This window comes from Nannocystis pusilla (assembly GCF_020073745.1).
Classification (GTDB): domain Bacteria; phylum Myxococcota_A; class Polyangia; order Nannocystales; family Nannocystaceae; genus Nannocystis; species Nannocystis radixulma.
In genome coordinates, this window is sequence record NZ_JAIRAU010000056.1 from 230,687 (window position 1) to 286,883 (window position 56,197).

Annotated in this window: 53 protein-coding genes (2 of these 53 cut by a window edge); 22 read left to right on the top strand and 31 right to left on the bottom strand. The window is 71.6% G+C overall.

Translation table 11 applies throughout. The annotated features are described in order from the left end of the window. The 3 genes from K7C98_RS38725 to K7C98_RS38735 form a co-directional block, all read right to left on the bottom strand. Positions 1-922 carry the start of an ABC transporter permease/M1 family aminopeptidase gene (locus tag K7C98_RS38725; protein WP_224196948.1) on the bottom strand. 2,498 nt of this gene lie to the left of the window's left edge, so only the first 922 of its 3,420 coding nucleotides appear in the window; the start codon lies at positions 920-922; its stop codon lies off the left edge, out of view. Then, entirely contained in the window at positions 919-1,815 is an 897-nt protein-coding gene (locus K7C98_RS38730; protein ID WP_224196949.1) for an ABC transporter ATP-binding protein, read from the bottom strand. Before K7C98_RS38730 ends, K7C98_RS38725 begins: the two co-directional genes overlap by 4 nt. Before the next feature lie 136 nt (positions 1,816-1,951). After that, positions 1,952-2,266 carry a hypothetical protein gene (locus K7C98_RS38735; protein WP_224196950.1) on the bottom strand — a complete coding sequence of 105 codons (315 nt, stop codon included), beginning with the start codon at positions 2,264-2,266 and terminating at the stop codon, positions 1,952-1,954. A 134-nt stretch (positions 2,267-2,400) separates the two neighbouring features. On the opposite strand from K7C98_RS38735, the gene K7C98_RS38740 reads away from it, so the two are divergent. Beyond that, positions 2,401-3,417 carry a hypothetical protein gene (locus K7C98_RS38740; protein ID WP_224196951.1) on the top strand — a complete coding sequence of 339 codons (1,017 nt, stop codon included), beginning with the start codon at positions 2,401-2,403 and terminating at the stop codon, positions 3,415-3,417. Positions 3,418-3,502: 85 nt separating this feature from the next. Here K7C98_RS38740 and K7C98_RS38745 read toward each other — a convergent pair whose 3' ends face one another. Both K7C98_RS38745 and K7C98_RS38750 read right to left on the bottom strand, forming a co-directional pair. Next, complete coding sequence (locus K7C98_RS38745; RefSeq protein ID WP_224196952.1) at positions 3,503-5,158, bottom strand: formate--tetrahydrofolate ligase; 1,656 nt, start codon at positions 5,156-5,158, stop codon at positions 3,503-3,505. Between the two features lie 169 nt (positions 5,159-5,327). After that, entirely contained in the window at positions 5,328-5,969 is a 642-nt protein-coding gene (locus tag K7C98_RS38750) for a YiiX/YebB-like N1pC/P60 family cysteine hydrolase (RefSeq protein ID WP_224196953.1), read from the bottom strand. A gap of 177 nt (positions 5,970-6,146) precedes the next feature. On the opposite strand from K7C98_RS38750, the gene K7C98_RS38755 reads away from it, so the two are divergent. From K7C98_RS38755 to K7C98_RS38780, 6 genes are read left to right on the top strand one after another with little or no spacing between them, the layout of a single operon-like run. Beyond that, entirely contained in the window at positions 6,147-8,153 is a 2,007-nt protein-coding gene (locus tag K7C98_RS38755) for an ATP-binding protein (protein WP_224196954.1), read from the top strand. Continuing rightward, complete coding sequence (locus K7C98_RS38760; RefSeq protein ID WP_224196955.1) at positions 8,150-8,797, top strand: ATP-binding protein; 648 nt, start codon at positions 8,150-8,152, stop codon at positions 8,795-8,797. Before K7C98_RS38755 ends, K7C98_RS38760 begins: the two co-directional genes overlap by 4 nt. Next, positions 8,797-9,384, top strand: a complete 588-nt coding sequence (locus K7C98_RS38765; protein ID WP_224196956.1) for a SpoIIE family protein phosphatase — start codon at positions 8,797-8,799, stop codon at positions 9,382-9,384. The genes K7C98_RS38760 and K7C98_RS38765 overlap by 1 nt, the downstream gene beginning before the upstream one ends. Positions 9,385-9,388: 4 nt before the next feature. After that, entirely contained in the window at positions 9,389-9,844 is a 456-nt protein-coding gene (locus K7C98_RS38770; RefSeq protein ID WP_224196957.1) for an STAS domain-containing protein, read from the top strand. A 26-nt stretch (positions 9,845-9,870) separates the two neighbouring features. Beyond that, positions 9,871-11,010, top strand: a complete 1,140-nt coding sequence (locus K7C98_RS38775; RefSeq protein WP_224196958.1) for an STAS domain-containing protein — start codon at positions 9,871-9,873, stop codon at positions 11,008-11,010. Next, positions 11,007-11,840 (top strand): STAS domain-containing protein, encoded by an 834-nt coding sequence (locus K7C98_RS38780; RefSeq protein ID WP_224196959.1) that lies wholly within the window; start codon positions 11,007-11,009, stop codon positions 11,838-11,840. Before K7C98_RS38775 ends, K7C98_RS38780 begins: the two co-directional genes overlap by 4 nt. Before the next feature lie 74 nt (positions 11,841-11,914). Here K7C98_RS38780 and K7C98_RS38785 read toward each other — a convergent pair whose 3' ends face one another. Beyond that, positions 11,915-12,352: an ATP-binding protein gene (locus K7C98_RS38785; RefSeq protein WP_224196960.1), complete on the bottom strand. Its 438-nt coding sequence runs from the start codon at positions 12,350-12,352 to the stop codon at positions 11,915-11,917. A gap of 64 nt (positions 12,353-12,416) precedes the next feature. On the opposite strand from K7C98_RS38785, the gene K7C98_RS38790 reads away from it, so the two are divergent. After that, positions 12,417-13,208: an expansin EXLX1 family cellulose-binding protein gene (locus K7C98_RS38790; protein WP_224196961.1), complete on the top strand. Its 792-nt coding sequence runs from the start codon at positions 12,417-12,419 to the stop codon at positions 13,206-13,208. Positions 13,209-13,234: 26 nt separating this feature from the next. Here K7C98_RS38790 and K7C98_RS38795 read toward each other — a convergent pair whose 3' ends face one another. From K7C98_RS38795 to K7C98_RS38805, 3 genes are all read right to left on the bottom strand, one after another. Continuing rightward, entirely contained in the window at positions 13,235-14,365 is a 1,131-nt protein-coding gene (locus K7C98_RS38795) for an STAS domain-containing protein (protein WP_224196962.1), read from the bottom strand. A 177-nt stretch (positions 14,366-14,542) separates the two neighbouring features. Then, positions 14,543-15,667 carry an STAS domain-containing protein gene (locus tag K7C98_RS38800; RefSeq protein WP_224196963.1) on the bottom strand — a complete coding sequence of 375 codons (1,125 nt, stop codon included), beginning with the start codon at positions 15,665-15,667 and terminating at the stop codon, positions 14,543-14,545. Positions 15,668-15,817: 150 nt separating this feature from the next. Beyond that, positions 15,818-16,378 (bottom strand): helix-turn-helix domain-containing protein, encoded by a 561-nt coding sequence (locus K7C98_RS38805; RefSeq protein WP_224196964.1) that lies wholly within the window; start codon positions 16,376-16,378, stop codon positions 15,818-15,820. A gap of 124 nt (positions 16,379-16,502) precedes the next feature. Between K7C98_RS38805 and K7C98_RS38810 the strand changes: the two genes are divergently transcribed. The 4 genes from K7C98_RS38810 (at position 16,503) to K7C98_RS38825 (ending at position 20,784) form a co-directional block, all read left to right on the top strand. Then, positions 16,503-17,246: an SDR family oxidoreductase gene (locus K7C98_RS38810; RefSeq protein WP_224196965.1), complete on the top strand. Its 744-nt coding sequence runs from the start codon at positions 16,503-16,505 to the stop codon at positions 17,244-17,246. Further along, on the top strand, positions 17,243-18,319 hold the full coding sequence (locus K7C98_RS38815; RefSeq protein WP_224196966.1) for an S-adenosylmethionine:tRNA ribosyltransferase-isomerase: 1,077 nt from the start codon (positions 17,243-17,245) through the stop codon (positions 18,317-18,319). The genes K7C98_RS38810 and K7C98_RS38815 overlap by 4 nt, the downstream gene beginning before the upstream one ends. Before the next feature lie 156 nt (positions 18,320-18,475). Beyond that, the gene (locus tag K7C98_RS38820; RefSeq protein WP_224196967.1) at positions 18,476-19,261 is read left to right on the top strand and encodes a VOC family protein; all 786 of its coding nucleotides are present in this window, start codon (positions 18,476-18,478) and stop codon (positions 19,259-19,261) included. Positions 19,262-19,359: 98 nt separating this feature from the next. Beyond that, positions 19,360-20,784, top strand: coding sequence for a Vgb family protein (locus K7C98_RS38825; protein ID WP_224196968.1), 1,425 nt, complete (start codon positions 19,360-19,362; stop codon positions 20,782-20,784). A gap of 43 nt (positions 20,785-20,827) precedes the next feature. On the opposite strand, the gene K7C98_RS38830 is transcribed toward K7C98_RS38825, so the two are convergent. Together K7C98_RS38830 and K7C98_RS38835 are read right to left on the bottom strand one after the other, a co-directional pair. Next, on the bottom strand, positions 20,828-21,175 hold the full coding sequence (locus K7C98_RS38830; RefSeq protein ID WP_224196969.1) for a hypothetical protein: 348 nt from the start codon (positions 21,173-21,175) through the stop codon (positions 20,828-20,830). A 144-nt stretch (positions 21,176-21,319) separates the two neighbouring features. Next, positions 21,320-21,733, bottom strand: a complete 414-nt coding sequence (locus tag K7C98_RS38835) for a carboxymuconolactone decarboxylase family protein (RefSeq protein WP_224196970.1) — start codon at positions 21,731-21,733, stop codon at positions 21,320-21,322. Between the two features lie 82 nt (positions 21,734-21,815). Here K7C98_RS38835 and K7C98_RS38840 point away from each other — a divergent pair, with 82 nt between their 5' ends. Together K7C98_RS38840 and K7C98_RS38845 are read left to right on the top strand one after the other, a co-directional pair. Then, a complete protein-coding gene (locus K7C98_RS38840; protein WP_224196971.1) occupies positions 21,816-22,487 on the top strand; it encodes a DUF899 family protein in 672 nt (223 codons plus the stop codon). 70 nt (positions 22,488-22,557) lie between these two features. After that, complete coding sequence (locus K7C98_RS38845; RefSeq protein WP_224196972.1) at positions 22,558-23,685, top strand: hypothetical protein; 1,128 nt, start codon at positions 22,558-22,560, stop codon at positions 23,683-23,685. A gap of 111 nt (positions 23,686-23,796) precedes the next feature. On the opposite strand, the gene K7C98_RS38850 is transcribed toward K7C98_RS38845, so the two are convergent. From K7C98_RS38850 to K7C98_RS38865, 4 genes are all read right to left on the bottom strand, one after another. Continuing rightward, positions 23,797-24,615 carry a mechanosensitive ion channel family protein gene (locus K7C98_RS38850; protein ID WP_224196973.1) on the bottom strand — a complete coding sequence of 273 codons (819 nt, stop codon included), beginning with the start codon at positions 24,613-24,615 and terminating at the stop codon, positions 23,797-23,799. A 286-nt stretch (positions 24,616-24,901) separates the two neighbouring features. After that, complete coding sequence (locus K7C98_RS38855) at positions 24,902-26,134, bottom strand: SLC13 family permease (protein ID WP_224196974.1); 1,233 nt, start codon at positions 26,132-26,134, stop codon at positions 24,902-24,904. Positions 26,135-26,252: 118 nt separating this feature from the next. Beyond that, positions 26,253-27,089, bottom strand: a complete 837-nt coding sequence (locus K7C98_RS38860; protein WP_224196975.1) for a hypothetical protein — start codon at positions 27,087-27,089, stop codon at positions 26,253-26,255. Positions 27,090-27,129: 40 nt separating this feature from the next. Beyond that, a complete protein-coding gene (locus K7C98_RS38865) occupies positions 27,130-27,618 on the bottom strand; it encodes a GAF domain-containing protein (RefSeq protein ID WP_224196976.1) in 489 nt (162 codons plus the stop codon). A gap of 188 nt (positions 27,619-27,806) precedes the next feature. On the opposite strand from K7C98_RS38865, the gene acnA reads away from it, so the two are divergent. Then, positions 27,807-30,524, top strand: a complete 2,718-nt coding sequence (acnA, locus tag K7C98_RS38870; RefSeq protein ID WP_224196977.1) for an aconitate hydratase AcnA — start codon at positions 27,807-27,809, stop codon at positions 30,522-30,524. Between the two features lie 171 nt (positions 30,525-30,695). On the opposite strand, the gene K7C98_RS38875 is transcribed toward acnA, so the two are convergent. The 7 genes from K7C98_RS38875 to K7C98_RS38905 form a co-directional block, all read right to left on the bottom strand. Next, positions 30,696-30,896, bottom strand: a complete 201-nt coding sequence (locus K7C98_RS38875) for a DUF4169 family protein (protein ID WP_224196978.1) — start codon at positions 30,894-30,896, stop codon at positions 30,696-30,698. A 448-nt stretch (positions 30,897-31,344) separates the two neighbouring features. After that, positions 31,345-31,905, bottom strand: a complete 561-nt coding sequence (locus K7C98_RS38880) for a hypothetical protein (RefSeq protein WP_224196979.1) — start codon at positions 31,903-31,905, stop codon at positions 31,345-31,347. A gap of 72 nt (positions 31,906-31,977) precedes the next feature. Beyond that, positions 31,978-32,445, bottom strand: a complete 468-nt coding sequence (locus K7C98_RS38885) for a VOC family protein (protein WP_224196980.1) — start codon at positions 32,443-32,445, stop codon at positions 31,978-31,980. A gap of 77 nt (positions 32,446-32,522) precedes the next feature. Next, positions 32,523-33,377, bottom strand: coding sequence for an AraC family transcriptional regulator (locus tag K7C98_RS38890; RefSeq protein WP_224196981.1), 855 nt, complete (start codon positions 33,375-33,377; stop codon positions 32,523-32,525). A 10-nt stretch (positions 33,378-33,387) separates the two neighbouring features. Next, on the bottom strand, positions 33,388-34,785 hold the full coding sequence (locus K7C98_RS38895) for a dihydrolipoamide acetyltransferase family protein (RefSeq protein ID WP_224196982.1): 1,398 nt from the start codon (positions 34,783-34,785) through the stop codon (positions 33,388-33,390). 31 nt (positions 34,786-34,816) lie between these two features. Beyond that, a complete protein-coding gene (locus K7C98_RS38900; RefSeq protein WP_224196983.1) occupies positions 34,817-35,797 on the bottom strand; it encodes a pyruvate dehydrogenase complex E1 component subunit beta in 981 nt (326 codons plus the stop codon). A gap of 4 nt (positions 35,798-35,801) precedes the next feature. After that, positions 35,802-36,896: a thiamine pyrophosphate-dependent dehydrogenase E1 component subunit alpha gene (locus tag K7C98_RS38905; RefSeq protein WP_224196984.1), complete on the bottom strand. Its 1,095-nt coding sequence runs from the start codon at positions 36,894-36,896 to the stop codon at positions 35,802-35,804. Positions 36,897-37,118: 222 nt separating this feature from the next. On the opposite strand from K7C98_RS38905, the gene bioB reads away from it, so the two are divergent. The 3 genes from bioB (at position 37,119) to K7C98_RS38920 (ending at position 41,061) form a co-directional block, all read left to right on the top strand. Continuing rightward, positions 37,119-38,216, top strand: coding sequence for a biotin synthase BioB (gene bioB, locus K7C98_RS38910; RefSeq protein ID WP_224196985.1), 1,098 nt, complete (start codon positions 37,119-37,121; stop codon positions 38,214-38,216). 168 nt (positions 38,217-38,384) lie between these two features. Continuing rightward, positions 38,385-39,764, top strand: a complete 1,380-nt coding sequence (locus tag K7C98_RS38915; protein WP_224196986.1) for an outer membrane beta-barrel protein — start codon at positions 38,385-38,387, stop codon at positions 39,762-39,764. A 94-nt stretch (positions 39,765-39,858) separates the two neighbouring features. After that, positions 39,859-41,061, top strand: a complete 1,203-nt coding sequence (locus K7C98_RS38920) for an aromatic ring-hydroxylating oxygenase subunit alpha (RefSeq protein ID WP_224196987.1) — start codon at positions 39,859-39,861, stop codon at positions 41,059-41,061. A 4-nt stretch (positions 41,062-41,065) separates the two neighbouring features. Here the strand turns inward: K7C98_RS38920 and K7C98_RS38925 are convergent, their stop codons facing one another. Together K7C98_RS38925 and K7C98_RS38930 are read right to left on the bottom strand one after the other, a co-directional pair. Then, positions 41,066-42,475: a pectinacetylesterase family protein gene (locus K7C98_RS38925; protein ID WP_224196988.1), complete on the bottom strand. Its 1,410-nt coding sequence runs from the start codon at positions 42,473-42,475 to the stop codon at positions 41,066-41,068. A 265-nt stretch (positions 42,476-42,740) separates the two neighbouring features. After that, positions 42,741-43,415: a glutathione S-transferase N-terminal domain-containing protein gene (locus K7C98_RS38930; RefSeq protein ID WP_224196989.1), complete on the bottom strand. Its 675-nt coding sequence runs from the start codon at positions 43,413-43,415 to the stop codon at positions 42,741-42,743. 62 nt (positions 43,416-43,477) lie between these two features. On the opposite strand from K7C98_RS38930, the gene K7C98_RS38935 reads away from it, so the two are divergent. After that, positions 43,478-44,413 carry a LysR family transcriptional regulator gene (locus K7C98_RS38935; RefSeq protein WP_224196990.1) on the top strand — a complete coding sequence of 312 codons (936 nt, stop codon included), beginning with the start codon at positions 43,478-43,480 and terminating at the stop codon, positions 44,411-44,413. On the opposite strand, the gene K7C98_RS38940 is transcribed toward K7C98_RS38935, so the two are convergent. From K7C98_RS38940 to K7C98_RS38965, 6 genes are all read right to left on the bottom strand, one after another. Beyond that, positions 44,397-45,875 (bottom strand): hypothetical protein, encoded by a 1,479-nt coding sequence (locus K7C98_RS38940; protein ID WP_224196991.1) that lies wholly within the window; start codon positions 45,873-45,875, stop codon positions 44,397-44,399. The two genes, K7C98_RS38935 and K7C98_RS38940, sit on opposite strands and share 17 nt — an antisense overlap. 188 nt (positions 45,876-46,063) lie before the next feature. Continuing rightward, positions 46,064-46,501, bottom strand: a complete 438-nt coding sequence (locus K7C98_RS38945; RefSeq protein WP_224196992.1) for a hypothetical protein — start codon at positions 46,499-46,501, stop codon at positions 46,064-46,066. Between the two features lie 29 nt (positions 46,502-46,530). Beyond that, entirely contained in the window at positions 46,531-47,718 is a 1,188-nt protein-coding gene (locus tag K7C98_RS38950) for a pyridoxal phosphate-dependent aminotransferase (RefSeq protein ID WP_224196993.1), read from the bottom strand. A 32-nt stretch (positions 47,719-47,750) separates the two neighbouring features. After that, positions 47,751-48,365: a 16S rRNA (guanine(966)-N(2))-methyltransferase RsmD gene (gene rsmD / locus K7C98_RS38955; protein WP_224196994.1), complete on the bottom strand. Its 615-nt coding sequence runs from the start codon at positions 48,363-48,365 to the stop codon at positions 47,751-47,753. A gap of 74 nt (positions 48,366-48,439) precedes the next feature. After that, positions 48,440-49,408 (bottom strand): hypothetical protein, encoded by a 969-nt coding sequence (locus K7C98_RS38960; RefSeq protein ID WP_224196995.1) that lies wholly within the window; start codon positions 49,406-49,408, stop codon positions 48,440-48,442. Then, complete coding sequence (locus K7C98_RS38965) at positions 49,405-50,154, bottom strand: hypothetical protein (RefSeq protein WP_224196996.1); 750 nt, start codon at positions 50,152-50,154, stop codon at positions 49,405-49,407. The genes K7C98_RS38960 and K7C98_RS38965 overlap by 4 nt, the downstream gene beginning before the upstream one ends. A gap of 709 nt (positions 50,155-50,863) precedes the next feature. On the opposite strand from K7C98_RS38965, the gene K7C98_RS38970 reads away from it, so the two are divergent. Together K7C98_RS38970 and K7C98_RS38975 are read left to right on the top strand one after the other, a co-directional pair. Further along, positions 50,864-51,778, top strand: coding sequence for a ribulose phosphate epimerase (locus tag K7C98_RS38970; RefSeq protein ID WP_224196997.1), 915 nt, complete (start codon positions 50,864-50,866; stop codon positions 51,776-51,778). A gap of 528 nt (positions 51,779-52,306) precedes the next feature. Next, positions 52,307-53,185, top strand: coding sequence for a thrombospondin type 3 repeat-containing protein (locus K7C98_RS38975; RefSeq protein ID WP_224196998.1), 879 nt, complete (start codon positions 52,307-52,309; stop codon positions 53,183-53,185). 86 nt (positions 53,186-53,271) lie between these two features. On the opposite strand, the gene K7C98_RS38980 is transcribed toward K7C98_RS38975, so the two are convergent. Then, a complete protein-coding gene (locus K7C98_RS38980; RefSeq protein WP_224196999.1) occupies positions 53,272-54,723 on the bottom strand; it encodes a glycoside hydrolase family 43 protein in 1,452 nt (483 codons plus the stop codon). 356 nt (positions 54,724-55,079) lie between these two features. On the opposite strand from K7C98_RS38980, the gene K7C98_RS38985 reads away from it, so the two are divergent. Beyond that, positions 55,080-56,197 carry the 5' portion of a hypothetical protein gene (locus K7C98_RS38985; RefSeq protein WP_224197000.1) on the top strand. Its footprint extends 10 nt past the window's final position, so only the first 1,118 of its 1,128 coding nucleotides appear in the window; its start codon is at positions 55,080-55,082; its stop codon lies off the right edge, out of view.

The window sequence follows — 56,197 nt, forward strand, 5'->3', positions numbered from 1 at the left end:
CGACGCGGGCGAGCTCGACGCGGGCGCCGGCGACCGGCGTGACGCGCACCAGCCCGGCCGGGGCGCGCACCTCGGGGAGCTCGACCGCCGCGGCCTTGCCGGGCTTGCGCGCGCGCGTGAAGGCCTCCATGCGGAACAGGCGGTAGGCGCCGAGCAGGATGACGACGCCGACGCCGATCCACAGCAGCCGGTTGAGCAGGAACACGCCGTCGAGCGGCAACAGCAGGCTGTTCTTCTCGGTGACGGTCCAGTAGCGGTTGACCAGCTCGGTGGCGTTGAAGCCGAACGGGTCGAGCAGGGCGGCCAGCCGCTCCTGCTCGATGTCGCTGATCAGGCTGTTGGCGATCGAGTAGCCGATGAAGAGGACGACGCCCTGGATGTAGACGGCGACGAAGCTGCGGGTCAGCACGCCGACGGCGAAGAACAGGGCGCTGGCGAACAGGCCGGTCGGGACGACGTAGACGAGGACGGGCCAGAGGTAGGTGCCGAGCGGGACGGGGCCGATCTTGTCGGCGGGGAGCCAGGGCATGTGCGCGCCGAACCACAGGCCGAACGAGCTGCAGGCGAGCACCAGCACCGTGACGAGGTAGGCGCCGAGGAAGCGGCCGAACACGAACGCCGGCTTGCGCAGGCGGGTGGTGAACAGCAGCTCGTGGGTCTTGTACTCGAAGTCGCGCAGGACCGCGGTGCCGGCGATGGCAGAGGTGAAGATCGTGCCGACCAGCGTGAACACCATGACGGCGGTGCTCACCAGCCACGGCGCGTTGTTCAGCACCTTGCCGCCGGCGCCGCCGAAGCGGACGACGTCGGTGCTGATGGCGAGGAAGCCGAACAGCGCCATGGCGAGGGCGAACACGTAGGTCACCGGCCGGCGCAGGTGGTAGCGCACCTCGAAGGCGGCGAAGCTCAGCAGCTGGTTCATGCCGCCTCCGAGGCCGCGCCCTGGGCCGCGCCGGTGATGTGGTAGAAGTACACGTCCTCGAGGTCGGGCTCGACGCTCTCGAACTCGGGCCCCGGCGAGCCCTCGTGGTAGACGTGGATCACCGGGCGACCGGTGACGAGCCGGGTCGAGATGACGCGCAGCCGCTTCTGCATGTCGTCGAGCTCGGCCCGGGCGACGACGCGGCGCCAGATCTTGCCGCGCAGGCCGCCGACGACGGCCTCGGGCGCGCCGCTGAACTTGACCTCACCGGCGGCGATGATGGCGAACTGACTGCACAGCTCGCGCACGTCCTCGACGATGTGGGTGCTGAGGATGACGACCACGTCGTCACCGATGTCGGCCAGCAAATTGAGGAAGCGGTGGCGCTCGGTCGGGTCGAGGCCGGCGGTCGGCTCGTCGACGATGACCAGCTGCGGCCGGCCCAGCAGGGCGATGGCGATCCCGAGCCGCTGCTTCATGCCGCCCGAGTAGCCGCCGACGGCGTTCTTGCGCGCGGCGGTGAGGTTGGTCTGCTCGAGCAGCGCGGCGACCTGGGTCCGGCGCTGCTTCGGGTCGACGATGCCCTTCAGCACCGCGAAGTGGTCGAGGATCGCCTCGGCGCTGAGGTTGGGGTAGAGCCCGAACTCCTGCGGCAGGTAGCCGAGGACGCCGCGCAGCCGATCCTTTTGAGTCAGGACGTCGATGTCGCCGAACCGCACGCTGCCGCCGTCCGGATCCTGCAAGGTGGCGATCGTCCGCATGAGGGTCGACTTGCCGGCGCCGTTGGGCCCGAGCAGCCCGAACATGCCGGCGCCGATCGTGAGGTCGACCCCGCGGAGAGCGCGGACGCCGTTGGGATAGGTCTTCGAGAGGTTGCGGATCTGGAGCTGCATGCGCGGTCCTGCTCGGAGCATATCCGAGGCCCCGATTGGACTGCCTGGAGCAGTTCGCAGTTTCGCGCGCGCACGACAAAGCCCCGTCGGCGCAGACCGCCGACGGGGCACGGGCGCGAGGCGCCGAGTCACTCGTTCATTGGACCAGGACCGCGACGCGGCGCGAGTCGCTGCCGTCCCACAAGGCGTTGTAAAGCGTCTTGCCTTCCTTCTTGCCGGCGTGCTGACCGACCCCGAGGATCCGGAACTCGTCCGACTCGCGGCGGTAGAAGATCGAGACGTGGTGAGTGCCCTTGCCGAAAGTGACGTGAGCGACAGTGAGCTTCTTGCCCGCGATCTTGACGGTGATCTGCTGCCCGCCGAAGCCCGGGTTGTCGTTGAACTGATTGAGCTTGTCGCGCTCGTTGTTGTCGATGTGCTCGTTGACGTTCTCCGCGATCGTAACCGGCATCCACTCCCCTCCGAGGCCTATAGGGCACCTCAGCCGCCCGGCCGTGTCAAGGCGGACGCCCCGACGACGAGATCGCGCAGTGCCCTCGCGCGCGCGGACGGGCGCCGTGCTAGTCTCGTCGACTGAACTGGCTTATGCGGCGGTCCTCACGCTCGATCCTCGCCCCCGCCTGCGTGCTCGCGCTCGCGGCCTGCAACGAACACCGATACGGCTTTTACCCCGGCACCGAGACCGACGGTGAGTTCACGTCGACGATCTCCACCACCGACGGGCTGCCGACCACGCTGGGCCCGACGTCGATCAGCCCGACGACGGTCAGCCCGACGACGGTCAGCCCGACGTCGGTGACGATCACCACCACCGAGACGACGGCGACCGTGACGACGGACCCGACGTTCACGGTGACCACCGAGTCCCCCCACGAGTGCGAATTGGTGCTGCCCGCGGTGGTGCCGATCCACCAGAACACCTCGCTCTCGGCCCAGGGCGACGACTTCTCGCTGAGCTGCGGCGGGGTCGGCGGCACCGACATCGGTGTGGTGTGGACGGCGCCGGCCACCGGCCGCTACCAGTTCGACACCATCGGCTCGACCTTCGACTCGCTGCTGGCGGTGCTCGAGGGGACCTGCTCCGGCAAGGAGCTGGCCTGCGACGACGACAGCGGCGGCAACCTGACGTCGAAGGTGCAGGTCGACCTGTTGGCCGGCCAGACGGTGACCCTCGTGATCGACAGCTTCGGCCAGAGCAACGCGGAGGTGCTGTTCAACATCACCGAGGTGCCGGTCGAGAGCGTCTGCCCCGACGCCGTGTTCGACCCGGTCGTGCCGATCACCATCGACGGCCAGACGCTCGGCGCGCCCAACGCCCGCGGCGGCGCCTGCGGCGGCTCGGATTCGCCCGAGATCGAGGCGATGTGGACGGCCCCGTTCGAGGGCCTGTTCGTGTTCGAGGTGATCGAGGCCGACTTCGACCCGGTGCTCTACCTGCTCGACAGCTCGTGCAACGGCCCCGAGTTCGTGTGCAACAACGACTCCAGCGGGCCGTTCCCGGCCGTGAGCGTGTTCATGTTCGCCGGCCAGACGGTGGTCCTGGTGGTCGACGGCGTCGGCGGCTCCGCCGGCAAGTTCCTGCTGTCGATCCACGAGGGCTGAGGCCGGCGAGGCCTCGAGGGCATGTCCTGACGAGCAGGAACGCGAGGATATGCCCGATCGGACATGTCCTCGCAGACAGCCGAGCTCACAGCCCGATGGGCGCGCCGGTGACCGGGTCGAGGTCCATGTCGACGGCGTTGGGCCGGGCGCCGAGGGCCGGCAGGGTCGTCAGCTCGCCGGTCAGGACGGTGGCGAAGCCGGCCCCGGCGCGCACCAGCACGTCGCGCACCGGCAGGGTGAACGGCTTCGGCAGGCCGCCGTCGGCCGGGTCGTGGGTGGTGGCGAGGTGCGTCTTGGCGACGCACAGCTGCAGCTCGCCGAGGCCCCACTTCTCGATCTGCGCCAGGCGATTGCGCGCCGCCGGGGCCAGCTCGATGCCGGCGGCGCCGTAGACGTTGCGCGCCAGGCTGTCGAGCCGCTGCGCGAGCGGACCTGTCTCTTCGTACTGATAGCGGAGGTCGGTCGGGCGAGCCGCCTCGACGACCGCGCGCGCGAGCGCCTCGGCCCCGGCGCCGCCGTCGGCGAAGCCGGTGTGGACGGCGAAGCCGGCCCCGAACTCGCGGGCGATGCCCTCGACGACGGCGATCTCGGCCTCGGTGTCGGTGGGGAAGCGGTTGAGCGCGACGACCACCGGCGGGCCGAAGTTGGTGGCGATCCGCAGGTGGTGGCGCAGGTTGGCGGCGCCCTTCTCGACGGCGCTCACGTCCTCGGTGAGGACGGCCTGATCGAGCGGCTTGCCGAGCACGGCCCTGGCCAGGCCGGCGTGGACCTTGAGCGCGCGCACGGTGCAGACGACGACGACGCAGGCGGGCCGCAGGTTGCCGAGCCGGGCCTTGATGTGGACGAACTTCTCGAGCCCGAGGTCGCTGCCGAAGCCGCACTCGGTGACGACCCACGGGGCGCGCGTGAGGGCCCAGCGGGTGGCGATCAGGCTGCTGTTGCCGTGGGCGATGTTGGCGAACGGACCGGCGTGCAGGAGCACCGGGGTGCCCTCGCTGGTGCGCGCGAGGGTGGGGTAGAGGGCGTCGCGCAGGAGCACGCTCATGGCCCCGGCGGCGCCGAGCTGCTCGGCCCGCACCGGCGCTCCGCCCTGGTCGGGCCCGAGGACGATGTTGCCGAGGCGCCTGCGCAGGTCGCCGCGATCGTGGGCGAGCGCGAGGATCGCCATGACCTCGCTGGCCTCGTTGATCTCGAAGAAGGACTCGCGCGGGACGCCGTTGAGCGGGCCGCCCAGGCCGGTGATGACCTTGCGCAGGCTGCCGTCGTTGACCGGGGTGACGCGCGAGAAGGCGATCCGCCCCGGGTCGATCTTCAAGGCGTTGCCGTGCCGCAGGTGGGCGTCGAGCATGGCGGCGAGGAGGTTGTGCGCGGCGCCGACGGCCTGCCCGTCGCCGGTGCCGCCGAGGTTGATGCGATCGGACGGGACGACCTGGGCCCGACCGCCGCCCGCGCCGCCGCCCTTGGCCCCGAACACCGGGCCGAGCGAGGGCTGGCGCAGGCACGTGAGCGCCGACTCGCCGATCTTCGCCAGGCCCATGCCGAGCGAGATCGAGGTGACCGTCTTGCCCTCGCCGAGCGGGGTCGGGGTGACGGCAGAGACGACGACGAGGTTGCCGTGCGCCGCGCCCTCGCCCGCGGCGAGGGTGTCGATCTTGGCGAAGTCGTGGCCGTAGGGGATATAGGCGCGGCTCTCGGGGTCGAGGCCGAGGTCGCGGGCGAGGTCGACGAGGCGGCGGTTCATCGCGGGATGGTGCCACACGCGGTCCGGGGCGGCAGGGCGAGGGCAGCGAGGGCGTGCGCGGCGTGAGGTCGACGAGCGACGCAGAACGGGGATCCCCGGCGCCGCCCCCGAAGTCCCCCGGCGCGGCGCGCGGCCGCACGCCCGCGGTGATGAGATCTCTCGTGACGCCTCACCGCGGGCGAGGCAGATAGGTGGTGCCGACGATCCGCAAGCGAGGATCGGCCGCGAGGCTGGCGGGTGTGAGGATAGGAACCGCTGCCAGCGCCGGCCAGCAGGCGGCGAGCGAGCGCGCGCCGCGGCAGGCGGGGTGGTCTCGCCAGCGCCGCGCCATCAGCCGCTTCACGGCCGCGTCGTCGAGCATGAGCTCCCCCAGCGGTCGCCACTCGCCGAGCGCGACGTCGACGGCCGCGTAGGCGAGGGCCACCAGCTCACTACAGTAGATGGCGTCGTCGCCTGGCGTAAAGGACAGGTCGTAGGGACGCCCGAGGTGGCCGGCGGCGGCCGCGACCACGGCGGCGCGCGTGGCGGCGTCGAGCCCGGGGTGGCGCAGGGCCGTGGCCTTCGCCCCCTCGCCGCGGGCCAGCCAGGTAGCGAGCGGGGTGCGGCGCGTCGGACCGACGGCCTCGACCACGAAGGCGCCGTCACCCGTGCGCTCGACGATCCCGACGTGCGTGAAGGGGCTGCCGGAGGCCGAGGCGACCGCGACGGCCTGCGCGCTGCGCGAGGTGTGGAGCAGGATGTCGCCGTCCAGCAACGCGGCGGGGTCGAGCTCGGGGGCCGCGAGCAGGCCGGTGAGCAGGGCGAGCCACACACACATGACGGTAGCAGGGCGGAAAATCCGAGGCGCGTGGTCGCGGCGAGATCGGGGGAGGTCCCGAAGCCACGCTCAAGGAAGGACGATGTGCGCGCCGGTCGCCGGTGGCGAAAGGAGGGTGCGCGAAAAAGGATCGCCCATTGGGGATGCGTCCCCCCTTACAATCCAAGCCTCGTGTCTGACGGCGACACCCAGCGCGCGGCGCGTGGCGAGGAGACGGCGATGTTCGGGGAGCGAGAGCGGGCCTTCGCAAGCTCGAGCTACGCGCGGCTGCTCGCCGCCAGCGACGCGCTGATCTTCGAGCTCGACCGCGAGGGTCGGTTCGTCGCGGTCAACGGCGCGGCCGCGCTGGCGCTGGGCTACACGCAGGAGCAATTGCTCGGCGCACGCCTGCCGGAGTTCGTCCACGCCGACGATCGCGGCGCGGTAGAGGCTGGCCTTTCGCACATGCTCGAGCGGCCAGGTGAAGTGGTCGCCCTGCGGACGCGCTTCGTCCAGCGCGAGGGGCGGGTGCTGACGCTGGCGTGGCAGGCGGTGCTCGAGGCCGGCGCGAGCCGGGCGTGCGCGCTGGCCTCGGACGTCGGCGGGCACGAGCAGGCGTCGGAGCGCGAGCACGCGGCCGCGGCCAGGGCGATCGCCGAGAGCGAGGCGCGGCTCGGGGCGCTGTGCGATCACATCCCGGCGATCGTCTACCTGAAGGACGAGGGCGGGGCCTACCTGTTCATCAATCGCTTCTTCGAGGCGCTGCTCGGGCGCCGCCGCGAGGAGGTGCTCGGCCGCCTCGACCACGAGGTGCTGCCGGCGGCGGCGATCGAGGCGTTCTCCCGCGGCGAGACGCAGGTGCGCCAGCGCGGCGCGACGGTCGAGTGCGAAGAGGTGCTGCACGGCCTGGGCGACGGGGCGCGCACGTTCTACTCGGTGCGGTTCCCGCTGCGCGCGAGCGACGGCAAGATCGCGGCGATCTGCGGCGTGTCGACCGACATCAGCGGCCGCAAGTCGGCCGAGGCGCAGCTGGTCGAGCTCAACGAGTCGCTCGAGCGCCGCGTCGCCGAGCGCACCGCCGCGGCCGAGGACGCGTCGCGGGCCAAGAGCGAATTCCTGGCGCGCATGAGCCACGAGCTGCGCACGCCGCTCAACGCGATCCTCGGCTACAGCGAGCTGCTCGAGGACGAGATGCGCGAGCGCGGGACCCAGACCTGGCTCGCCGACCTGCTGCGGATCCGGGCCGCCGGCAAGCACCTGCTGAGCCTGATCAACGACATCCTCGACATCTCGAAGATCGAGGCCGGCAAGATGCTGGTCCACATCGAGGAGTTCACGGTCGCGGGGATGATCGACGAGGTGGTGGCGACCAGCCGCCCGCTGATCGAGAAGAACCGCAACACGTTCCGCCTCGAGATCAGCCCCAGCGTCGGCTCGATGCGCTCCGACCCGCTGAAGATCCGGCAGTGCCTGCTGAACCTGCTCAGCAACGCCGGCAAGTTCACCAACGGCGGGCAGGTCGAGTTCAGCGTGGCGCGCCAGATCGTCAACGGCCGCGCGTGGATCCTGTTCCGCGTGTCCGACACCGGCATCGGCATCGCCCAGGAGAACATCGGCCAGCTGTTCCGCGAGTTCTACCAGGTCGACTCGTCGTCGACCCGCCGCTACGGCGGCACGGGCCTCGGCCTGGTGATCACGCAGCGGCTGTGTCACATGCTCGGCGGCGACATCCGCGTGAGCAGCCGCCCGGGCCAGGGCTCGCAGTTCACGCTCGAGCTGCCGGCCGTGCACATCGAGGCGGGCGGCTCCGAGGTCGCGCTCGAGCTCGACGTGCTCAGCGAGAAGGACGTCGCCCGCGCCCGCGTGGCCGCGCGCGAGCTGTGCCAGAAGCTCGGCGCGCGCCCGCTGTCGCTGCAGAAGATCGCCACCATCATCAGCGAGCTGGCGCGCAACATGGTGCTCTACGCAGGCGGAGGAAAGGTCGTGGTCGGATCGGTCGGAGCCGAACGCAAGTGCGTGTTCATCCGCGCGGTCGACGAGGGCTCGGGCATCGCCGACGTCGACGCCATCCTCGCCGGGCGCAAGGTCAGCCGCAACGGACGCGGCCTCGGCCTCATCGGCACCAAACGTCTGGCCGACGGCTTCCGGCTGCACACCGGACCGACCGGCACATGGATCGAGGCGGAGGTCAACCTGTGACCGATCTGCGAGGCAAGCCACCAGGCGGCTCTTCGGGCCTGGACGACGCGGCGCTGCTGGCCGTGCTCGCGCGCTACGTCGGCACGGCGCGGGCCCAGGGCATCTTGCTGCGCGCCCGCACCGAGCTGCGCGGGCGGCCGGTGAACGAGACCCAGCTGATCACCCGGCTGGTCGAGGGCATGCGGATGTTCGTCGGCGAGGCCGAGTCGCGCAGGGCGTACGCCGACCTGACGAAGGCCGCGTCGCCCAAGACGGTCGAGGCGATCGAGATCGAGGTGAAGATCGAGGCGGACATCGCCCGCGCCCGCCTGGCCGCGCGCGACATCTGCATGGCCCTCGGGACATCCCCGCTGATCCTGCAGAAGCTGGCCACCGTGGTCAGCGAGCTGGCGCGCAACCAGGTGCTCTACGCCGGCGGCGGCAAGCTGGTCATTCGGCCATGTCCCAACGGGAAGCGCTGCATGCACGTGGTCGGCAGCGACAAGGGCGGCGGCATCAAGAACCTGCCGGAGATCATGTCCGGCAAGTACAAGAGCCGCAGCGGGCTCGGGCTCGGCATCCTCGGGACCAAGCGGCTGTCGGACAAGTTCGAGATCGAGACGGGTCCGACCGGGACGCGGATCGAGGTCGAGGTGAACTACTGATGTTCAACACGGCCTACCGGACGAGCCCGAAGACGGGCGAGCGCGAGAACGGCGACGCCGTGCTCGTCCGTCGCGGCGCCGAGTCGATCACGCTGGCCGTGATCGACGGCCTCGGTCACGGGCGCATGGCGGCGCTGGCCGCCCACGCGGCGATCGACTGCCTCAACCGCCTGCCGCTGGCCGTCGAGCTCGAGGAGGCGATGCGCGCGGTGCACGAGGCGCTCCGCGGCACCCGCGGCGCGGCGGCGGCGGTCTGCCAGCTGGGCGCGACCCCGACGACCGCGCCGGGCACGGTGTCGTTCATCTGCTGCGGCGTCGGCAACGTCGAGATCCGCTGCTTCGGGGCCAAGCTGCCCATCTTGCTCAGCCCCGGGGTGCTCGGCGCGCGCGTCCAGAGCTTCCGGATCTGCCGCGGAGAGCTGCCGTCGGGCTCGAGGCTGGTGATGTTCTCCGACGGCATCTCGCAGCGGTCCCCGTTCGACTCGCTGCGCCACCTCGACCCTGAACCCTTGTGCGAGACCCTGATGCGCGAGCACCGCAAGCCGGACGACGACGCCAGTGTGCTCGTCTGCGACACCGAGGCATGAGGCCATGAAGACCTTCGAGAACCGCATCCCCGTCATTCAGCTCTGGCAGCGCATCGTCGTCCCCTTGCAGGGCGATGTGACCGATGAGACAGCCGCGTTCCTGGTCGACGACGTGCTGCGGACGATCCGCGACACCTCGGCGGCGGGCCTCGTCATCGACGTCACGGGCATGTGGACGATGGACAGCCACCTCTGCCACGTGATCGCCAACCTCGCGGCGGCGGCTCGCCTCATGGGCACGCCGACGGTCATCTGCGGCATGAGTGCGCCGATCGCCATGACGCTGCAGACGATGGGCGCCGACTTCCGCCTGGCCCAGACGGCGCTGACCCTCGAGGACGCGCTCGAGCGCCTCGGCGTCAGCGCGGTCGTCAGCGAGCTCGAGCCCGAAGACGCGTTCGACGACGCGATGCCCGAGACGATCACCAGCACCGCTTCGTTCGCCAAGTCCGCCGACTGAGCTCCTCCGTCCCTCCCCCCTCACCCATGATCCTCCAGGACCCCGACAAGCTCGTGATCGCCGGCGTCAGGCACGAGTGGGACCTCGCCCGCGGGGAGCTGCGGATCGGCGGGATGCCCAGCGTGACGATGTTCCGCGACTCGTCGCTGGCGCGGCTGATGTCGGCGTTCCTGGCGATGGTCGGGCCGCGGCGCTTCGCGCTCGCGCTGCAGGCCGAGGGCCTGCGCAGCACCGACGGCGACTGGAGCGTGATCTCGGCGTTCTCGACGTTCGAGGAGGGCTTCGTCGAGCTGGCCAGGTACGCGGCGGTGTCGGGCTGGGGCGGCTGGGAGCTCGTCGACCTCGACCGCGACGCCAAGGTCGCGGTGTTCCGCGTGGCCAACGGGTGGGAGAGCGTGCTGCCGCGCGACGGCAGCGCGTTCAACGGCGGCCTCGTGGCCGGCAAGCTGACGGGGCTGTGCCAGCGGCTGTTCGAGACGACCTGCTGGCCGCGGCAGACCGCGTTCGTCGCCGAGGGCGACGCGTACGACGAGTTCGTGATCGAGGCCTCCGCGCGCTCGCTCGACGACGAGATGCGCGAGCTGGCGGCCGTCGACCAGGCGACCGCGGCCGACCTGCAGCACATGCTGGCGACGGTGCACGCGAGCGCCAACGCGCGCGAGGCGGCGCTGGCCGAGCGCGACCGCATGGTCGCGGAGCTGCAGGACAAGCTCGAGCTGATCGCCGAGCAGCGGCAGGCGATCCTCACGCTGTCGACGCCGATCATCGAGCTGTGGGACGAGGTCGTGGCGATCCCGATCGTCGGGGCGATCGACGCCTCGCGCACGGCGCAGATGATGGAGCGGCTGCTCGAGGCGATCCTGCAGCGCCGGGCCCGCTTCGCCATCCTCGACCTCACCGGCGTCGAGGCGATCGATACCGCCACCGCCGACAACTTTCTCCGGATCGTCCGCGCCGTGAAGCTGCTCGGCGCGCAGGGCGTGATCGCAGGGATCGGTCCGAACGTCGCCCAGACGCTGGTCGGTCTGGGCGTCGACTTGACGGCGATCCCGACTTTCTCCAACCTCCGCGAGGCCCTCCGGGCCTTTATCGCCGCGCCGCGTCGCGCCGCGTCGCGCGCCGAGTCCTCCGTGAATGCGTCTATTGTTAAGGAGCTGAGCCGATGAGCGCAGACCCACGATCCAACGTTGCGTCCTTCAAGGCGATGTTCGCCGGCCTCGCGGATTTCGCGGCGCTGGTCGAGCCGAACGGCGCGGTGCTCCACGTCAACGGGTCCGGCCTGCGCCTGGTCGACCGCGCCACCGACGAGCTGTCCGGTCTCACGGTCGATCAGCTCAGCCCGCACGCGGCGCAGCTGATCGGCGAGTGGATCCCGGCGGCGATCGCCGAGGGCCAGTGGGAGGGCGAGGGCGAGCTGCGCAAGTCCGACGGCTCGTCGGTGCCGGTGCAGCTGACGATCGCGCCGATCAGCGACGGCGGCCGCGTCGCCGCGGCGGCGATCGTCGCCCGCGACCTCAGCGAGGGGCTGCGGCTCGAGGAGGAGCTGCAGCGGCGATTCCTGCAACAAGAGGCGATCACCGCCGCGACGTCGACTCCTATCATTCAGGTGTGGGACGACATCGTCACCATGCCGGTGGTCGGCCTGGTCGACAGCGTGCGCGCCGCCGACATGAAGAACACGCTGCTCGAGGCGGTCAGCCGCACCGGGGCGCGCTTCGCCATCGTCGACCTCACCGGCGTCGACACCGTCGACACCGCGACGGCCGACCACCTGCTCCGCGTGATGCGGGCGGTCCGGCTGCTCGGGGCCCGCTGCGTCATCACCGGCATCCAGCCCGCCGTCGCCCAGATCATCGTCGGCCTCGGGCTCGAGCTGCAGGGCGTGGTCACGCTCCGCAGCCTGCGCGAGGGCCTGCGCTTCTGCCTGCGACGCCTCGGCTTCCGCGTCACCCGCGAGGAGCAGGTGCTCGACCTGGCCGCGATCGCGGCTTCCTGAGCCGCCCTGCGGCGCACCCACGGGCGCGTGGCGGACCTGTCCGCCGCGCGCTCGCTCGTTTCACGCGCCGCGCGTCACGGCCGGGTGGGGCGCACGAGGTAGCGGGTCGCGACGATGCGCTTGCCCTTGGGCAATGTCTCCTGGACCAGGCGGTCGCTGAGCCGGAGCGCCGCTCCGAGGCCGCTGCCGAGGCCGCGCCGGCGCATCCGCTCCTCCGGCGGGATCGGGCCGGTGGCGGTGTGGCCGTCGAGCAGCGCCGTCTCGAGGTCGGCGATCGGCGGGCTGCCGTCGATCGCCGCGACGACGATCGCCGGCCCGCTGCTGCCATTGGTCATCGCCAGCTCGATCTCTCCGCCGCCCGCGTGGCGCACCAGGTTCCACGCCAGCTCCGAGGTGACGAGCGCGACCTCCTGCGCTGCCAGCCGCGGGAATCCTTCCTGCAGCGCGAGGCGTTCGGCAGCCACGCGGGCGCCGATCACATCGGCCTCGGTAGTCACGCGGTAACGACCCACGACCTCGATGGTATCACTGTTCGTGCGCGTTGACAGGCCCGGGCTGCTCTGGCCTGCTGGTGTCATGAGCGGAGTTCGCGGCATGTGGGTGGCGGTGTCGGTGTGTCTGGCGTGCGGCGGCGGCGGCGGTGCGAGCACCGACGCGACCGGCGAGAGCGTCGGCGCGAGCGACGGCGAAGGGCCCGGAACAGCGGACAGCGCGGCGTCCGGGGCCGATCCGAGCGAGGGGCCGGTGGGCGGCGGCGAGGTTTGCGACGGCGAGGTCCACAGCGGCGAGGCGACATACTACGCGGCCGATGGCAGCGGCAATTGCAGCTTCGATGCGAACCCCGGCGAGCCGATGGTCGCGGCGATGAACATCGTCGATTACGCGGCCTCGGCGGCGTGCGGCGCGTGCGTGGCGATCGATGGACCCGATGGATCGATCACCGTCCGGATTGTGGACAGCTGTCCGGGTTGTCCGCAGGGCGACATCGATCTCAGCGAGGGTGCATTCCCGATGATCGCGGCGATGGAGCTCGGTCGCGTGCCGATCTCCTGGCGCTACGTGTCGTGCGCGACCAGCGGTCCGATCGTCTACCACTTCAAGGAGGGCAGCAACGAGTGGTGGACGGCGGTGCAGATCCGCGGCCACAAGAATCCGATCGCAAGCCTCGAGTTCAAGGACGCGGGCGGGCAGTGGCAGGCGGTGCCGCGCCTCGACTACAACTATTTCGTCGCCGAACAAGGGATGGGTCCGGGGCCCTACGCGTTCCGCGTCACCGACACTGCGGGCAATGTCCTCGAGGACAGCGGCGTCCCGTTCGTCGAGGCGGGCGACGCGCCGGGCGCGGGGCAGTTCCCGGCCTGCGAGTGAGTCCGGCGCCTGTCCCGCGGGGCAGGTCAGCCGGCCGCGGTCGGGGCGGCGGCGCGCTTCTTGCCGAGCTGGCCGATGCAGTAGTAGAGGGCGTCGCGCAGCTTGGCGAACACGGCGACGCGGGTGAGGTCGACGCCGAGAGCGACGATGGTCTGGGCGATCATGGGATGGATACCGGTGAGGATGCCCTCGGCGCCGAGGAGGCGGATGGCCTGGATCATGCCGATGAGGTGGCTGGCGGTGCCGGTGTCGACGACCTCGACGCCGGTGAGGTCGAGGATGGCGAAGCGAGCGCGGGTGCGGCCGACGGTCTGGAGGAGGTTGTCCATGATCTCGGCGGTGCGGACGCTGTCGATGAGGCCGACGATGGGGAGGGTGATGACGCCGTCCCAGACCTCGATGATGGGGGTGGAGAGCTCGCGGATGACCTCCTGCTGCTTCTCGATGAGGTCGAGCTTGGCCCGCAGCTCGGCCTCGTTGCGCTTGGTGTCGCTGACGTCGAGCGAGACGGCGACCAGCGCGATGTCGGGCGAGTCCTTGACCGGGATGTACCAGTTCAGCCAGTGGACCCCGTACAGCTCGGCGGCGATGCCGAGGCGAGGTTCGCCGGCCGCGGCGGCGCGCAGGTCGACGGTGCCCGGGTCGTCGCCGAACAGCTCCCACACGTTCTGACCGAGGAACTGCTGCCGCTGCAGGCCGGCGGTGGTGAGCGCCTTGCCGTCGTGGAAGGTGAAATCGCCGCGGTGGTCGAGCGCCCAGGCGGTGATGTCGAGGGTGTCGAGCAGCGTGGAGAGGACCTTGCGCTCGAGCCTGGCCTGGCGCTCGGCGGCGACGCGAGGCGTGACGTCGTGCCCGTAGATCGTCGCGCCGGTGGCCTGCCCGTCGCCGTCGCGGCTGACCTGCGACCACGCCTCGAAGCCCAGCTCCCGCTCGCCGAGGGCGATGGTGTGGACCCGCGGCGCGCTGTCGGCCGCGAGCACGTCGCTCCACGTCCACCCGTCGTCGACCGCCGGCACGAGCTCGGCCACCGGCCTGCCGATCGCCTCGGCCGCGCCGACGCCGAACACCTGCTCCGCCTGGCGATTCCAGCCAATGACGCACAGGGCCTCGTTCAGCTCGATGACGACGTGGGGGGCGTTGTTGCTGCGTTCGTCCATTCCTCGGTGAGAGTACTCGGTCCGGGGCAGCGTGAGCACTCATCCGCGAAAGCGGGCAGTCGCGCGCCCGACATGTCCGCGCATTTGCAGGCATGGCACTCTAAACATGTTCCGAGAGACATGTGGCGAGGCGCGCGCCGCGACCGTGCCCGCGCGCGATCTGTCCCGCAGACCAGGTCAGGTCGGGGCGACGGTGCGCTTCTTGCCGAGCTGGCCGATGCAGTAATGGAGGGCGTCGCGCAGCTTGGCGAACACGGCGACGCGGGTGAGGTCGACGCCGAGGGAGACGATGGTCTGGGCGATCACGGGGTGGATGCCGGTGAGGATGCCCTCGGCGCCGAGGAGGCGGATGGCCTGGATCATTCCGATGAGGTGACTGGCGGTGCCGGTGTCGACGACCTCGACGCCGGTGAGGTCGAGGATGGCGAAGCGGGCGCGGGTGCGGCCGACGGTCTGGAGGAGGTTGTCCATGATCTCGGCGGTGCGGACGCTGTCGATGAGGCCGACGATGGGGAGGGTGATGACGCCGTCCCAGACCTCGATGATGGGGGTGGAGAGCTCGCGGATGACCTCCTGCTGCTTCTCGATGAGGTCGAGCTTGGCCCGCAGCTCCACCTCGTTGCGCTTGGTGTCGCTGACGTCGAGCGAGATGCCGACCAGGCCGACGTCCTGCGCGTCCTCGACCGGGATGTACCAGTGCATCCAGTGGACGCCGTAGGTCTCGGAGCGGATGCCGAGGCGCGCCTCGCCGGCCAGCGCCGCCCGCACGTCGTCGTGGCCGGCTTCGCCGGCGTAGACGTCGAACATGCTGGCGCCGACGAACTGATGCGGCTGCAGCCCCGCGGCCCGCATCGCCTTGCCGTCCTGGAACAGGAACACCCCGTCGCGGTCGAGGGCCCAGGCGCTGATGTCGAGGGTGTCGAGCAGGTTGGAGAGGATGGTGCGTTCGAGCCGGCCGCTCCGCGCGGCGGCCTCGCGCGCGGTGACGTCGAAGCCGTAGATGGTGGCGCCGGTGCGCCGGCCGTCGCCGTCGCGCTTGAGCTGCCACCACGCGTCGAACATCACCTCGCGCTCGCCACGGGCGATCCGGCGCAGCCGCGGCGCGTCGCTGTCGGCCGTCAGCGCGTCGCTCCACGCCGACGGTTCGCCCACCACCGGCACGAGCTCGGCCACCGGCCTGCCGAGCGCCTCGGCCGCGCGCACGCCGAACACCTGCTCCGCGCGGCGGTTCCAGCCGGAGACGCGGAGCGCGTCGTCCAGCTCGATGACGACGTGGGGGGCGTTGTTGCTGTGTTCGTCCATGTCCGGCGGAGAGTACCGACTTCGTGGACGCGACCGCACTCATCCACGAAGGTGGGCAGCCTGCGCGCCCCCACATGTAAGCGCATTGACATGCATGGCGCCCAGGACATGTGCGAAGAGACAGCCTGCGAGGCCCGCGCCACGACGGCCTCAGCCCGCCGGCGGCGCGAGGGTGATGACGCTGTAGGCGATGGCGGCGCTGCTGCCGGAGTTGCGGTAGCCGTGGGGCTGATCGCCGCGGAACACCACCACGTCGCCGGGCGAGAGCTTCCAGATCCGCCCCGACTCGCTGAGCTCGATCTCGCCGCGCTCGCAGGTCAGGTATTCGCGCGTCCCGGGCGTGTGCGGGATGCCCGACATGCTCGCCCCCGCGGGCAGCTCCATGCGCTCGATCTCGAGGCCCGCGATCGGCTCGGGCAGCAGGCGGCGCACGATGACCTTGCCGCGCTGGCGGGTCGGCAGGGTCGCCGCGGCGTAGAACTTGGAGGTCGTGCGCGGCGGGCTGATGAGCTCCTCGAGCGAGACCTGCAGCGCGGCGGCGACCTTGATGAGGACGGCGAGGGTGGGGTTGGCGGCGCCGCTCTCGAGGTTGGCCCAGGTCGGGCGCGGGACCCCGGCGACCCTGGCGATCTGCTGCTGCGTCAGGCCCCGGGCCTCGCGCAGCTGGCGGATGTTGTTGCCGAGGTGAACGGGGACGGTCTCGTCGTCCATGGCTCGCGACTGTGACCGGGACGGCCGGGTCGGCGCAATAACCTCGTGACAAGGAAATGTCACCGCGGTTGGTAAACCGTCCGGGGCGCTCCACGCTGGCGACAGACCCAAAGGAGCTGCTCTCATGACCACGAATCTCGATTTTACGGACAACGTCGCGCTCGTCACCGGGGCCGGCCGTGGGCTCGGCCTGGCGCTGGCGCGCGAGCTGGGGCGCCGCGGGGCGCGGGTGGGCCTGGTCGCCCGCGACGCCGCGGCGCTGCGGGCCGCGGTCGACTCGCTGCGCGGCGAGGGTGTCGTCGCCGAGGCGATCGTCGGCGACGTCGGCGACAAGCGGGCGATCCACGCGATCGCCCACCAGGCGGCGGCGCTGCTCGGCCCGGTCGACCTGCTGATCCACAACGCCAGCACGCTCGGGCCGGCGCCGCTGCGGCTGCTGCTCGACACCGAGTGCGAGGACTTCGAGCGCGCGCTGCAGGTCAACCTGCTCGGGCCGTTCCGCCTGAGCAAGGTGATCGCGGGGGCGATGGCGCTGCGCGGGCGCGGTACGATCGTGCACGTGTCGTCCGACGCGGCCGTCGAGGCCTACCCGCGCTGGGGCGCGTACGGGGCGTCGAAGGCGGCGCTCGACCACCTCAGCCGGACCTGGGCGGCCGAGCTCGAGGGCACCGGGGTGCGCGTGCTGGCGATCGACCCCGGCGAGATGGACACGCAGATGCACGCGGACGCGATCCCCGAGGCCGACCGCAGCAGCCTCGCCGATCCGGCCGACGTCGCGCGATGGATCGCGGCGATCGTGCGCGACCCCGCGGGGGCGCCGTCCGGCGCTCGCGTGCGCGCCGACGACTGGAAGGAGGGCCGGCGATGAACCCCGCGACCGCACCCCGCGACGATCGTGCCGACGCCCGCCTGCTCCTGATCGACCCCGCCACCGGGGCCCGCGCCGACGCGCACGTGCGCGACCTGCCGCGCTGGCTGCGAGCCGGCGACCTGCTGATCGTCAACGACGCGGCGACCCTGCCGGCGTCGCTGCGGGCCCGCGTATGGCGGAACGAACATGTCTCGGAGGACATGTTGTCGGACGACCTCGAGGTCCGGCTCACCGGCATCGGCGAGGCGACCTGGCGGGTCGCCCTGCTCGGCGCCGGCGACTGGCGCACGCCGACCGAGCGCCGCCCGCCGCCGCCCGTGCTGCAGGTCGGCGATCGGCTGGTGTTCAGCGAGGCGCTCGCGGCCGAGGTCGTGGCGGTCTCGCCGGTGTCGCCGCGGCTGGTCGAGCTCCGCTTCGACCGCGAGGGGGCGGCGCTGTGGGGCGCGCTGTACCGTCTGGGCCGGCCGGTGCAGTACGCGTACGTGCGCGAGCCGCTGGCGCTGTGGTCGGTGCAGACGGTGTTCGCCGGCCGGCCGTGGGCGGCCGAGATGCCCTCGGCGGGACGTCCGCTCGACTGGGACACGCTGCTGGCGCTGCGCCGCGGCGGCGTCGAGATCGCGGCGGTGAGCCACGCGGCGGGCTTGTCGTCGACCGGCGACGCCGCGCTCGACGCCGCCCTGCCGCTGCCGGAGCGCTTCGACGTCCCGGCCGCCACGGTCGCCGCGATCGCCCGCGCCCGCGCCCGCGGCGGGCGGGTGATCGCCGTCGGCACCACCGTCGTGCGCGCGCTCGAGGGCAGCGTGCGCCGCTTCGGCGGGTTGCAGGCCGGCGCCGGCGAGACCGACCTGGTCCTCGGGCCAGCTTTCGTCCCGCGCGTGGTCGACGGCGTGATCACCGGCATGCACGGTCCGGGCGAGAGCCACTTCGAGCTGCTGAGGGCGTTCGCCGGCGAGGCTGCGCTGCGGTCGGCGTTCGAGCACGCGGTCGCCGGCGGATACCTCGGCCACGAGTTCGGCGACGCGGCGTTGATCGTGCCCGGACTCGCGTCGGTCGCGGAACAGGCCGCCTGAGTCCGCGGCATGTCCGCTTGGACATGTCTGAAAATCATGTTGTCACGTGTCGGTGTCGGTCCGGCGACCTTGCAGCGAACGGGGGCGCGGGGGGTTGACCGTGTGGCGCCGAGGGGGTACCCAGGAGCGAACTCGCGCACGGAGCACGAACCCCCCATGACACAGCGAACCGGATACCCCGACGGCGCCCCCTGCTGGGCCGACCTCAACACCCCCGACCTCGACGGCGCCAGGCGCTTCTACAGCGGCGTGCTGGGCTGGACCTTCGACGAGCCGGTGGCCGAGTTCGGCCACTACACGACCGCCCGCCTGCAGGGCCGCAGCGTGGTCGGCGTGGCGCCGAAGATGCCCGACCAGCAGCACTTGCCGTCGGCGTGGAGCGTGTACCTCAAGACGTCCGACATCGAGGCGACGGTGCGCAAGCTGGCCGACGCCGGCGGCAACGTGATCGTGCCGCCGATGGAGATCCCCGGCCAGGGCCACATGGCGTTCGGGTTCGACTCGACCGGCGCCGCGTTCGGTCTGTGGCAGCCGGCCTCGCACACCGGCGCGCAGGCGTTCGACGAGCCCGGCGCGATGTGCTGGCACGAGGTCAACACCCGCGAGGGCGAGAAGGCGGACGCGTTCTACCGCCGGCTGTTCCCCTACGAGCAGCAGCAGATCGGCGACTGCAAGACGTTCGACTACATGGTCTACCACCTCGCGGGCACGGCCGTCGGCGGCCGCATGCAGATGACCGCGGAGTGGGAGGGCATCCCGCCGCACTGGATGACTTACTTCCGCGTCGAGGACACCGACCCGGCGGCCGAGCGCGTGCGTCAGTTCGGCGGCAAGGTCATGCACGGGCCGTTCGACTCGCCGCACGGGCGCATCGCGGTGGTCTCCGACCCCTACGGCGCGGTCTTCTCGATCATCGGGCCGGCGCCGACGCCCGCGTCCTGAGCGCGTGACGGAGAGGATCATGGGGCCTCGACGCCGCGGATCTCCGGGGTCCGGGCGAGGGGTTCCACGGGCGCGGGAGTTGGTGTACGGGTGAGACGATGTCTGCCCCCACGCCCCGCGCCCTCCTCCTGACGACCTGCCTCGCGCTCGCCTGCGGCGACGACTCCGGCGGCAGCGCGAGCGCGACGATGGGCGGCACGACGTCGACCCCGCCGCCGACCACGGGCGGCGAGGTGCCCACTGGCTCTTCGGGCATGTCGCAAGGGACAGGCTCGGAGAGCGACGCGGCGGCGACCACCGACGAGGTCGCGCCGACGACGTCGGCGAGCGCGACGACGACCACGAGCGGCGGGATCAAGCTCGACGTCGGCACGGTGTCGGACTTCGGGGTCGGCGACTGCGACTGCAACACGGCCGCCGAGTTCGGCTACATCTGGGTCGCCAATTCGCCGGAGAGCACGGTCTCGAAGATCGACACGGGCACGGTGCAGGAGGTCGGCCGCTACTTGACGCGCGCCGACGCGGCCGGCAACCCGTCGCGCACGTCGGTGTCGATCTCGGGGCGCGCGGTCGCGGTCGCCAATCGCCATCAAGGCCTGGTGAAGATCTGGGCCAACCCCGAGGACTGCGACCCGAACAACAACGGCGCCCCGGGGCTGCAGACGTCGAGCGGCGCGGGCGACGTGCTGGCGTGGGGCGAGGACGACTGCGTGGCCTGGTACACCGACTTTCCGGGCTTCACGACCCAGCGTCCGGTCGCGTGGGCGCCGGGCACCTTCAACGAGTTCACGTGCCGGTGGGAGAACGAGCGCCTGTGGACGGCGGGCTGCGGCGGCGGCTTCGCGCCCGGCTTCGGCGACGGCGACCCCGACGTCGCGCTGGTCGACGGCGACACCGGCGAGATCCTCCAGACGCTCACGCTGACCGGCTACGGCTGCAACGGCTTCGGCCCCTACGGCGGCGCGGTCGACAGCACGGGCAACCTGTGGCTCACGCTCAACAACGGCAACCTCGCGTTCGTCGACATCGAGACGTTCGCCTACGTGATCCACCCGAAGCCCGCGAACGTGCAGTCGTACGGGATGACCGTCGATTCGAAGGACCGCGTGTGGGTGACGTCGTACAGCGCCGACAACGGGGTGGCCCGCTACGATCCGGTGACGATGACGTGGGACATCATCACGGAGATCAAGCAATACTCGCAGTCGGGCATCGCCCAGGGCGCCGACGGCCGGATCTGGGTCGCGGGCTCGTTCGCCAACATGGGCAACCTCAACGGCGTCGCCGGCATCGACCCCGAGACGCTGGCGGTCACGACCTACCTGGCGACCACCAGCAACGGCAAGGGCGTGAGCGTCGACGGCAAGGGCTTCATCTGGCGCGCGGGTGGCAACACGGCCTCGCGCGTCGACCCCGACGACGGCACCGAGACCAACTACAGCGGGCTGAACGCCGCGTACACGTACTCGGACATGACCGGCTTCGGGGTGGCCAACGTCGCCGGCTGCCAGCCGGCCGGCTGAGGCGCGACGCTCGAGCCGGCCGCGGCGACACCGCTGGCGACCGCTACCGCAGCTCGGGCGCCGGTGAGTCCGCGGGCTCCCCGGCGAGCGCGCGCGCCTGGGCGGCGAGCTCGTCGACGAGGCGGCAGGCGCGGGGGAAGTCGACGCGCTTGTAAAACTCGATGTCGGGGTAGGTCGCGACCACCGGGCCCTTCTCGCAGACGTGCAGGCAGCCGATCACGGCCACGCGCACCCGGGCGCCGCAGGCGGCTGCGTAGGCGCGCGTCTGCTCGACGAGCGCGCGCGAGACCTCGCGCGCAACGCACGACTTGCCGACGCACACGACCAGCGCCGGCGCGTCGTCGAGCTCGCGCTTGCGCATGTGTTTGCGGAGCTTTCGCTTCTTGCCCATGAGTCGCCGCGGTCCAAGACCGGGATGATCGAGTCTAGCGCCCCGCGCAAGCGCGGCCGCGCCGGACGGGCGCGCGCGGTCGAGGGGGCGGGCCCAGCCGGTCGCGTCCGCCGGACCCGCGGCGGCGCAGGGCACGGCGGACGGTCACGCGAGCCCGACGAGCTTGTCGGGGTTGCGCACGATGTAGATGCCGGTGACGGCGCCGTGCTCGTCGTAGGCGAACGAGGTCGCGGGGCGGTTCCAGAAGTTGATCATGCCGACGATGGCGATCGGCGCGGCGACCTGCTCGTCGCAGAAGTGCTCGCGCAGCCGGGCCCGCAGCGGCCCGCAGTCGGTCTGGCGGTCGAGCACCGTGAGCGACTCGGTCCATGCCAGCGCCGCCTCCTCGCGCTCGCTGAAGTCGTCGGCGTGGTCCCACACGAGGATGCGGTCGAGCCGGTCCTGCGTCTCGCCGTGCTGAGGCGCGTCGCGGAGGTGCATGTTGATGCACCCGGCGCAGCCGTTGATCTGAGAGGTGTCGGAAAGGTCATGTTCATCGGGACATGTCGTCATGGACATGAAACAAGTGTAAGGGCGCTTACAACATGAGCATGCAGCGGGCGGGGTTTGCGGGCGAGGTGTCGCGTGCTACGTTGCGCGCATGGGACTGACCTTCCCCAACGAATCGGCGGAGTACCGGGCCGCGCGCGAGCGGCTGCTGGCGCGGGAGATCGAGCTGCGGCGCCTGATCGAGGCGGTGGCGCGCGAGCGCCGGGCGCTGCCTCCGGGCGGCGTGGTGCCCGAGGACTACGTGTTCGAGGGCGTGGTGGACGGGGCGCCGGCGAAGGTCCGGCTGTCCGAGCTGTTCCTGCCCGGGCAGGACACGCTGGCGGTCTACAGCTACATGTTCGGGCCGGAGCGCGCGCGGCCGTGTTCGATGTGCACGCCGCTGCTCGACGGGCTCGACGCGGCCGAGCCCAACATCCGCCAGCGGCTCGCGCTGGTGGCGGTGGCCGAGAGCCCGCTGGACAAGTTGCGGGCGTTCAGCGAGGAGCGCGGCTGGCGGCGGCTGCGGCTGCTGTCGACGGCCGGCAACCACTACAACCGCGATTACCACGGCAAGGGCAGCGATGGCGGCGACACGACGATGCTCAACGTGTTCCGCCGCGAGGGCGCCACGGTCCGCCACTTCTGGGGCACGGAGATGGCCCACAGCGACGGCGACCCGGGGCAAGACCACCGCGGGCTCGACATGCTGAGCCCGATCTTCGCGATGTTCGACCTCACGCCCGCCGGCCGCGGCGACTTCTACACCAGGTTGTCCTATCCGTGACGCGGGCGCGCGGGCGCGACGCCGCGGCCCAGGCTTGCCGCGGCCGCGCGTGCGCTGATATCGTCGCCGGGTGTCCACGCCTCGCGCGACCTGGATGATCGGGCCCGCGTGCGATCTGGCGGCGCTGGCGTTCGGCTGGCTGCCGTTCTACCTGTGGCTGGTGTTCGGGCTCGGGCTCGGCGCGCAGGCGTTCGGCGGCGAGGCCCTGCGCGGACGCGCGGCCGACGAGGCGACGGCCCTGGCGGTCCTGGCGGCGCTGGCGATCAGCTACGTGCATCGCCACTACACGTTCGTGGTGGTGTACGGCGACCGCGAGGTGTTCTCGCAGCGGGCGCGCGCGTACTGGCTGGCGCCCGCGCTGGTGCTGGCGATCGTCGGGCTGGCGAAGGCGACGGCGGGGCTGTCGCCGGCGACGGTGGCCGGCATCAAGCTGTCGCCGTGGCAGATCGCGCTGTTCGTCACCGGGGCGTGGAACATCTGGCACACGCTGCAGCAGCGCTACGGGCTGCTGCGGATCTACGCCGGCAAGCTCGGCGGCGGGACCGAGCGGCCCGAGCAGGCGCGGCGCGACCGGGCGCTGATCTGGCTGGCGACGGCGACGGTGGCGGTGACCCTGCCGGTGCTGCGGCCGCAGCTGCTCGGCGGTCACGTCAATGCGCGCAAGCTCGGACGGATCCTGGCGCCGCTGGCGAGCGCGTGGTGGGCCTGGGCGCTGCTGGCCGCGGTGGTGGGGGCGTTCGCGTGGGTGCTGCTGCGCTGGCTGCGGCACGAGCTGCGCGCGCCGGCGACGTGGCGGCAACGCGCACCGCGGCTGGCGATGATGGGCTCGACGCTGCTGCTGTTCGCGGTGTTCCCGCTCCACGGGCCGGTGGTCGGCTACCTGTGCTTCGGGACAGCTCACGCGATCGAGTACATGGCGTTCGTCCACCACTACGGAACGAAGAAGTACGGCCGCGCGCAGCCGCGGCGCGGGGCGGCGGCGGCGCTGCTCGGCGACGTCCGGCTGGCCGTGCCGGCGCTCGCGGGCGGGCTCCTGCTGGTGTTCTGGCTGATCCAGGAGCAGCGCCGGACCGACCTCTACCTGATCTACTACACCGCCACGTCGTGGCTGCACTTCCTGTACGACGGGTGGATCTGGAAGGTGCGTCGGCCCGAGCTGGCGCGCACGCTCGAGCTCGGGGCCCGCTCGCAGGCCTGAGCGGCGGGATGTCCCGTGGGACATGTAATCTGTCCCTCGAGATAGGCCGTGCGCGGGCCCGAAAAAAGCGCCGGCGAGCGCGGCTCGACCGGCGCCGACAGCGGGGGCGCGCTAGCTGGCGCGGTGCTCGACGTGGTGCGGGGCCGGGACGGGCAGGCCGCCGGTGACCTCGGCGATGATGCGCTGGGTGTCGTCGAGGACTTGCCCGTAGTGGAGGGTGGCGCAGAACGGCCGCACGTAGAGGAGCGTGCCGGCGGCGTTGAACTCGAAGATGTCGGCGGTCGGCGCGGGCGACTCGACGACGTTGGGGATCTGCTTGATGCGCGCGAGCAGGGCGGCGGCGACCTGGCGGGCGTCGACGCCGTGGGCGATCTGGACGCGCAGATCGACGCGACGCGTCGCGTTGGCCGAATAATTGACGATGTTGTCGGCGAACAGCTTGTTGTTGCCGATGAAGACGCGGACGCCGTCGCCGGTGTCGACGGTGGTGGCGAACAGGCCGATCTCGCGGACATCGCCGGTCACGCCGCCGCCGGTGATGGCGTCGCCGACCTTGAAGGGGCGCAGGACGACGAGGAAGATGCCGGCGGCGAAGTTTGCGAGGAGGCCCGACCAGGCCATGCCGATGGCGACGCCGGCGGCCGCGAGCACGGCGGCGAACGAGGTCGACTCGACGCCGAAGATGCCGAGGATCGCGACCAGCAGGACGATCTTCAACAGGACGCTGAGCGCCGAATTGAGGTAGTGGCTGAAGGTCGGATCGATCCCGCGCGCCGTCATGGCGTTGCGCACGACCCGGCCCGCACCGGCGATCACGATGCCGCCGACGACCCACAGGACGATGGCGCCGAGCGCCTTCCATGCGAAGGGGAGGATGTACTGCTGGACGACGGCCGAGATGTCGGGGAGTAGTTCTGCTGCGACGAGCATGGTGCTCCTGAGGTGAGGGTAAAGCCGGTGCCAAGGGTCGTCGGTTCGGCGGCCCGGTGCAATCGCGGCGATTGTCGGCTGACGGGCGGAGAAATGGGGTGGGCGCCCGGGCGCGCGTGCGCGGGCGGGCCGAAATTGCCGGATCGCCGGGCGAAAGGGACGAGCGCCGCGGGGGTGATGGGCGCGCCAATGCGGTGAGTCGCCGCCCCCGGTCGCGGACGGGGACGAGATCGCCGCGGCCGGCGAACGGCGTCGCGCCGGCGAACGTCGTCAGCTGACCCGAGGATCAGGTACCCATCGCGCGCGCGAGCACGACTAGCGCCGGCACGCACACGGCCAGGACGACGAGGGTCGAGACCAGGCCGAAGCGCAGGTACTCGAAGAACCCGAGCTCGTGGGCGCCGGCGGCCTTCTCGGCGACGATGATGTTGGCGACCGAGCCGATCAGGGTGAGGTTGCCGGCGACGGTGGTGACGAAGCCGAGCAGGACCCACGCGAAGGTCGAGCCGTCGGCGCCGACGTGCGGGGCGGCGAGCAACACCATCGGCACGTTGGAGACGAGGTTCGAGCCGACGAGGTAGAGGGCCGACAGGGTCGAGAGGCCGAAGGCGCTGTCGTGGGCGAGCCAGGGCCCGAGCGTCGCCCAGGCGGCGTCGACCAGGCCGGTGGTCTCGAGCCCGGCGACGACCACGAACAGGCTGGCGAAGAACACCAGCAGGGTCCAGTCGACGCGGGCGAAGATCGCGTGCGGGTCTTCGCGCTCGCTGAGCACCAGCGCGACCACCCCGCCGAGCGCGCTGTAGCCGAGGTGCGCGCCGGCGAAGAAGGCGACGACGACCCCGAGCACGACGACGACGACGCGGGCGAGCCGGCCGCGATCGACGGCGGCCGGGGCCACCGGCGCGAGCGGGGCCGTGCCGAGGTCGCGCCGGTAGTAGAGCAGGAGCAGGCCGACGTTGAGCGCCAGCGCCAGCGCGGCCGCGGGGGCGGCGAGGGCCGAGAATGTCGCAAAGGACATGCCGCTCAGCCCGCCGACGATCATGTTCTGCGGGTTGCCGACGAGGGTGGCGGCGCTGCCGAGGTTGGCGCTGGTGGCGGTGGCGATCAGGTAGGGGCCGAGCGGCAACCTGGCCTTCTGGCAAGCCACGACCACGAGCGGGGTGAGGAACACGCACACGGCGTCGTTGACGAACAGCGCGCTCATGGCCCCGGCGAGCACGGCGACGGCCACGAGCAGGCCCACCGGGGTGCGCGCGCGGGCGATCGCGCGGGCGGCCGCCCACTCGAAGAAGCCGGCCTGCTCGACGTAGGCGACCAGAGCCATCATGGCGAACAGCAGCAGGATGGTGTCGCCGTCGATCGCCGCGTAGCTGGCCGCGGGGCTCAGCGCGCCGCAGGCGACCATGAGGAAGGCGCCGAACAGCGCGCCCGCGGGGCGACCGATCGGCAGCAGGCGCAGCCGTCTGGCCGCGATCAACACGTAGGTGAGGCCGAAGATGGCGACGACGACCGCGGTCAAGCGGCGGCGAGGGTCGCACGAGCGACCGCCGTCGTCGAGGCCGGGGAGGGGGCCCGCTTCGCGTGAGGCCCCTCGAGAACCTCCGGGCCCCGCCTCCTCGGGCGCGCGATTCCCCGTGCTAGTCGGCCGGCGCGACGCCCTTGGCCTCGGCCTTGATCGCGCGGCGCCGGCGGGCGTCGTCGGCGAGCTTGCGCTGCCACTGGGCGATCCGCGGCGCGACCAACTCGTTGGTCTTGTTCAGCTTCTCGAGCATCGGCGCGGCCAGCCCCTTGCCGGCGTGGAGGGCCGCGTAGAACTCGTCGAACACCGCGGCGATCTCGGGCTCGACGCTGTCGGACGGCGGGCGGTGCTGGGTGCGGTGTTCGGGCTTCACCGCGGCCAGCGCGGCCTCGGCGTCGCCCTTGCCGATCCACTTGAGCACGTCGCGGACGACCCGCTGCGGGTCGGCGAGCAGGCCCTCGTACGACTGCACGTGCACCGGGTAGCGGCGGATGGCGATGTCGCGGACGAGCGCGAAGTTCTCGGCCCACCACTCGAGCGCGCCCGGCATGCGCAGCGGCACCAGGTCGTCCTTGCCCTCCTTGCGGCGGGCGTCGTCCTCCATCGCGTAGAGCCGGCGGATCGACGACTCGTACTCGCGCCACTCGCGGACCGTGGCGATGACCTTGGTGATGTAGGCGCGGTCGCTGCGGGCCAGCCCGGGGATGAACACCTTGACCGCGTGGTGCTGGACCTGCTCGGGGAACAGGTAGGCGCCGGTCTTGGGGTGCGGGTTGGTCTTGTAGTAGATGCCGCGGCGGAGGTGCGACTCGTAGAAGCCGTCGGGGTTGGCGGCCTTGATGGTCTGCTCCCAGCGGCCGCTGAACTGCTCGCCGATGTACGAGAAGCCGGCGCCGATCAGGATCTGCATCCACATCGAGGTGCCGGAGCGCTTGGTGCCCGTGACGATGATCATGCGAACAGGTCCTTGAGGGTCGCGTGCGCGGGTGTGGGGGTCAAGCCGGCCAGTCGAGGCCGGCGACCAGCGCCGCGAGCCGGGTCAGCTGCGCGGCGTCGCCGTCGTCGAAGTTGCCGCGCCTGTCGCTGTCGAGGTCGATGACGCCGAGCACCCGGTCGCCGCGGACGATCGGCACGACCACCTCGCTGCGCGAGTCGGCGTCGCAGGCGATGTGGCCGGGGAAGGCGTCGACGTCGGCGACCACGAGCGCCTCGCGGCGGGCCGCCGCGGTGCCGCACACGCCCTTGCCGGGGCCGATCCGGGTGCAGGCGAGCTTGCCCTGAAATGGCCCGAGGACCAGGTCGTCGCCGACCTGGCGGTAGAAGCCCGCCCACGAGACGCCCGGCAGCTGCTTGAGGCAGGCCGCGAGGTTGGCGAGGTTGGCCACGAGGTCGGGCTCGCCCTCGACCAGGGCCTGCGCGGTGGCCAGCAGCTCGGTGTAGATCTCGGCCCTGTCCGCGTCGCCAGGGAAGTCGAATGTGTGCATCGCGGTGACGCTATCACGCCCGCGAGCAGGCGACCGGCAGACGCCGCGCTCGCGGCCGCGGCGCGGGCTGCGAAGGTCGCGGGCCGCAGCGAACGGACGGCGCTCGTGGGGGGCTTCGAGGACAAGTGAGCCAGCGCGCGCGTTTGCGCGGCAGAGCCAGGCGCCGATTTGATATCTTCCGCCCGCTCATGACTGCCTCGACCCGCAAGCGCGACCCCTTCCACGCCAAGGACACGATGACCACGCCGATGGGCCCGCGCGCCGTCTACCGGCTCGACAAGCTGCGCGAGCTCGGAGCGGTCGACACGCTGCCCTACTGCATCAAGGTGTTGCTCGAGGCGTGCCTGCGCAACGTCGACGACTTCATCGTCACGCAGGACCACGTCAAGGCGCTGGCCTCTTACGACCCGAAGAAGGTCGGCGAGGTCGAGATCCCGTTCATGCCGGGGCGCGTGGTCCTGCAGGACTTCACGGGCGTGCCGGCGGTGGTCGACCTGGCGGCGATGCGCGAGGCGATCGTCAAGCTGACCGGCGACATGGGCAGCGCCGAGAAGGTCAACCCGCTGGTGCCGTGCGACCTGGTGATCGACCACTCGGTGCAGGTCGACGCGTTCGGCACGCCGCAGGCGCTGCGGATCAACAGCAAGCTCGAGTTCGAGCGCAACCTCGAGCGCTACCAGTTCTTGAAGTGGGGCCAGCGCGCGTTCAACAACTTCCGCGTGGTCCCGCCGGCGACCGGCATCGTCCACCAGGTCAACCTCGAGTACCTGGCCACGGTGGTGTGGGACGGCGCGGGCGAGCAGGCCGGCGCCATCTACCCCGACTCGCTGGTCGGCACCGACAGCCACACGACGATGATCAACGGGCTCGGCATCGTCGGCTGGGGCGTCGGCGGCATCGAGGCCGAGGCGGTCATGCTCGGCCAGCCGATCTACATGCTCATCCCCGAGGTCGTCGGCGTGCGCCTGTCGGGCCAGCTGCCCGAGGGCTGCACCGGGACCGACCTGGTGCTGCGGGTGACGGAGCTCCTGCGCAAGCGCGGGGTGGTCGGCAAGTTCGTCGAGTTCTTCGGGTCCGGCCTCTCGCACATGCCGGTGTCGACGCGCGCGACGATCGCCAACATGGCGCCGGAGTACGGGGCGACGATCGGCTTCTTCCCGGTCGACGAGCAGACGATCGCGTACCTGCGCCTGTCGGGCCGCGACTCGGGCCTGTGCCAGCTGGTCGAGGACTACTCGAAGATGCAGGGCCTGTGGCGCGACGACGCCCGCGAGGTCCGCTACACCGAGGTGCTCGAGCTCGACCTCGGCAGCATCGAGCCGTCGCTGGCCGGGCCCAAGCGCCCGCAGGACCGCATCGCCCTCGGGTCGATGCAGAAGCAGTGGCGCGCCGACCTGACCGGCAAGACGTTCGCCCGCCCGGACGACGCGCCGGCGCAGGCGGTGGAGCACGACGGGCAGAAGTTCGCGGTCAAGGACGGCTCGGTGGTGATCGCGGCGATCACGAGCTGCACCAACACCTCGAACCCCGAGGTGATGATCGCGGCCGGCCTGGTCGCCCGCAAGGCGGCCGCCCGCGGGCTGACGCGCAAGCCGTGGGTCAAGACGTCGCTGGCGCCGGGCTCGAAGGTGGTGACCGAGTACTTCCGCGCCGCCGACCTGACGAAGGACCTCGACGCGATCGGCTTTAACCTGGTCGGCTACGGCTGCACGACGTGCATCGGCAACTCGGGCCCGCTGCCCGAGCCGATCTCGCAGGCGATCCAGCAGGGCGACCTGGTGGCGGCGTCGGTGCTGTCGGGCAACCGCAACTTCGAGGGCCGCATCAACCCCGACGTCAAGGCCAACTACCTCGCCTCGCCGCCGCTGGTGGTCGCCTACGCGATCGCGGGCAGCGTCGACATCAACCTGCAGAACGACCCGATCGCCACCGACCGCGACGGCAAGGACGTCTACCTGCGCGACATCTGGCCGACGCAGGCCGAGGTCCAGGCGCTCATCGACGAGTGCGTCACGCGCGAGCAGTTCATCGTGCAGTACTCCGACGTGTTCAAGGGCTCGGAGGAGTGGCAGGCGATCGCCGACGTGCAGAGCCAGCTGTACGCGTGGGACGAGGCCAGCACGTACATCCAGAACCCGCCGTTCTTCGCCGACCTCACCCGCGAGGTGCGGCCGATCCGCCCGATCCACGGCGCCCGCGTGCTCGCGGCCCTCGCCGACTCGGTGACGACCGACCACATCTCGCCCGCGGGCTCGATCAAGCGCGACTCGCCGGCCGGCAAGTTCCTGATCTCGCGCGGCGTGACGCCGGAGATGTTCAACCAGTACGGGGCGCGCCGCGGCAACGACCGGGTGATGACCCGCGGCACCTTCGCCAACACGCGGATCCGCAACGCGCTGGTCGAGCTGCAGCAGCCGGGCGGCAAGGAGGGCGGCTACACCGTCGACTTCCTCGACGGCCAGGTGAAGTTCATCTACGACGCGGCGGTGCACTACCAGCAGGCGGGCGTGCCGCTGGTGGTGCTCGCGGGCAAGGACTACGGCATGGGCAGCTCGCGCGACTGGGCGGCCAAGGGCACGTTCCTGCTCGGGGTGAAGGCGGTCATCGCCGAGAGCTTCGAGCGCATCCACCGCTCGAACCTGGTCGGGATGGGCGTGCTGCCGCTGCAGTTCAAGGCCGGTGACTCGCGGACGTCGCTCGGACTCCGCGGCGACGAGGTGTTCGACATCGCCGTCGACGACGACGTGCGGCCGCTGCAGGAGATCCAGGTGACGGCCCGGAACGCCGCCACGGGCGCCGTGGTCCGTGAATTCGCCGCGATCGCCCGGCTCGATACGCCGGTCGAGGTCGAGTACTACCGCAACGGCGGCATCCTCCACACGGTGCTGCGCAAGATGGCGGGCTGAGGCGCGGAGCCCCGAGGCCGCGCGCGGCGACCGGCGGACGCGCGTCTTCGCGGCCGCCCGGGGAGCGGTCGGGCTGCAGGAGCCGCCTGCGGGCGCAGGCGCGCCGTCACGGACGGTATGTCCTATGAGACATGTCTGAAGGGATACGGCCTTCGAGACATGTCCAATAAGTCATGAGCCCTGCGGCCCGTCGTCGGCGCTGTCGAGCCGCTTGCCGTCGAGCTCGACGGACTGACGGTCGAGCTCGCGCTGCACGGTCTGCTTCGCGGCGCGGGTGCGTCCGTGGCGGGCCCGATTGGCCTCGGCCTTCTGCTCCTTCTCGGCGCGGGCCTTCGCTTTACGATAACGATTCAGATTGATCACATCGCCCATCGGTAGGCCACCACAGTAGCGAGGCCGCGATCGGGACGCCAGCAGGGTCTCTCTCAGCGCCTCGGGCGCCGCGCTGCAACGGCGTGAGCGCGCGAGGAGAACCCATTACGCGGCGCGTCGTGGGGGCGCCGGGACCGTCGCGTATCGCTGCACACGAACGGTGATTCGTCGCTGGTGCCAGCGCGATGTCAGAACGCAGCGGACATCGCAGCGTCGGCGTATGCGGTGGGCGGCAGCTACGCCGTGATTCGGCCCGCGCGAGGAGGTGGTGAGCAGACCGAGACGACTCGGCCCGCGAAGGTGGTGAGCGAATCGAGACGACCCGGGCTCGCGATGTGGTGAGCGAACCGAGGTGACTCGAGCCCCCGCGAAGGCGGTGAGCGGACCCAAGCGACTCGGGCCCGCACACGAGGTGGCGGGCCCGAGAGCGGAGCGACGGTCGCGGGGATCAGCGGCGGAACTGCCAGGTCCGCACGCTGCCGGCAGTGTCGCCGTCCCAGTGGTCGGGGTGCGGGACGAGGGCCAGGAACACGCGCCCGGTGCAGCGCGCGGCCGCGGGCTCGAGGGTCCGCAGCAGCTCGGCCGGGTCGGGCACGGTGGCGGCGACGAACAGCTTGTGACGCGCCGAGCCGAGGACCAGCTTGTTGAAGTCGTGCACGCCGTCGCGCGGGTCGAGGGCGAGCTGGCACTCGACCTGCCACAGCACCTCGGTGAGGTACCAGTACTCGCCGATCTGCACGCTGCGCGCGACGGTGATGTCGTGCAGCAGCTCGCCGGTGCCGAGGCGGTCGCGCGCGCCGTCGTGGTAGCGACTCAGCGCGTCGACATCTCCGCCCTCGTGCTGTCGCAACGCGTCGGCGAGCGCGAGGACGAGGTGGCGGCCGCGGGCCCGATGACGCTCCTTTCGGGTCGTCTCGGCGGTCGGGTGGGCCTGCGCAGCGCGCAGCGCCCCTTCGACCAGCGCGTGCAATTCACTGAGTTCGTGAGACGGCGCGTCGGACAGTGCCAAGGTCGTCTGAGGATGCCGGAGCCGACGGGCGTCGACAATCACCCGTGTTCGCGCGCGCCGGCGCGCCGGCGCTCAGGTGGACCGGGCGCACATGGCGTCCAGCCGCCGCTGCATCTCCGCCGCCGAGACGTCTTCGACCTGGCTCTGGACGTTCCAGCGGTGGCCGAACGGGTCGGTGAGGCGGGCCGCACGACAACCGTAGAACTCGACTTCGATCGGCCGCTCGAGCCGGGCCCCGGCGGCGACGGCCCGGGCGGCGACGGCGTCGACATCCTCGACGTACACGGTGAGGGTGTGGGAGATGCGGTCCGAAGTGGGCGCGAGGAAGCCGAGCGACGGGTACTCGCTGGCGACGGAGATGTGGCCCCCGAACAGCGACAACTCGGCGTGGGCGACCCGTCCGTCGGGTTCGTGCAGGCGCAAGATCTCCTCGGCGCCGAAGGCCTTCGCGTAGAAATCGAGCGCGGCGGCGCCGTCGCGGACGACGAGGTTGGGGATCACGCGCGGGCCGGGGGGGATCGGGCTGGGCTTGGTGGTCATGGCTGCTCCTTGCCCGCCCAACCTAATCGCCCGCTCGAGGGTCGGTCTTGAACAAATTTTACCTGCCGTCGGCGCGCTCAGGCGAACAGGACGTCGCCGAGGAGCGGCCGGGCGCTGGTCGGGGTGACGCCGGTGAAGCTGCGGATCTCGCGGGTCAGGTGGGCCTGATCGGCGAACCCGAATTCGGCCGCGAGCTCGGCCCAGGTGGCCGGCGGACCCGACCTGAGGCGGCGGACCAGGTGGTCGAAGCGGACCAGCCGCGCCAGCAACTTCGGCGGCACGCCGACGCGATCGCGGAACAGCGCGATCAAGTGCTTGCCGCTGTAGCCGAGCTCGCCGGCGAGGCGGCCGATGTCGACCGCGCCGGCGCTGGCCTCGATCCTCCGGCAGGCCCACGCGACGGTGTTCACCTCGACGCGCGCCTCGGCCAGCCGCGCGGCGATGAAACTTTCGACCATGTCGAAACGGTCATCCCACTCGGCCAGCCCGGCGAGGCGCCCGGCCAGGCCCCGGTGGGCGCGCGGCAGCAGGTCGTCGAGGTGGACGATGCGCCCGGCCAGCTCGGACAGGGCCACGCCGAACAACAGGCGCGCGCCGATCGGCGTCAGGTTGAGCTGGATCCCGCGCTGTGAGCCGTCGTGGCCGGTGTCGCTCCAGCGGTCGTGCAGGCCGGCGACGAACCCTCCCGCGTAGGTCGAGGCGACCCCGGCGTCGTCGTGGACGCGGATCGGCGGGCCGAACTCGATAATGACGACCACCTGCGGCAGCGGGAACTGCCGCTGCAGGCGGGGCAGCGCCGACGCCTCGCTGTAGCCGAGCAGGCCGCGCACGTGCGCCCGCAGGCCGGCGGGCAGCTCGCGCGTGGCGACCTCCCACCGGCTGTCGCCCGCCTCGCTGCGGGTGACGCGGGCGCGGCGGTGCGGGGCAAGCATCGGCTGTCCTTCAGGTCAGCAGGGACAGCGGGCTCTCGAGCAGCTTGCGCAGCGTCTGCAGGTACTTGGCCGACTCGGCGCCGTCGAACACGCGGTGGTCGCTGCACAGCGTGACCCGCATGCGCTTGCGCGCGACGAGCTTGCCGTCCTCGACGACGGCCTCGTCCTGGACCGCGCCGACGGCCAGGATCGCGGCCTCGCCCGGGTTGACGATCGCGCAGAACTCCTCGATGCCGAACATGCCGAGGTTCGACACGGTGAAGGTGCTGCCGGTCAGCTCCTCCGGCTTGAGCGTCTTCTCCTTGGCGCGCGTGCCGAGGTCGCGGACGTCGATCGAGATCTGCTTGAGCGTCTTCTGGTCGGCGAAGCGGACCGGCGGGACGATGAGGCCGTCGTCGAGCGCGACCGCGACGCCGACGTGGACGTCGCCGCGCTCGACGATGCCGTTGTCGGTGTAGTAGGCGTTGACCCGCGGGTGCTTGCGCAGCGCGCGGGCGGCCGCGAGGATCACGAGGTCGTTGAGGCTCGCCTTGGTGCCGTCGACCGAGAGGTTGAACTCGGCCCGCAGCGCGACCGCCCTGTCCATGACGATCGGCATGGTCAGGTAGATATGCGGGATCTCCCGCTTCGCCTGGCCCATGCGCTTGGCGATCGTCTTGCGCATCTGCGACAGCTTGACCGTGCGGTCGGGCCGCGAGACGTACGGCCGGCCGTACTCGTCGACCTCGGCCGCGGGCGTGCCGGCGGACGAGCTGAAGGCCGGGGCGTGCTCCGCGGGACCGACGGGTCCGCGCGCGACCGGGCGGGCCGTCGGGCCCTTGGCGATCGCCTGCTCGACGTCGGACTTGACGACCCGACCGTGCGGGCCGGAGCCCTGGATCTGGCCGAGGTCGAGGTCGTGCTCGCGGGCCAGCCGGCGGGCGACCGGGGAGGCGGGGATCCGGCCGCGATCGACCTGTCCTTCGGGACCTGTCGCCGGGGCGCTGGCCTTCGGGACAGTTGATTCGTCGCCGGTCGCGGACGCCTCGGCGGCGGCGGCGGCGGCCTTGACCTCGTCCTTGCTCTCCGGCTGGGGCTCGGGGGCGACCGGCTTGGCCGGCGCGGGCTCGGCCTTGGCCGGCGCCGCGGGCTCGGCCTTGGCCGGCGCGCCGGCGGCGTCGGGGTCCTCGCCGGGCTGGCCGAACACGGCGATCGGGGCGCCGACGGGCATCGCCTCGCCCTCGGGGGCGACCAGCTTGAGGACGGTGCCGGCGTCGAAGGACTCGAACTCCATCGTCGCCTTGTCGGTCTCGATGTCGGCGATGACCTGGCCGCGCTTGACCTTGTCGCCGACCTTGATCCGCCACTTGGCGATCACGCCCTCTTCCATCGTGTCGCTGAGGCGGGGAAGTGTGACCACGGTTGCCATGGGGGTCTGTCTCCTTGACCAGGTGCGCCGCTCAGCGCTTGTACGCGACGCGCCGGATGGCCGCGAGGGCGCGCTCGGGGGAGGGGAGGATCAGGTTCTCGAGGTTCTCCGCGTACGGCATCGGCAGGTCCTCGTAGCAGACGCGCAGGACCGGGGCGTCGAGGTCGTCGAACGCCAGCTCCTGGATGCGGGCGACGATGTCGCCGCCGACGCCGCCGGTGGGCCAGCCGTGGTAGACGACGACGGCGCGGTTGGTCTTCTTGACGGAGGCGATGATCGCGGCCTCGTCCATCGGCCGGATCGAGCGCAGGTCGATGACCTCGCACGAGAGGTCCTCGGCGGCGGCCAGCTCGGCGGCCTTGAGCGCGACCGGCACGCCCTGGCCCCACGTGATCACGGTGACGGCGTCGCCCTTGCGCTTGATGTCGGCCTGGCCGAACGGGATGAGGTACTCCTCCTCGGGCACCTCGCCCTTGACCGAGTACATCAGCTCGCTCTCGAGGAAGAGCACCGGGTTGTCGTCGCGGATCGCCGTCTTCAGCAGGCCCTTGGCGTCGTAGGGCGTGGCGACGGCGATGACCTTGAGCCCGGGGATGTGGGCGTAGAAGTGCTCGAACGCCTGGCTGTGCGTCGAACCGAGCATGTGCGCGGCCGCGTTGGGCCCGCGGAACACCATCGGCACGCCGAACTGGCCGTGCGTCATGTGGCGGATCTTCGACGCGTTGTTCAGGATCTGGTCGAACGCGACCGCCGAGAAGTTGAAGGTCATGAACTCGACGATCGGTCGCAGGCCGCACATCGCGGCGCCGATGCCGATGCCGGCGAAGCCGGTCTCGGTGATCGGGGTGTCGATCACGCGCTTGGCCCCGAACTGGTCGAGCAGGCCCTCGCTGCACTTGTAAGCGCCGTTGTAGTAGCCGACCTCTTCGCCCATGAGGAAGACGCGCTCGTCGCGCTCCATCTCTTCCTTCATCGCGTCGCGGATCGCCTGGCGGATCTGCAGAATCGGCATCGTCTTACTCCACTCCCGCGGGCCGCGTCGTCGCGCTGTCGCCGTAGTAGGGGCCCTCGGCCATCACGTTCTCGAACCGCGCCTCGGGCGGCGGCGGCGGCGCCTTGTCGGCGAACTCGTAGGCGGCGTCCATCTCGGCGACGATCGCCTCGTCGATGCCGTCGAGGTCCTGCTCGGGGACCTGATAGATCGTCTTGAGCGCCACCAAGGTGCGCTCGAGCGGGTCGTTGAGGCGCCAGCGATCGACCTCCTCCTTCTGCCGGTACTTGGCCGGGTCGCTCATGCTGTGGCCGCGGAAGCGGTAGGTGATGAGCTCGATCAGGGTGGGCCGGCCCTCCTTGCGCGCGCGGTCGACGGCCTCGGCGAGGCGGCGGCGGGTCTCCTGCACGCTGGTGACGTGGAAGCGGTCGCTGGCGAAGCCGTAGCCGGCGGCGCGAGACGTGATGTCCTCGACCGGCAAGGTGCGCTTGAGCGGGGTGCCCATCGAGTACTGGTTGTTCTCGACCACGAAGACGATCGGCAGCTTCATGATGCCGGCCATCGTCATGCCCTCGTGCACGGGGCCGATGCCGACGGCGCCGTCGCCCATGAAGCACAGCGTGACCGCGCCGTCGCCGGTGTACTGCGAGGCGAACGCGTGGCCGGCAGCCACCGGAATGTGGTTGCCGACGATCGCGTAGCCGCCCCACAGGCCGCGCTTCTTGTCGAAGAAGTGCATCGACCCGCCGATGCCGCCGACCAGGCCGGCGGCCTTGCCGAACAGCTCGGCGGCGCAGGCGTTGGGCTCGGAGCCGAGGGCGATGGCGAAGCCGTGGGTGCGGTAGGCCGAGACGACGCGGTCGCCCGGCTGCATCACCTGCTTGGTGGCGATGGCGATCGCCTCCTGACCGATGTAGAGGTGGAGGAAGCCGCTGATCTTGCCGCGCGTGTAGGCGCGGGCGGCCGCCTCCTCGAAGCGGCGGATCCGCAGCATCTCGCGGTAGTCTCGCAGGACATCTTCACGGCTCTGGCCTTCGTAGTCGGCGCGGAGCTTGGCCTCGTACGCGGGGTCCAGGGCGGTCTCCGCGGCGGCGTCTGGTGCGGCTTCTGATTGATTCATGGCAACCCTTCTCGCGGGCGCGGGGAGGGTACCACCGGCGACGGAGCGGTGAAAGCGGGCGAGATCTGTCGAGCCCGGCGCGTGGGCGCGTGCCGACGCGAAGGCGGGTGCACGGCAAAGCTCACTCGCGGGCGGGGGACGGCGACGGGCGGGCGAGCGCGCACGACGGCGCGCGTGCTGCGTCGGTCCGCTCCGCGCGGGCTTGCGGTATACCTCGCGGGCATGACGAGCCCCGCCGCGCGCCCCGAACTCCCCGCTCCGAACGCCATCGCCGAACGGATCCTCGGCGGCGAGTGGGACGCGCTCGACGCCGCGACTCTGGTCCGTTACCTGAGCGGTGAGGGCGAGCTCGGCGACCTGATGGCCGCGGCCGACCGCCTGCGCCGCGCTCGCTTCGGCGACGAGGTCCACCTGTGCTCGATCGTCAACGCGAAGATGGGCGGCTGCCCGGAGGACTGCGGCTTCTGTGCGCAGTCGAAGCACTTCACCACCCACATCAAGGCCGACAAGTTCCTCGGCCACGCCGACATGGTCGCGGCCAGCCGCAAGGCGCAGGGCCAGGGCGCGACGGCGCTCGGGCTGGTGACCGCGACGCGTGGCTACGAGGACGGCTCGAAGGGCCTGAAGCACATGATCGAGGGCGTCCGCCAGGTGCGCGCGGCGGGTCACACCGAGGCGCACGCGTCGCTCGGGATCGTCAGCAAGGAGGCGCTCCGCGAGCTGCGCGACGCCGGCATGACCGAGTTCAACCACAACCTCGAGTCGGGCCGCAGCTACTACGAGAAGGTCGTCACGACCCACTCGTACGACGATCGCCTGAACACGATCCGCGCGGCCAAGGAGCTCGGGCTGCGCACTTGCGTGGGCGGGATCTTCGGCATGGGCGAGCAGCCGGAGCACCGCGCCGAGCTGGCGATGGAGCTGCGCGGGCTCGACGTCGACGAGGTGCCGATCAACTTCCTCGTCAGCATCGAGGGCACCAACCTGCAGCACGTCGACCCGCTGCCGCCGCGCGAGATGCTGCGCATCATCGCCTGCTTCCGCCTGGCCCTGCCGCGGCAGAACATCTTCATCGCCGCCGGCCGCCAGCACCTCGGGCAGCTGCAGCCGATGATCTTCGCCGCCGGCGCGTCGGGCATGATGATCGGCGACTTCCTGACCACGCCGAACCGCTCGACTCAGGACGACCTCGACATGCTCGAGCAGCTCGGCCTGCGCGGGCGCGTGTGCGCCACCGGCGAGGCCCCGGCGCCGCGGCCGGAGATGGCCCCACGCGTCGAGCGGCGCGCGGGCGCGACCCACCTGCCGGTGCTGGCGTGAGCGGGCGCGCGGCGGCGCGAGGCGGGCCCGCGTCGCGGTGAGCGGTGGAGCACACGACGCGGCCTCGTGGCGCAGATCTCGGCGGGCCGAGGGGCCGCGGCCTCGGCGAGCCGGCGACGAATTGGCGTCGCGACGGGTTCTCGCAGAAAAATGGCGGGGCACCGCCGCATGAGCCCGACGATCTCCAGCTTCGCCTCGCTCGCCCCGCTCGTCGCGCTCGTCGGCGCGGCGCCGGTGGACGTGCTCGGGCCGTGGACGCCCGCCCCGGCCGAGGACGTTCGCGTCGAGGCCGAGCCGCCGCAGACCGATGCGCCGGTGATCGAAAATGCGGCGGTCGTGCCGGCGATCCGCAAGCCCACGGCCGACGACGAGCGCGTCGAGCCGGGGACGGACGTCGCGTCGGTCGACAACCCCGGGGTCGCCGTCGGCGAGCCGATGGACCCGCACCTGCCCGGCTTCAAGCCGTGGGAGGTCGGCGGCTTCATCGACGTCAACTACGGCTACAACAGCAACAACCCCGACAACCACGTGAACCGCGGCACCAGCGTGCAGCCGCGCACCGGCGAGTTCACGCTGAACCAGGCCGTCGCGTACATCCGCCGCGGTCCGATCCCCGGTCAATTCTCGCCGCTGTTCGAGTTCGCGGCCCAGGGCGGTCCGGCCGCCGACGCGCTGGTGGCCTACGAGCCGAACCCGGGCGGCGCCAACGGCAAGTTCGCCGGGCCCGAGGTGTGGAAGCACCTCTCGCGCGCCAACATCGGCTTCCGCACTCGCCACGGCACGGAGATGGTGGTCGGCCTGCAACTGAGCCCGGTCGGCATCGGCATCCACTGGTCGCCGTACAACTGGAACTACACGGTGACGTGGCAGCTCAACAGCGTGCCGTATTACCTGTCGGGGCTGAAGCTGGCGCAGACGATCCGCGACAGGCACCAGGTGCTGCTGTGGGTGGTGAACGGCTGGCAGCTGCTGGCCGACAACAACAAGGCGCCGAGCGTCATGCTCGGCTACACGTTCACCGCCAGCGAGAGGTTCAACCTCGCCGAGTACGTGTGGATCGGGCCCGAGCAGGCCGACATGCGGCCGCGCGCGTGGCGGCTGTTCTCGGACTCGCAGGCGGTCTACAACACCGAGCGCTTCGGCGTCGGCGCGCTGTTCGACGTCGGCGCCGACCCGCGCACCGACCTGCCGCTGTCGCCGTGGCAGATGTGGATGAACGGGGCGGTGTTCACCCGCTGGCGCGTGCTCGGCAAGCTGCGCACGTGGGACATGGCGCTGCGCCCCGAGTTCTTCTGGGACCGCGACGGCCGCATGTTCGGCGTGCCGCAGACGCTGATCTCGGCGGCGTTCACCAACAACTTCCGCGTGTTCGACGACCTGCTGGTGCGCCTCGAGTACCGCTACGATCACTCGACCAGCGCGAACGGGTTCTTCTACCGCGGGCCGGCGATCGTCGACGGCGGGCCCGGCCTCGCCCGTGATCAGCACACCGTGTTCTTCGCGGTCGCCGGTGTGTTGGCGCACCGCTTCGGCGGCAAGCGAGGTTGACGCCGGCGCGCGTGCGATCGCCGCCGTGACGCCGGTCCGCCGTCGCCGCCGACGCGTTCGACCGCGCTGTCGACGTCGACTATCCTCTGCGCCGATGGACGCTCCCACGCTCGCTGCCCCGGTCGATCCGTCCGCGCTCGCGCAGGTGCTGCGGCCCTTCGGCGAGAGCGAGGGCCTGCCGCGCGAGGCCTACGTGTCGCCCGCCGTGCATCAGTGGGAGCTCGGCGCGTTCCTCGACGACGCGTGGGTGTGCGTCGGCCGGGCCCAGGCGCTCGACCAGGTCGGCGCGCAGCGGGCGATCCGCGCCGGGCGCGAGGGCGTGCTGCTCGTGCGCGACCAGTCCGGCGAGATCCGCGGGTTCTACAACGTGTGCCGCCATCGCGCGCACGAGCTGGTGCAGGTCGGCGACTGCGTGCGCGGCAGGCAGATCCGCTGCCCCTATCACGGCTGGGTCTACGAGCTCGACGGTGCGCTGCGCGGGCAGCGTCGCGAGCTCGAGCCGCGCGGGTTGGTGCCGGTGCGCGTCGAGATCTGGCGCGGCTTCGTGTTCGTCAACCTCTCGGGCACGGCGATCCCGTTGAAGGAGTGGCTCGGCGACCTCGACGCGCTGACCGCCGCGCACGACCTCGAGTCGCTGCAGATCGCGGCGACCCACAGCTACGAGCTGGTGGCCAACTGGAAGCTGGTCGTCGAGAACTACCACGAGTGCTACCACTGCCCGCTGATCCACCCGCAGCTGTGCAAGGTCAGCCCGCCCAACAGCGGCCAGAACTACTCCGGCGCGGGGGCGTGGATCGGCGGGCCGATGGAGCTGATGCCCCACGTCGAGACGATGTCGTTCGACGGCAAGAGCGTCGGCGCGCCGCTGCCCAGGCTGTCGCCGGCGCAGCGGCGCAGCGTGTTTTATTACGGGGTCGGCGCCAACCTGCTGATCAGCCTCCACCCCGACTACGTGCTGACGCACCGGCTCGAACCACTCGCGCCCGACCGCACCCGCGTCGAGTGCCAGTGGCTGTTCCACCCCGACGCGATCGCGGCGCCCGCATTCTCGCCGGCCTATGCGGTGGACTTTTGGGACATGACCAATCGGCAAGATTGGCGCGCGGTCGAGAGCGTGCACCGCGGGGTGTCGTCCCGCGGCTTCCGCCCCGGCGTGTTCGCGTCGCGCGAGCAGGCGGTCTACGAGTTCGTGACCCGCGTGGCCCGCGGCTACCGCGACGGCGGCTGGGCCCAGCCGCCGCGCGGCCCCGCGTCCACGAGCCCCGGCTGCCCGGCGGACTGCCCGAGCGCGCCGTGAGCGGTCACGGGGCGACGTCGGTCGCGGTGCCGGCGAGGAGGTCGGCGACCCATTCGCGCAGCAGGACGCCGTCGGTCTCGGCGGTGTAGAAGCTCGGGGTCAGCCAGGTGTGCTGCGTGCCGGACAGGTAGAAGCTGCCCCAGGTGCCGGGCGGCTCGCTCAGAAAGTCGTCGCGCAAGTCGACGAGGCCGTCGGCGAACATCATGCCGCTCATCTGGCCCCCGGCGCAGTCGTTGAGGCCGAAGCCGAAGAAGTAGCGGATCGATTCGTCCTGCAGCGACGAGACGATGCCGAGGCGCTGATCGTGGTGCTTGTCGCCGAGGTAGTGGAGGACGTTGGCGAGCCCGCCGCCGTCGGGGTTGAAGCAGTCGGTGCAATCGGCGGGCAGGGTCTCATCGAGGTTCCACAGGTCGCGCCAGTGCTGCTGCAGGCAGGGCGCGAGGTACTCGTCGGACATGACGGGGCCGGAGTCGTCGAGGAGGGTGACGGGGCGGTCGGGGAAGGCGTCGGCGATCCGGTCGTAGTTGAAGGCCGAGCCGAAGCCGCCGGCGCTCTCGCCGGCGACGAGGACCTGATCGGCGCTGTCGAGGAAGGTCGGGACGACGCGGTTCAGGTAGGCGGTGACGTTGTCGTAGCCGACGAATTGCTGCGGCTGGGCGATGCCCGGGACCTCCGCGTCGGGCTGGGCTCCGGCGTGGACGTCGCCGGTGCAGTAGGGCACGAACACGAAGCTCCAGTCGCCGACGGGGTTGTCGGCCTGGTCCTTGTCGAAGATGCCCTTGCTGCCGCTGTTCTGGACGAAGTTGTCGTAGCTCGCCATGCCGAAGCTGGCGCCGTTCTGGTTGCAAGTGGCGGCGTTGAAGCAGGCGCCGCCGCTCTGGAAGTAGACGACGAGGCCAGACCCGGAGCCGTAGCGCACGGCGAGGCCGGTGCTGCTGCCGCCGCGGCACTGCGAGTCGGGGAACGGCACCCACTGCCACTCGCCGACCGGGGCGTCCGGCAGCGGCTCGCCGTTCCACGGCGAGGGCTCGCCGGTGGTGCTCGTGTCGGTGTCGGTGTCGCCGGTGGTCGAGGTCGAGGTGGTCGAGGTGGTCGAGGTGGTCGAGGTGGTGTCGACGCCCTCGGTGGTGGTGTCGGTGGTCGAGGTCGAGGTGGTGGTGTCGACGCCCTCGGTGGTGGTGGGGCCGGTGGTCGTGGTGGTGTCGGCGCTGGTCGAGGTCGAGTCGACCGTTCCGGTCGTCGAGGTGCCCGTCGTCGGCGCGTCGGTGGTGGGCGCGTCGGTGGTGGGACCGCCGGTGCTCGTCGTGGTCGAGGTGTCGCTCGCCATCTCGGTCTCGGTGGCGGCGCCGCCAGGGTCCTGGCAGGCGAGCAGCGCGAAACAGGCGGTCGAGACGAGTGAAGCGGTGCGAATCATCGCGCCAATCTATGCGAACCATCGCGGCCGCCGCATGCGGGATCGCCGGGGTCGGCCGTGACGAGGTTGTCGCCGCGGTGAACGTGATTGTGGTCGCCAGCAGACAGCGGGCGGCGGAGCCCGGGGGCGAGTGTCCTTCGGGACATGTGATGATCGACGGTGAGCGAGCGGGTGGCCGCGCGGCCGTCGGTCGGGGATGCGCCGAGGGCAAGTCGCGGCCGCGGGCGATGGCGCCCGACGCCTCGCAGGCCGCCGATGACGCGAGCTAGGTCGCGTTCGCCTCGCGCGGGCGCAGGAACGCCGGCACCGGCTTGCCGTGGCGGGCGAGCTGCTCGGCGTAGAGCCGGCGCTCGACGGCCAGGGCGGCGGCGACGCTCGGACGCGCTTGCAGCCGCTGGGCGTAGGCGGCCAGGGACGGCCACTTCTTCAGATCGATGGGGGTCGCGATCGTCCACGTCAGCACGGTGACGAGGTAGGCGTCGGCGACGCTGAAGCGGTCGAGCAGGAACTCGCGCCCGTCGAGGTAGCGCGCCAGGTAGTCGAGGCGAGCGGCGCCCTTGGCGATCGCGTAGCTGCGGGCCTCCGCGGGCGCCTTCTCGTCGAACAGGACGGCGAACAGGCCCTTGTGCAGCTCGGTGCCGACGAAGCACAGCCACTGCTGCAGGCGCGCCCGCTCGAGGCCGTCCCGCGGGGCCAGCTCGGCGGCGGGCAGGCGGTCGGCGACGTACTGGAGCACGGCCGCGTTCTCGGTCACCAGCTGACCGTCGTCGGTGCGCAGCGCGGGGACGAGCCCGAGCGGGTGGATCTCGCGGTAGTCGGCGCCGTCGCTGGTGCGCTTGGTGACGGGGTCGACCTCGACGTAGTTCACCGGCGCGCCAGCCTCGAGGAGGGCGATGCGCGTGGCCAGGGAGCAGGAGAGGGGGGAGCCGTAGAGCTGCATGGCGGGCAGGATGCGCCGCGGCGGTGGATGCGTCCAACGCATCATTGGTATAGAATCGATGCGTGGGACACATTGCCAGCATTCCCCGCCCGCGCCTCGAGCTCCGCGACCTGCAGGTGGTCCTCGCCGTGGCCGCGGCGGGCACCACGGCCGCGGCCGCGTCGACGCTGCACCTGTCGCAGCCGGCGGTCAGCCGGGCGCTGCTGGCCGCGGAGGAGCGGCTGGGCGCGCGCCTGTTCGACCGCTCGCCGCGCGGCCTGCAGGCGACATCGGCCGGCGAGCAGCTGGTGGCCGGGGCGACGCGGCTGCTGGCGGAGCTGGTGGAGATCGAGCGCCGCGCGCGGGCACCCGTGGCCCGGCCGACGCGGGTGCGCCTGGTGTGCGAGTGCTACACGGCCTATCACTGGTTGCCGACGGCGCTGGCCGAGCTGCGGACGGGCCTGCCGAACCTCGATCTGGTGCTCGCGGTCGAACACACGCGCTCGCCGGTCGAGGCGCTGGTGGCCGGCGCGATCGACATCGCGCTGCTGACCACCGGCGAGGTGCCGCCCGGCGAGCTGGCGACGCAGCCGCTGTTCGCCGACGAGATCGTGTTCGTCGTGTCGCCGGCGCACGAGCTGGCGAAGAAGCCGACGCTGACGCGCGACGATCTGCGCAAGGCCCGGCTGATCACCGGCGAGACGCCGGAGGCGGAGACGCGGTGGTTCGTGACGCGGGTGTTCGGTCGCGGGCCGCGGCCGGGGCGCGCGCAGCGGCTGCCGCTCACCGAGGCGATCCTCGACGTCGCGCGCGCGGGCATGGGCGTGGCGGTGCTGTCGGAGTGGATGGCCGGGCCGCACCTGGGGCGCGGCGATCTGCTGGTGAAGCGGTTGTCGTCCGGTCCGCTGCGGCGCCCGTGGCGGCTGGCGTGGCGGCGCGAGGCCGAGGAGCCGGCGCGCGTGTTGCTGGCGGCGTTGAAGTCGGCCGCGCCGGCGCCGATGATCACGGGCAAGCGCTGACGGTCGGCGCGACGTCGCGGTAGGCCGACCACATGGCGGCGACGAATTCGTTGCTGGCGCCGCCGCCACCCTCGACGTCGCCGGCGACCCAGCGATCGACGTAGTCGAAGAACGGGTCGTGGGCCCAGGCCGCGCGCAGGTCCATGGCGTGGATGGCGAGCGCCTCGCCGACCCAGGTGTGCGAGGTACAACAATTGCGGTAGTCGCTGCAGCCGTCGGCCAGGCCGGCGGGGTCGCGGCAGTCCTTCGCCCCGTTCTCGCAGTCGCCGCCGTACTCGCAGCCGTTGTCGAAGTAGCAGTCGTTGCACGCGCGACCCCACAGCGCCTGGCCGCCCTCGCCGTGGTAGGTCATCTCGTCCTCGTTGCCGATGTCGGCGCCGGGGCTGGCCATGGCGGCGTCGCCGAGCAGGCCGCCGGCGAACACGATCGGGAACTTGCGCCCGTTGGAGTGGCCGCCGTTGGCGTCCCAGTTGCCGCCGGCCTGCAGCACGCCGTAGTTGTCGATCCCGAGCTGCACCAGCCGGTGCGCCAGCGCTTCCTGCTCGGGCGTGTCGAGCAGCACGTAGCTGGCCAGCGTCGCCACGATGTCGCCGACCTCGCGGCCGTAGCAGTACATGTTGAGCGTCGCGCAGCCGTGCTGGATCTCCCACGTGCGCAGGTGATCGATCCACGGGCGCTCGACGTGGCGCAGCAGCGCACTCGGGTCGGGCGTGTCGCCGGGCGCGGCCAGCTTCGGCAGCGCGCTCCAGCAGATGTCGCCGGCGCGGTGGATCGGCTTGTCGGCGCCGGCGTAGGGCGGGCGGAACGCGTCGGCCGGCTGCGGCGCGGGGACGACGGTGAGGATCGCCTGGGTGGCGATCGGGCCGCGCTGGCAGTCGCCGTCGTAGGTGTGCCAGCCGTCGGAGCCGCCCTGATCGCACTCGGGCTCGTCGGGGTGGCTGATCGCCGACACCAGCGAGTGCGTGCCCTCGACCGCGAGCGGGAAGCTGACGCGCAGGCCGTCGCCGTGGTTGCCGGCGCGGCTGTCGTAGTCCTGCGAACCGACGGGGTCGAGCATCGAGCCGTTGCGGCCCTCGGCCGGCGCGGGGTCGACGGAGACGATCGTGACGGGGCCGACGACCCACCAGTCGCCGGTGACGAACTGGCCGACCTGGCGCGGCGCGTCGAAGGTCCAGGTGATGCCGTACTGACTGACCGACATCTGCAGGTTCGGCGGCTCGCCGGTGGTGGTGTCGGGCTCGCCGGTGCTGCTGGTGGTCGGCGCGGGCTCGCCGGTGGTCGGCGAGGGTTCGCTCGTGGTGGGGGTGGTCGAGCTGGTGCTGGTGGTCTCGCTCGTGCTCGTCGTGGTCTCGGCGGTCGTCGTGGCGTCGGCGGTCGTCGCACCCGTGTCGCCGGAGCCGCCGCCGCAGGCGGGAGCGAGCGAACAGGCGAGGGTCCACGTGACGAATTTCGAGCGGTGCATGCGACGAGTATAAAAAAGTCCGGGGGGCGATCGGCCGCGCGCGGCGGTGCGATCGCGCGACGGCGAGGTGCCGCCATCGCGGAGAGAGCCGGGGGTCTGGCTGCCCCAAATCTGCGGGGGCGGCTCGGTCGTTCGCGGATGAGATGTCCCGGGGGACATCTTGAAAAGATGCTCCGAAGGACAGGTCGTCAGCGGGGCAGGTCGAACGCGAGCACGCCGTCGCCGGCGTCGCCGTGGCAGCGGGTGCAGGCGTGGGGGTCGCCGGAGTAGACGACCTCGCCGGAGGTCTCGTACTCGGCGAAGAACCACGCGTCGCCGCGCTTCTGCATGGCGACGACGATGTGGGGCTCGCCGGCCATGAAGCCGTCCTTGACGATGATCGAGCCGTCGGGCCAGGCGGTCCGCGGCGCGCCGGCGAGCGCGTCGACGACGACTTCGTTGATGAAGATCTCGACCTCGTCGCCGTGGACGGTCGCGCTCGGCGTGCGGCCCTCGTAGCCGGGAGCGCGGGCCCATCCGTGGTAGTCGGCGGCCTGCAGCTCGTCCCATAGCGCCTCGGCGCTGTCGGGGTTCTGGTTGCTGCAGGCGGCCAGGGCGAGGAGGGGCGCGAGGAGCAGGCGGGGCACGGAGCGACTACGCGGCGGGCCCGCCGAGGTTACGCGTCGCGCGGCGGGGGCAGGCCGGCGAGCGCCTCGCCGAGGCGCTGGAGGCCGTCGCGCAGGCTCTCGTCGGCGGCGGCGTAGGACAGCCGCAGGTGGCCGGGGGCCCCGAACGCGGTGCCGGGCACGGTGCCGACCAGCTTCTGCTCCAAGAGCCATGTCGCAAAGGCAATGTCGTCGGCGAATTGGGTGCCGGGGCCGAGGTGGCGCGAGACGTCGCAGAACAGGTAGAAGGCGCCGTCGGGGGCGACGACGTCGAGGCCGGGGAGGGCCTGGAGGCCGGCGAGCACGAACTCGCGGCGGCGGGTGAAGGCGGCGTGCATGTCCCGCACGGCGGCCTCGCAGCTGGGGTCGGTGAGGGCGGCGAGGGCGGCGATCTGCGACGGCGTGGCGGCGCCGGAGGTGACGTGGCCCTGCAGGCGCGAGGCGGCGGCGACGACGTTGGCCGGCGCGAGCAGGAAGCCGATCCGGTAGCCGGTCATCGAGTAGCTCTTCGACACGCCGTCGGCGATGACGATCTGGTCGGTGACGTCGGCGAGGGTGGCGAACGCGCTGACGTGCTCGAAGCCGCCGTAGACGAGGCGGCGGTAGATGTCGTCGACGAGCAGCCAGCACCGCGGAGCGACGCGCGCCATGACCTCGCCGAGCTGGCGCAACAGCCCGGCGGGGTAGCCGGCGCCGGTCGGGTTGGTCGGGTTGCCGAGGATGATGAAGCGGGTGCGCTCGGTGAGCGCCGCGGCCAGCGCGTCGGGCTGCAGGCGCCAGCCGTCTTCGCGGCGCGTGGGCACGATCACCGGGACGCCGTCGCCGAGGCGCACCATGTCGGCGTACGAGACCCAGTACGGCGCGGGGATCACGACCTCGTCGCCGGGCGACAGCGTGACCATGAACAGGTTGGCGAGGCTGTGCTTGGCGCCGCACGACACCAGGATCTCGCCGCGGGTGATCGCGCGGCCGTGGTAGCGGGCGAACTCGGCGGCCGCGGCGTCGCGCAGCGCGGGCATGCCGGGCACCGGTGCGTAGTGCACCGGCCTGGTCTGCAGGTACTCGGTGACGGCCGCGGTGACGGCGGCGGGCGGGCGGAAGTCGGGCTCGCCGGCGCTGAAGTCGAGGACGGCCTTGCCCTGGGCCTTGAGCTCCTTGGCGCGCGCCGACATCGCCAGAGTGGGCGACTCGCTGAGCACCTGCGCTCGTGCATTGGTCTGTAGGTCGCGCCTCAACACTGCTCTCGGGCCCCCGTGGTCAAGGTGTGGCGGAGGAACTCGACCGCCGTCTGGCCGTAATGACGGGTCGTCTCGACGACCAGACCCGGCGGCCATGCGGGCGGCGTGCGGCCTCCAGCGCGGTCATATTCGCATACAAGGGCCGCGCTTTCAGCCAGCCAGCCGCGGGCCACCAGCGCGGGGAGTACGGCCGCAAGCACGGCCGCGGTGTCTTCGTAGGGCGGATCGACGAACACGAGGTCGTACGGACCGGCGAGGTCGGCCGCGTTCGCGCTCGCGGCGTCGCGGCGCAAGAACGTCGTCGCGTCGCCGTGCCACAAGCGCGCGCGATCGCCGAGCGCAAGCTCACGGATCTGGGCCTGTAGATGGCGCGCGACCGCAGAATTGCGCTCGACCAGCGTGGCCCGCGAGGCGCCGCGGCTGAGCGCCTCGAACGCGAGCGCGCCCGAGCCGGCGAACAGGTCGAGCACCACCGCGTCGCGCAGCTCGTGCTGCAGGCGGTCGAAGATCGCCTCGCGCACGCGCGCGCCGGTCGGGCGCAAGCCGGGCACAGTCGGCAACGACTTCAGCACGCGACCGCGCAGGCTCCCTCCGCTGATCCGCTGCACGCCCGGCGGTATAACCCGAGTCGCGCCGCGCGCCCAGTGCGGCGTGTCGACCTGTCCTCAGCGACAGGTGTAGATCACGCGGCGAGCGGCGCACGCAGCGCGGCGTCTTCGGCCTCGAGCCGGGCCCAGCCCGCGCGCAGGTGGCGGCGCCGGCGGACGGCGGCGATGAACACCAGCGGGAAGGCGAGCGCCATCGGCAGGCCGTCGCCGCTGACGATCGGGAACCACATGAAGCGACCGGTCAGGCCGGTGCGCCACTCGCCATCGAGCTCGGCGAGCGTGCGGCCGAAGCCGTTGACGAACGCGGCCTCGAAGTTCTTGCCCTGCTTGACCTGCGCCAGCGCCTGCCGCATGTCGGAGCCCTCGTCGTCGCGCCAGCGGAGGAAGTTGACGAAGTCGCGAGCCGCGGCGTAGCTCACGGTGGCCGTGATCGCGTCGGTGCTGCGGAAGTTCTGCTCGAGCTCGGGCAGGCGCGGCACGCCGGCCCCGAAGATCGCGCCCGCCAGCGTCTGGCTGCGCATCAGATCGATCTCCTCGCCGAAGCTCTCGGCCACGCCCTCGTGGAACCACCGCGGCAGCGGATTGCCGCCGGTGGCCCGGAACAGCGCGACGTGGGCCATCTCGTGGCGGAGCAGGCCGTCGAGGTCGGTGAGCGAGCCGTCGGGCGCGTGCGCTGCGATAGCGATCTCGCCGGTCGGCGGATGAGCGACGCCCGCGGCCCACTGCGGCATGCCGGTGCCCTCGGCGATCCGGCCCGAGTGGGCGACGAAGTGGATCGTCAGCGCGTCTTCGAGGTCGCCCGCGAGGGCGTGCTCGATCTCCGACCAGGCTCGCGGGATCTCGCGGGCCAGCGCGATCGCCTCGTCGTGCAGCCGCGGGTCGTAGCGGAGGTTGACGCGACCGACGTGGATCTCGCTGGTCGCGCTGCCCAGGGACCATCCGATCGGCTGGGCCACATCGGCCCGGGCCGCCCGCGGCGCCACGAACAGGACCAACAACGCCGCGAAGAGGAGGCCGAGCGCCGCGCGCCAGGGACGGGTCATGGACTGACTGTGAGCACGACGATCTCGCGGCGCAAGCTGGCCGCGACCACGACGCCGATCGCCACGCCGACGGCCAGGATCGCCCCGCCGACGATGAGACCCGTCCTCACCTTCGGGCCGAGCCGGGTCCGCCTCCGCTCCTTCGCGCCGTCGCGGACCAGCGCCTCGTGTTCGCTCCACAGCGCCGCCACCAGCTCGGGGTAGGACGCGGCGTCGGCCCCGCGGACGCCCAGCGGCCGATCGAGCCGGCAGTCGTGCGGCAGCAGCACCGGCTCGGCGCGGTCGGCGAGGTACTCGACGAGGATCACGAGGTCGTCCCGGCGCTCGCGGCACACCTGCTTGCCGTCGCCGACGCCGGCGCGGAGGCGGCGGACCTGGGTCGTGGGAGCCGCGGACGACCGCACGGCGCGCTCGAGCGCGTCGACCAGTTGGACCTCGGGCCGGGTCCCGGGCGCTGTCGGGCCGAGCCCGACAGCGACGGTGATCGCGCCCTCGGGCTGCTGCAGCGCCGCGCCCGGGGCGAGGTTGGGCGGCGGCGGCGGTGCTGGCCCTTCGGGCATGGTCGATGGAGCCTGTGCTTCAGGACCTGTGCTCACGGGCATGTCCGAAGGAGCAGGCTCCGAAGCGGCCGGCACGGGCACCTCGAGCGGCACGTCGGCGGCCCGCGGATCGGCGGCGCGCGCCGGCGCCGGCAGGGCCACGAGCCCCGCCAGCACGAGCGCGCCGCATCGCCGGGCCGTCCGCATGGGCGCCGGTTCTTGCGCGTCCGCGGCCGCGTGTCAACGGCGGCGAAGTCATGGCGGCGGCGGGAATGACTCGGCCGCTGCGATGGTTGTGCTGCTCCGCCGCGGCGCAGGCAGGCGAGCCGACAGCCGCTACGTCGCGGCGAGCGTCACGCGCGAGCGAGCGGCGTGCAGCGACGGCTGCGTCGCGCGACTGTCCATGCGGTGGGCCGCGATCGTCGCGATCCACGAGCGGCACGTCGCGACGCTCGCGCCGTCGTCGCACTCGCGGCTGGTGTCGCTGTCACACTTGCAGCGAGCGTCGCGGTCGAGCGAGCACGCGAAACCTGGTCATCGCCGACGGGACCGCGGGGCGGACGTCAGGGTCGTGCTCCGGCGTCGGCGAGTGCGGAGGCCGATGCCATCGCGAATGCGGACGATGGGGAGGATGCGGGGCGCCGAGAGCTGGATCGAAGGACCTGGTGGCGACAGGCCACGGTTCGGCCCGATCGGGCCATTCGGCCGCCGGACGGCGTATTGCCGGCGTTCTCGTGATTCGAGCCGGAGGTTTCACACCGGTGCATGGATGACATGAGAGAAAGGCCACTTGATCGTTGCTGGCGCTTTGGCGGTTATGGCATCCTCGCTGGCTGGACGGGGCACGCTCGCTGTCGCCCCTCCCAAAGGGGAACCCATGCGTGTGATGTCGAAGAGTTTGATCCCGTGTGCGCTCGTGAGTGTGCTCCTGTCGGCGTGCGGCGACGACGGCGGCAAGGCGACCGGCGCGACCAATCCGAGCACCAACAACACCACCGACGAGACGAGCGCCACATCGGAGGCCGACTCCGAGACGGGACCGTCGCAGCAGACGACGTCGGGGCCGACCGGGCCCGAGCCGACCACCACCGCGCCGGCCTCGACCAGCGACGGCACGACCACCGAGGCCTCGTTCATCACGCCGCCCGACGGCGGCGGCGGCGCCAAGGAGTGCGACCAGTGGACGCAAGACTGTCCCGAAGGACAGAAGTGCATGCCGTACTCGGGCGACGGCGACAACGCGTGGGAGTCGCTGAAGTGCACGCCGGTGATGGAGAACGCGGGCTCGGTGGGCGACCCGTGCACGGTCGAGGGCAGCGGCGTCAGCGGCATCGACAACTGTGGCAAGGGCTTGATGTGCTGGGACGTCACCGAGGGCGTCGGCGTCTGCGTGTCGCTGTGCATCGGTTCGCCCGACGCGCCCGACTGCGCCGAGCCGATGGCCTCGTGCCTGATCTCCAACGACGGCGTGCTGACCCTGTGCCTGCCGTTCTGCGACCCGCTGCTGCAGGATTGCCCGGGCGACGACCTGTGCATCCCCAACCCGCAGAGCCCCGACGCGTTCCTGTGCGTCCTCGACGCGTCGGGCGAGGAGGGCCAGGAGTTCGACGCGTGTGAGTACATCAACGCGTGCGACAAGGGCTTCACCTGCGCGAACCCGCAGGTCGCGCTCGAGTGCGACGCGATGGCGATCGGCTGCTGTGTCGCCTTCTGCGACATCACCGAAGCGGACGTGTGCAACGGACAGAACAGCGAGTGCATCGCCTGGTACGAGATGGGCCAGGCGCCGCCGGGGCTCGAGAACGTCGGCTACTGCGGCATCCCGCAGTGACGAGGTCCCGTCGCGCCGAGTTGCAGGACAGGGCCGTTCCTCGCGCGCTGCAGCGCGAGGGACGGCCCTTCCCATGCGGCCCCGCCTCGAGCCGGCGCGCTCGCCAGTCTCGGCCGGGAGCGAGCCAGCACAGCGCGCGACGGTGACTGCGGAGGGCGTGGGGAGCGGCAGGGACGCATGGGCGCCCCCTCGGCGGTCGTTACCCGCGCGCCCATCCTTTGGCGCTCGCCATCACTGTGGGCACGGCCTGCAGCGTCGCCACCGCGCGGCGGTCGCGCGAGCAGGTCCGACGGCCGGAGGGGGGCGGGATCGGGACCGAGATGGGGGGCATATCGACGTCATGGCCGCGGAGCGCTCGAGTCATCGATCAATTTGTCCGAGCGCGTCGGCGATGGCGGGGGCGGGAATGCAAGCTCGGGCCCGGCGATCGCCCGGGGACGCCGGGGCTGGCACACGGCCGTACCGGAGCGCGACTTCCGTAACGGAAACGGCGTCGAGCGGGCACGAGTCCGGGTGGAGGTAGACGTCTTGTCCTTCACCCCTCGCTTCGCCATCTCCGCCGCGCTCGCGCTGACCGCGTGCATCCCGTCGATCATCATCGGGGACGTCCCGCTGGACGAGCAGGCGTCCGACGCGGCCGCCACCACCCATACGACATCCAGCTCCGACGGCGTTCCCGGCAGCGGCTCGGGGACGTCCTCGGGGGAGACCACCGGGCTCGAATCGAGCGGTGGTTCCGGCGACAGCGATGCGACGTCGCTGGTGACGAGCGGCGGGCTGGTGGATTGCACGGCGTCGACCGACCCTGGCCCGGATCAGGACGGGGACGGTTACCCCGACGCCTGTGACAATTGCCCGGCAGTGCCCAACGCCGAGCCGGCGCAGGAGCTGCCGTGGGACAGCGATTATGACGAGGACGGCCTCGGCAACGCCTGCGATGATTGCCCGCAGAGCCCGGGCGTGGGGGCGGTGCCCGGCGAGAACTGCTGCGATCCGCGCTCCGACACCTGCACCAAGACCTTCCCCGGTTCGACGATCTCTTACTGGTGCCAGCCATTCCCGGGCGGCGAACGGTTCGGCTGCGACACAGGGATGTGCGTCGCGTCGTATCGCGAGGCGTGCCTCGGTTGTCCCGGTCCCTGCATTCCGGCCGGCGGGCTCGACTCGGCCCCGAGCTGCCCTGCGAACAGCAGCTGCGACTGCGACAAATGGAGCTGCCTCACCCGCTATTGCACCGTCGGCGACGATTCCCCGTGCCTGGACGGCAACGCCTGCATCCCGTGGTTCAAACCAGGCGAGGCGCCCGCGGGCCTCGAAGCGCTCGGGGTCTGCGCGCGCAAGGACCAGGGCCCGTGCGCGGGCAAGAGCGGCCGCGAGTGCGCGACGTGGACGAACTGGTACCTGTGAGCCACGCGCGCTCGCGGCGGGCGTGCGGGGGCGTGTTCAGTGCTGTCTTTGAGGACATGTGACGCAGCGCCGGCGCAGTAGCGCCATCACGTCGGTCCGTGCGCGTGCTCGCCCGCGCGGGCGTCGGTTCGCGACCTTTTGGGGGCCGCGGGTACGGGCCGCGCATGGTTCCGGGCGCGGCGTCCGCCGGTCGGGACGGCCACGGTGAAGCTCGGATCCTCGGCGGGCCGGCGCGGGCGAATGTGGACCTCGCCGAGGCCGTCGCCGCGATCGTCGAACTCGATCGGGCTGACCCACACGTCGCGGGCGCAGCCGGATTCCTCGCACGGAACGTGCTCGAGGCGGTGGTGGACGAAGTACCAGCGCTCGCCGTCGGGGCCGAGCACGGCGGAGCCGTGACCGAAGGCCTGACCGTCGCCCGGGATCAGGAAGCGGCCGACGAGCCGCCCGGGGTTGGTGTACACGAGCTCTTCGACCGTCTCCGCCGCGACCCAGTACACGTGATAATAGGGGGAGTCCCAGTTGCTGCCGCTGAGCAGGAGGTACACGTATTCGCCGCGGCGAAACAGGCTCGGGGCCTCGACGACGCCGAGAGACACGCCGTCGCGCAGCATCTCCTCGCCGAGCGGTCCGCGGGTCATCGACAGCATCCGATCGCAGCCGGGGCAGCCGGCGGCGAGGCGCACGAGCGTCTCGGCGTCGTGGGGGTTGCCGGCGTGGATCTGCGCGACGGCGGGGTCGCAGCGGACGGCGAACGGATCGTTCGGGTCGAGCTCGACGAGGTGGACGTGCTGGCCGTGGTTGGCGCGCTCCCACGCGACCTTGGGCGGGCTGTTGGTGTACCAGGAGTAGGCGAGCCACCAGCGGCCGGTCTGCGGATCGTGGAACACCGTCGAGTCGAGGCGCATGACGTGGTGACAGTAGGTGCCCTGGCAATCGTCGGAGGCGATGTCCAGGCTGTGCGGAAGGACAGGTCGCAAGGGACAGTCGGTGGCGTCGGCGCCCGCGGGCCGGGGCTCCCACGGTCGGTCGGGTCGGGCGAACGGGCCTCCGGGGCTCGGGGACCAGGCGAGGTAGATGCCGCTGTCCTCGTCGTACGGCGGACACGGCGATCGCGGCGCGGCGAAGCGCTGCGCGGTGAACGAGAGCATGAACGACTCCGCGCCGAGCTGGACGATCTCGGGGGCCCACCGCGCACAGTAGTGAGCGCCGTGGAGCGTGAGCGAGCGGTCGGGCGCGTTGGTGCGGCCGAACAGGCCCTGGCCGGCGCCGGTCCAGACGATCAGGTCGGGCGAGGTGAAGCGCGGGAAGTCGCCGGCGTCGTCGACGGTGCTGGTGAGGTGATAGGTGACGCCGTCCGGACCCTCGACGCGCAAGACCCCGGGGTCGGGGTGGCCGATCGGGAGCACGGGGTTCTGTCCCTCGAGCCAGACGAGCGCGGGCTCCTGGGTGACGGCGTCGACGCTCGCGGTGTCGATGGTCGGCGGGTCGGAGGGGTCGCCGTCGCAGGCGAGCACGAGGGTGGCGAGCACGAGCACGCGGCGGCTCTCATCCGCCTTCCGAGCTCGAGAGGGTCGCCGAGGGCGGCGTCGATCGCGTTCGTCGGCCACGGCAGACCACGGGCGACGCGAGGGTAGTCCATGAGGATCTCCGGGGCCGAAGCGCCGACAGCGCTCGGATCGCGAAGCGCGAGTGATGCGACATGGGTATGGCGCCGCCGGGGTACGAGAACGTCGGCGTGTGGCATCCGCAGGGAGCGCCGCCGCCGAGAGCGCCCGGTGAAGGGTCGTGCGCGCCTCCGTCGATCGCGCTCGCGGGGTCGCGCGCGGACGGATGCCCGGCATTGCTGCCGCGCTTGCGCCGGGCCGGCGATGGAGCGACGCTTTTCGGGCCCATGATCATCGAGCTCGAACGCGGCAGGCAGGCAACCCTCGATCAGATCCGCGACCTCGCGGTGCGCTTCGGCAACCGTGTCGAACTGAGCGAGGGCACCGGGGTCTACGACACCGTCCACATCATCGGCGACAGCCGCGAGTTCGCCAGTCGCGAGAGCTACATCCTCGGCTTGCCGGGGGTGCGCGCGGCGTGGCAGCCGACCGGCGGCTACAAGAACATCGCCCGGGTCGTCCGCGGCAACGAGGGCAAGGCGCTCCACCGCGAGCGCCGCGTCGTCGAGGTCAAGGGCCTCGACGGCAAGGCGCGCCGGTTCGGCGGCGGCAAGCACATCTTCGTGTGCGGCCCCGACTCGCCGCAGACGCTCGAGCAGACGCTGGCGACGGCGCGGATGGCCCGCGAGGTCGGCGAGAAGTTCGGCATCCTCGACCGGGTGATGCTGCGCGGCGGGGCGTTCAAGCCGCGCACGCGGCCGACCGACTGGCGCGGCCTCGGCATGAAGGGCATCGCCATCATGGACGCGGCCCGCGAGGAGACCGGCCTGCCCTACGTGACCGAGGTGATGGACCAGAACCTCGTCGAGCAGATCGGCGCCCACGCCGACATGCTGCAGATCGGCACCCGCAACGCCCAGAACTTCGACCTGCTCGAGGCGGTCGGCCGCTTCGGCAAGCCGGCGATCCTGAAGCGCGGGTTCGGCAACGAGGCCGAGGAGTGGTTCTACTCGGCGGAGTACATCGCCAACCAGGGCAACCTCGACATCGTCCTGTGCGAGCGCGGGATGAAGACGCTGTACACGAAGGGCGGCTACTGCCGGAACCAGCCCGACCTCAACGCCTGCACGTTCGCCCGCAAGCAGACGATCCTGCCGATCATCTTCGACCCCAGCCACGTCGCCGGCGACCACCGCATCGTCGCCGAGAACCTGATGGCCGCCTGCGGCCACCTCGTCGACGGGTCGATCACCGAGACGGTCCACACCGAGGCGTGGCGCCGCGAGCAGCTGTGCGACGCCGGCCAGGCGCTGGTCATGGACCAGTACTCGATCCTGGTCGAGGCGGTGCTCGAGTACGAGACGCACGTCGCGCCGAAGATGAAGGCGATCCTTCGCATGCTCGG

Coding starts and splice junctions, on each gene's coding strand:
- K7C98_RS38730 (WP_224196949.1), bottom strand. CDS start 1,815: ATGCAGCTCCAGATCCGCAACCTCTCGAAGACCTATCCCAACGGCGTC.
- K7C98_RS38735 (WP_224196950.1), bottom strand. CDS start 2,266: ATGCCGGTTACGATCGCGGAGAACGTCAACGAGCACATCGACAACAAC.
- K7C98_RS38740 (WP_224196951.1), top strand. CDS start 2,401: ATGCGGCGGTCCTCACGCTCGATCCTCGCCCCCGCCTGCGTGCTCGCG.
- K7C98_RS38745 (WP_224196952.1), bottom strand. CDS start 5,158: ATGAACCGCCGCCTCGTCGACCTCGCCCGCGACCTCGGCCTCGACCCC.
- K7C98_RS38765 (WP_224196956.1), top strand. CDS start 8,797: ATGTTCAACACGGCCTACCGGACGAGCCCGAAGACGGGCGAGCGCGAG.
- K7C98_RS38770 (WP_224196957.1), top strand. CDS start 9,389: ATGAAGACCTTCGAGAACCGCATCCCCGTCATTCAGCTCTGGCAGCGC.
- K7C98_RS38775 (WP_224196958.1), top strand. CDS start 9,871: ATGATCCTCCAGGACCCCGACAAGCTCGTGATCGCCGGCGTCAGGCAC.
- K7C98_RS38780 (WP_224196959.1), top strand. CDS start 11,007: ATGAGCGCAGACCCACGATCCAACGTTGCGTCCTTCAAGGCGATGTTC.
- K7C98_RS38790 (WP_224196961.1), top strand. CDS start 12,417: ATGAGCGGAGTTCGCGGCATGTGGGTGGCGGTGTCGGTGTGTCTGGCG.
- K7C98_RS38795 (WP_224196962.1), bottom strand. CDS start 14,365: ATGGACGAACGCAGCAACAACGCCCCCCACGTCGTCATCGAGCTGAAC.
- K7C98_RS38800 (WP_224196963.1), bottom strand. CDS start 15,667: ATGGACGAACACAGCAACAACGCCCCCCACGTCGTCATCGAGCTGGAC.
- K7C98_RS38805 (WP_224196964.1), bottom strand. CDS start 16,378: ATGGACGACGAGACCGTCCCCGTTCACCTCGGCAACAACATCCGCCAG.
- K7C98_RS38810 (WP_224196965.1), top strand. CDS start 16,503: ATGACCACGAATCTCGATTTTACGGACAACGTCGCGCTCGTCACCGGG.
- K7C98_RS38815 (WP_224196966.1), top strand. CDS start 17,243: ATGAACCCCGCGACCGCACCCCGCGACGATCGTGCCGACGCCCGCCTG.
- K7C98_RS38820 (WP_224196967.1), top strand. CDS start 18,476: ATGACACAGCGAACCGGATACCCCGACGGCGCCCCCTGCTGGGCCGAC.
- K7C98_RS38825 (WP_224196968.1), top strand. CDS start 19,360: ATGTCTGCCCCCACGCCCCGCGCCCTCCTCCTGACGACCTGCCTCGCG.
- K7C98_RS38830 (WP_224196969.1), bottom strand. CDS start 21,175: ATGGGCAAGAAGCGAAAGCTCCGCAAACACATGCGCAAGCGCGAGCTC.
- K7C98_RS38835 (WP_224196970.1), bottom strand. CDS start 21,733: ATGTCCATGACGACATGTCCCGATGAACATGACCTTTCCGACACCTCT.
- K7C98_RS38840 (WP_224196971.1), top strand. CDS start 21,816: ATGGGACTGACCTTCCCCAACGAATCGGCGGAGTACCGGGCCGCGCGC.
- K7C98_RS38850 (WP_224196973.1), bottom strand. CDS start 24,615: ATGCTCGTCGCAGCAGAACTACTCCCCGACATCTCGGCCGTCGTCCAG.
- K7C98_RS38860 (WP_224196975.1), bottom strand. CDS start 27,089: ATGATCATCGTCACGGGCACCAAGCGCTCCGGCACCTCGATGTGGATG.
- K7C98_RS38865 (WP_224196976.1), bottom strand. CDS start 27,618: ATGCACACATTCGACTTCCCTGGCGACGCGGACAGGGCCGAGATCTAC.
- acnA (WP_224196977.1), top strand. CDS start 27,807: ATGACTGCCTCGACCCGCAAGCGCGACCCCTTCCACGCCAAGGACACG.
- K7C98_RS38875 (WP_224196978.1), bottom strand. CDS start 30,896: ATGGGCGATGTGATCAATCTGAATCGTTATCGTAAAGCGAAGGCCCGC.
- K7C98_RS38885 (WP_224196980.1), bottom strand. CDS start 32,445: ATGACCACCAAGCCCAGCCCGATCCCCCCCGGCCCGCGCGTGATCCCC.
- K7C98_RS38890 (WP_224196981.1), bottom strand. CDS start 33,377: ATGCTTGCCCCGCACCGCCGCGCCCGCGTCACCCGCAGCGAGGCGGGC.
- K7C98_RS38895 (WP_224196982.1), bottom strand. CDS start 34,785: ATGGCAACCGTGGTCACACTTCCCCGCCTCAGCGACACGATGGAAGAG.
- K7C98_RS38900 (WP_224196983.1), bottom strand. CDS start 35,797: ATGCCGATTCTGCAGATCCGCCAGGCGATCCGCGACGCGATGAAGGAA.
- K7C98_RS38905 (WP_224196984.1), bottom strand. CDS start 36,896: ATGAATCAATCAGAAGCCGCACCAGACGCCGCCGCGGAGACCGCCCTG.
- bioB (WP_224196985.1), top strand. CDS start 37,119: ATGACGAGCCCCGCCGCGCGCCCCGAACTCCCCGCTCCGAACGCCATC.
- K7C98_RS38915 (WP_224196986.1), top strand. CDS start 38,385: ATGAGCCCGACGATCTCCAGCTTCGCCTCGCTCGCCCCGCTCGTCGCG.
- K7C98_RS38920 (WP_224196987.1), top strand. CDS start 39,859: ATGGACGCTCCCACGCTCGCTGCCCCGGTCGATCCGTCCGCGCTCGCG.
- K7C98_RS38925 (WP_224196988.1), bottom strand. CDS start 42,475: ATGATTCGCACCGCTTCACTCGTCTCGACCGCCTGTTTCGCGCTGCTC.
- K7C98_RS38930 (WP_224196989.1), bottom strand. CDS start 43,415: ATGCAGCTCTACGGCTCCCCCCTCTCCTGCTCCCTGGCCACGCGCATC.
- K7C98_RS38940 (WP_224196991.1), bottom strand. CDS start 45,875: ATGCACCGCTCGAAATTCGTCACGTGGACCCTCGCCTGTTCGCTCGCT.
- K7C98_RS38960 (WP_224196995.1), bottom strand. CDS start 49,408: ATGACCCGTCCCTGGCGCGCGGCGCTCGGCCTCCTCTTCGCGGCGTTG.
- K7C98_RS38965 (WP_224196996.1), bottom strand. CDS start 50,154: ATGCGGACGGCCCGGCGATGCGGCGCGCTCGTGCTGGCGGGGCTCGTG.